The organism is Cupriavidus sp., assembly GCF_057315035.1.
Genome location: NZ_DBHKYV010000045.1, coordinates 1 through 57671, shown reverse-complemented (window position 1 = coordinate 57671; position 57671 = coordinate 1). Strand labels below are relative to the sequence as shown.

Annotated in this window: 52 protein-coding genes and 2 pseudogenes (1 of these 54 running past the window's edge); 28 read left to right on the top strand and 26 right to left on the bottom strand. The window is 63.8% G+C overall.

Translation table 11 applies throughout. From position 1 onward, the window contains the following. From ACO550_RS33895 to ACO550_RS33865, 7 genes are all read right to left on the bottom strand, one after another. Nucleotides 1-1135, bottom strand: partial view of an alpha/beta fold hydrolase gene (locus tag ACO550_RS33895; protein ID WP_315598328.1) — the 5' portion only. The gene continues 215 nt to the left of window position 1, outside the view; only the first 1135 of its 1350 coding nucleotides appear in the window; it begins with the start codon at nt 1133-1135; its stop codon lies off the left edge, out of view. A gap of 173 nt (nt 1136-1308) precedes the next feature. Then, complete coding sequence (locus ACO550_RS33890; protein WP_315598329.1) at nt 1309-2421, bottom strand: porin; 1113 nt, start codon at nt 2419-2421, stop codon at nt 1309-1311. A 45-nt stretch (nt 2422-2466) separates the two neighbouring features. Beyond that, a complete protein-coding gene (mhpT, locus tag ACO550_RS33885) occupies nt 2467-3681 on the bottom strand; it encodes a 3-(3-hydroxy-phenyl)propionate transporter MhpT (protein WP_315598330.1) in 1215 nt (404 codons plus the stop codon). Nucleotides 3682-3707: 26 nt separating this feature from the next. After that, nucleotides 3708-5474: a tannase/feruloyl esterase family alpha/beta hydrolase gene (locus tag ACO550_RS33880; RefSeq protein ID WP_315598331.1), complete on the bottom strand. Its 1767-nt coding sequence runs from the start codon at nt 5472-5474 to the stop codon at nt 3708-3710. 17 nt (nt 5475-5491) lie between these two features. Beyond that, nucleotides 5492-7429 (bottom strand): feruloyl-CoA synthase, encoded by a 1938-nt coding sequence (locus ACO550_RS33875; protein ID WP_485995092.1) that lies wholly within the window; start codon nt 7427-7429, stop codon nt 5492-5494. Nucleotides 7430-7445: 16 nt separating this feature from the next. Continuing rightward, entirely contained in the window at nt 7446-8897 is a 1452-nt protein-coding gene (locus tag ACO550_RS33870) for an aldehyde dehydrogenase (RefSeq protein ID WP_315598333.1), read from the bottom strand. Nucleotides 8898-8964: 67 nt separating this feature from the next. Beyond that, nucleotides 8965-9798 carry a p-hydroxycinnamoyl CoA hydratase/lyase gene (locus ACO550_RS33865; protein ID WP_315598334.1) on the bottom strand — a complete coding sequence of 278 codons (834 nt, stop codon included), beginning with the start codon at nt 9796-9798 and terminating at the stop codon, nt 8965-8967. 140 nt (nt 9799-9938) lie between these two features. On the opposite strand from ACO550_RS33865, the gene ACO550_RS33860 reads away from it, so the two are divergent. From ACO550_RS33860 to nadC, 3 genes are all read left to right on the top strand, one after another. Beyond that, entirely contained in the window at nt 9939-10427 is a 489-nt protein-coding gene (locus ACO550_RS33860) for a MarR family transcriptional regulator (protein WP_315598335.1), read from the top strand. Between the two features lie 55 nt (nt 10428-10482). Further along, nucleotides 10483-10986 carry a MarR family transcriptional regulator gene (locus tag ACO550_RS33855; protein WP_315598336.1) on the top strand — a complete coding sequence of 168 codons (504 nt, stop codon included), beginning with the start codon at nt 10483-10485 and terminating at the stop codon, nt 10984-10986. Nucleotides 10987-11188: 202 nt separating this feature from the next. Further along, the gene (nadC, locus tag ACO550_RS33850; protein WP_315598337.1) at nt 11189-12022 is read left to right on the top strand and encodes a carboxylating nicotinate-nucleotide diphosphorylase; all 834 of its coding nucleotides are present in this window, start codon (nt 11189-11191) and stop codon (nt 12020-12022) included. A gap of 108 nt (nt 12023-12130) precedes the next feature. Here nadC and ACO550_RS33845 read toward each other — a convergent pair whose 3' ends face one another. Continuing rightward, nucleotides 12131-12679 (bottom strand): MarR family transcriptional regulator, encoded by a 549-nt coding sequence (locus ACO550_RS33845; protein WP_315598338.1) that lies wholly within the window; start codon nt 12677-12679, stop codon nt 12131-12133. Between the two features lie 326 nt (nt 12680-13005). On the opposite strand from ACO550_RS33845, the gene phnN reads away from it, so the two are divergent. The 3 genes from phnN to ACO550_RS33830 all read left to right on the top strand — a co-directional run bounded on the left by phnN (nt 13006) and on the right by ACO550_RS33830 (nt 17078). Continuing rightward, complete coding sequence (gene phnN, locus ACO550_RS33840; RefSeq protein ID WP_315598339.1) at nt 13006-14802, top strand: phosphonate metabolism protein/1,5-bisphosphokinase (PRPP-forming) PhnN; 1797 nt, start codon at nt 13006-13008, stop codon at nt 14800-14802. 43 nt (nt 14803-14845) lie between these two features. Further along, entirely contained in the window at nt 14846-15838 is a 993-nt protein-coding gene (locus ACO550_RS33835) for a tripartite tricarboxylate transporter substrate-binding protein (protein WP_315598340.1), read from the top strand. 139 nt (nt 15839-15977) lie between these two features. Beyond that, on the top strand, nt 15978-17078 hold the full coding sequence (locus ACO550_RS33830) for a porin (protein WP_315598341.1): 1101 nt from the start codon (nt 15978-15980) through the stop codon (nt 17076-17078). 139 nt (nt 17079-17217) lie between these two features. Here the strand turns inward: ACO550_RS33830 and ACO550_RS33825 are convergent, their stop codons facing one another. Beyond that, on the bottom strand, nt 17218-19407 hold the full coding sequence (locus tag ACO550_RS33825; protein ID WP_315597622.1) for a xanthine dehydrogenase family protein molybdopterin-binding subunit: 2190 nt from the start codon (nt 19405-19407) through the stop codon (nt 17218-17220). A gap of 107 nt (nt 19408-19514) precedes the next feature. On the opposite strand from ACO550_RS33825, the gene ACO550_RS33820 reads away from it, so the two are divergent. Continuing rightward, a complete protein-coding gene (locus ACO550_RS33820) occupies nt 19515-20243 on the top strand; it encodes a TetR/AcrR family transcriptional regulator (RefSeq protein ID WP_315597623.1) in 729 nt (242 codons plus the stop codon). Here ACO550_RS33820 and ACO550_RS33815 read toward each other — a convergent pair. From ACO550_RS33815 to ACO550_RS33800, 4 genes are read right to left on the bottom strand one after another with little or no spacing between them, the layout of a single operon-like run. Next, on the bottom strand, nt 20240-20878 hold the full coding sequence (locus ACO550_RS33815) for an N-carbamoylsarcosine amidohydrolase (protein WP_315597624.1): 639 nt from the start codon (nt 20876-20878) through the stop codon (nt 20240-20242). The genes ACO550_RS33820 and ACO550_RS33815 overlap by 4 nt on opposite strands. Continuing rightward, nucleotides 20871-21938, bottom strand: coding sequence for a 2,5-dihydroxypyridine 5,6-dioxygenase NicX family protein (locus ACO550_RS33810; protein WP_315597625.1), 1068 nt, complete (start codon nt 21936-21938; stop codon nt 20871-20873). The genes ACO550_RS33815 and ACO550_RS33810 overlap by 8 nt, the downstream gene beginning before the upstream one ends. A 22-nt stretch (nt 21939-21960) precedes the next feature. Next, nucleotides 21961-22788, bottom strand: coding sequence for an alpha/beta fold hydrolase (locus tag ACO550_RS33805; RefSeq protein WP_315597626.1), 828 nt, complete (start codon nt 22786-22788; stop codon nt 21961-21963). Between the two features lie 13 nt (nt 22789-22801). After that, nucleotides 22802-23554 carry a maleate cis-trans isomerase family protein gene (locus tag ACO550_RS33800; RefSeq protein WP_485995091.1) on the bottom strand — a complete coding sequence of 251 codons (753 nt, stop codon included), beginning with the start codon at nt 23552-23554 and terminating at the stop codon, nt 22802-22804. A 331-nt stretch (nt 23555-23885) separates the two neighbouring features. On the opposite strand from ACO550_RS33800, the gene ACO550_RS33795 reads away from it, so the two are divergent. The 5 genes from ACO550_RS33795 (at nt 23886) to ACO550_RS33775 (ending at nt 30259) form a co-directional block, all read left to right on the top strand. Then, nucleotides 23886-25046 (top strand): FAD-dependent monooxygenase, encoded by a 1161-nt coding sequence (locus ACO550_RS33795; protein WP_315597627.1) that lies wholly within the window; start codon nt 23886-23888, stop codon nt 25044-25046. Between the two features lie 30 nt (nt 25047-25076). Continuing rightward, on the top strand, nt 25077-25586 hold the full coding sequence (locus tag ACO550_RS33790; RefSeq protein WP_315597628.1) for a (2Fe-2S)-binding protein: 510 nt from the start codon (nt 25077-25079) through the stop codon (nt 25584-25586). Then, a complete protein-coding gene (locus tag ACO550_RS33785) occupies nt 25583-28462 on the top strand; it encodes a c-type cytochrome (RefSeq protein ID WP_315597629.1) in 2880 nt (959 codons plus the stop codon). Before ACO550_RS33790 ends, ACO550_RS33785 begins: the two co-directional genes overlap by 4 nt. A 216-nt stretch (nt 28463-28678) precedes the next feature. Beyond that, nucleotides 28679-28852, top strand: a complete 174-nt coding sequence (locus ACO550_RS33780; protein ID WP_315597630.1) for a hypothetical protein — start codon at nt 28679-28681, stop codon at nt 28850-28852. Between the two features lie 105 nt (nt 28853-28957). Continuing rightward, on the top strand, nt 28958-30259 hold the full coding sequence (locus ACO550_RS33775; protein ID WP_315597659.1) for an MFS transporter: 1302 nt from the start codon (nt 28958-28960) through the stop codon (nt 30257-30259). A gap of 69 nt (nt 30260-30328) precedes the next feature. Here the strand turns inward: ACO550_RS33775 and ACO550_RS33770 are convergent, their stop codons facing one another. The 9 genes from ACO550_RS33770 to hisD all read right to left on the bottom strand — a co-directional run bounded on the left by ACO550_RS33770 (nt 30329) and on the right by hisD (nt 39554). Then, a complete protein-coding gene (locus ACO550_RS33770) occupies nt 30329-31342 on the bottom strand; it encodes a tripartite tricarboxylate transporter substrate-binding protein (protein WP_315597631.1) in 1014 nt (337 codons plus the stop codon). 44 nt (nt 31343-31386) lie between these two features. After that, entirely contained in the window at nt 31387-32250 is an 864-nt protein-coding gene (locus ACO550_RS33765; RefSeq protein WP_315597632.1) for an isocitrate lyase/phosphoenolpyruvate mutase family protein, read from the bottom strand. A 54-nt stretch (nt 32251-32304) separates the two neighbouring features. Next, nucleotides 32305-32910, bottom strand: a complete 606-nt coding sequence (gene leuD, locus ACO550_RS33760; protein ID WP_315597633.1) for a 3-isopropylmalate dehydratase small subunit — start codon at nt 32908-32910, stop codon at nt 32305-32307. After that, complete coding sequence (gene leuC / locus ACO550_RS33755; RefSeq protein WP_315597634.1) at nt 32907-34310, bottom strand: 3-isopropylmalate dehydratase large subunit; 1404 nt, start codon at nt 34308-34310, stop codon at nt 32907-32909. Before leuC ends, leuD begins: the two co-directional genes overlap by 4 nt. Nucleotides 34311-34314: 4 nt before the next feature. After that, nucleotides 34315-35319 carry a Bug family tripartite tricarboxylate transporter substrate binding protein gene (locus ACO550_RS33750; protein WP_485995095.1) on the bottom strand — a complete coding sequence of 335 codons (1005 nt, stop codon included), beginning with the start codon at nt 35317-35319 and terminating at the stop codon, nt 34315-34317. An 86-nt stretch (nt 35320-35405) separates the two neighbouring features. Then, entirely contained in the window at nt 35406-36380 is a 975-nt protein-coding gene (locus ACO550_RS33745; protein WP_315597636.1) for a 3-hydroxyacyl-CoA dehydrogenase, read from the bottom strand. Then, a complete protein-coding gene (locus tag ACO550_RS33740) occupies nt 36377-37462 on the bottom strand; it encodes a substrate-binding domain-containing protein (RefSeq protein WP_315597637.1) in 1086 nt (361 codons plus the stop codon). The genes ACO550_RS33745 and ACO550_RS33740 overlap by 4 nt, the downstream gene beginning before the upstream one ends. After that, nucleotides 37459-38235: an SDR family NAD(P)-dependent oxidoreductase gene (locus ACO550_RS33735; protein WP_315597638.1), complete on the bottom strand. Its 777-nt coding sequence runs from the start codon at nt 38233-38235 to the stop codon at nt 37459-37461. Before ACO550_RS33735 ends, ACO550_RS33740 begins: the two co-directional genes overlap by 4 nt. Next, the gene (gene hisD / locus ACO550_RS33730; protein ID WP_315597639.1) at nt 38232-39554 is read right to left on the bottom strand and encodes a histidinol dehydrogenase; all 1323 of its coding nucleotides are present in this window, start codon (nt 39552-39554) and stop codon (nt 38232-38234) included. The genes ACO550_RS33735 and hisD overlap by 4 nt, the downstream gene beginning before the upstream one ends. A gap of 270 nt (nt 39555-39824) precedes the next feature. Between hisD and ACO550_RS33725 the strand changes: the two genes are divergently transcribed. The 8 genes from ACO550_RS33725 (at nt 39825) to ACO550_RS33690 (ending at nt 47397) form a co-directional block, all read left to right on the top strand. Continuing rightward, a complete protein-coding gene (locus ACO550_RS33725) occupies nt 39825-40790 on the top strand; it encodes a tripartite tricarboxylate transporter substrate-binding protein (protein WP_315597640.1) in 966 nt (321 codons plus the stop codon). A gap of 20 nt (nt 40791-40810) precedes the next feature. Then, on the top strand, nt 40811-41947 hold the full coding sequence (locus ACO550_RS33720) for a TauD/TfdA family dioxygenase (RefSeq protein ID WP_315597641.1): 1137 nt from the start codon (nt 40811-40813) through the stop codon (nt 41945-41947). Between the two features lie 38 nt (nt 41948-41985). Next, nucleotides 41986-42831: an isocitrate lyase/PEP mutase family protein gene (locus ACO550_RS33715; protein WP_485995094.1), complete on the top strand. Its 846-nt coding sequence runs from the start codon at nt 41986-41988 to the stop codon at nt 42829-42831. After that, nucleotides 42828-44054 (top strand): MFS transporter, encoded by a 1227-nt coding sequence (locus tag ACO550_RS33710; RefSeq protein ID WP_315597643.1) that lies wholly within the window; start codon nt 42828-42830, stop codon nt 44052-44054. The genes ACO550_RS33715 and ACO550_RS33710 overlap by 4 nt, the downstream gene beginning before the upstream one ends. A gap of 96 nt (nt 44055-44150) precedes the next feature. Beyond that, the gene (locus tag ACO550_RS33705; RefSeq protein WP_315597644.1) at nt 44151-44945 is read left to right on the top strand and encodes a GntR family transcriptional regulator; all 795 of its coding nucleotides are present in this window, start codon (nt 44151-44153) and stop codon (nt 44943-44945) included. 92 nt (nt 44946-45037) lie between these two features. Next, nucleotides 45038-45937, top strand: coding sequence for a helix-turn-helix domain-containing protein (locus ACO550_RS33700; protein WP_315597645.1), 900 nt, complete (start codon nt 45038-45040; stop codon nt 45935-45937). Nucleotides 45938-46050: 113 nt separating this feature from the next. After that, complete coding sequence (locus ACO550_RS33695; RefSeq protein ID WP_315597646.1) at nt 46051-47025, top strand: tripartite tricarboxylate transporter substrate-binding protein; 975 nt, start codon at nt 46051-46053, stop codon at nt 47023-47025. 54 nt (nt 47026-47079) lie between these two features. Continuing rightward, the gene (locus ACO550_RS33690; protein WP_315597647.1) at nt 47080-47397 is read left to right on the top strand and encodes an NIPSNAP family protein; all 318 of its coding nucleotides are present in this window, start codon (nt 47080-47082) and stop codon (nt 47395-47397) included. 31 nt (nt 47398-47428) lie between these two features. Here ACO550_RS33690 and ACO550_RS33685 read toward each other — a convergent pair whose 3' ends face one another. After that, nucleotides 47429-48331: a LysR substrate-binding domain-containing protein gene (locus ACO550_RS33685; protein ID WP_315597648.1), complete on the bottom strand. Its 903-nt coding sequence runs from the start codon at nt 48329-48331 to the stop codon at nt 47429-47431. Nucleotides 48332-48450: 119 nt separating this feature from the next. Here ACO550_RS33685 and ACO550_RS33680 point away from each other — a divergent pair, with 119 nt between their 5' ends. From ACO550_RS33680 to ACO550_RS33660, 5 genes are all read left to right on the top strand, one after another. Continuing rightward, nucleotides 48451-49710 carry an alpha-hydroxy-acid oxidizing protein gene (locus tag ACO550_RS33680; RefSeq protein WP_315597649.1) on the top strand — a complete coding sequence of 420 codons (1260 nt, stop codon included), beginning with the start codon at nt 48451-48453 and terminating at the stop codon, nt 49708-49710. A 66-nt stretch (nt 49711-49776) separates the two neighbouring features. Beyond that, entirely contained in the window at nt 49777-50454 is a 678-nt protein-coding gene (locus ACO550_RS33675; RefSeq protein WP_315597650.1) for an RraA family protein, read from the top strand. Then, nucleotides 50451-51518, top strand: a complete 1068-nt coding sequence (locus tag ACO550_RS33670) for an NAD(P)-dependent oxidoreductase (RefSeq protein ID WP_315597651.1) — start codon at nt 50451-50453, stop codon at nt 51516-51518. Before ACO550_RS33675 ends, ACO550_RS33670 begins: the two co-directional genes overlap by 4 nt. Before the next feature lie 58 nt (nt 51519-51576). Further along, on the top strand, nt 51577-52584 hold the full coding sequence (locus ACO550_RS33665; protein ID WP_315597652.1) for a tripartite tricarboxylate transporter substrate binding protein: 1008 nt from the start codon (nt 51577-51579) through the stop codon (nt 52582-52584). After that, entirely contained in the window at nt 52569-53564 is a 996-nt protein-coding gene (locus ACO550_RS33660; protein ID WP_315597653.1) for a tripartite tricarboxylate transporter substrate binding protein, read from the top strand. The genes ACO550_RS33665 and ACO550_RS33660 overlap by 16 nt, the downstream gene beginning before the upstream one ends. Before the next feature lie 123 nt (nt 53565-53687). Here ACO550_RS33660 and ACO550_RS33655 read toward each other — a convergent pair whose 3' ends face one another. Continuing rightward, a complete protein-coding gene (locus ACO550_RS33655) occupies nt 53688-54584 on the bottom strand; it encodes a LysR family transcriptional regulator (RefSeq protein ID WP_315597654.1) in 897 nt (298 codons plus the stop codon). Between the two features lie 86 nt (nt 54585-54670). Between ACO550_RS33655 and ACO550_RS33650 the strand changes: the two genes are divergently transcribed. From ACO550_RS33650 to ACO550_RS33640, 3 genes are read left to right on the top strand one after another with little or no spacing between them, the layout of a single operon-like run. Beyond that, a complete protein-coding gene (locus ACO550_RS33650) occupies nt 54671-55345 on the top strand; it encodes an RraA family protein (RefSeq protein WP_315597655.1) in 675 nt (224 codons plus the stop codon). Between the two features lie 32 nt (nt 55346-55377). Beyond that, entirely contained in the window at nt 55378-56361 is a 984-nt protein-coding gene (locus tag ACO550_RS33645) for a tripartite tricarboxylate transporter substrate-binding protein (protein WP_315597656.1), read from the top strand. A gap of 28 nt (nt 56362-56389) precedes the next feature. Continuing rightward, nucleotides 56390-57037, top strand: coding sequence for a 4-carboxy-4-hydroxy-2-oxoadipate aldolase/oxaloacetate decarboxylase (locus ACO550_RS33640; RefSeq protein ID WP_315597657.1), 648 nt, complete (start codon nt 56390-56392; stop codon nt 57035-57037). 70 nt (nt 57038-57107) lie between these two features. Here ACO550_RS33640 and ACO550_RS33635 read toward each other — a convergent pair. After that, a pseudogene (locus tag ACO550_RS33635) lies at nt 57108-57251 on the bottom strand (tripartite tricarboxylate transporter substrate-binding protein); the annotation flags it as partial. A gap of 88 nt (nt 57252-57339) precedes the next feature. Then, nucleotides 57340-57585: pseudogene (locus ACO550_RS33630) on the bottom strand (VOC family protein); the annotation flags it as partial. Between the last annotated feature and the right edge of the window lie 86 nt (nt 57586-57671).

Sequence of the window (57671 nt, the reverse complement as noted above, 5' to 3'; positions counted from 1 at the left end):
TGAAGTTGTTGTTATTGTTTTCCCAATAGAAACGCGATGACGACGCACCGGTGTTGGTAAGCCAATACAGCGTGATGTCGTTCAGGATCGCATCCCGGGTCAGCACACGCTCGGGCACCCCACCGCTATCGCTCCACTCGGCAATCTTCTCGTAGGTAAAGGAAGCAAGGCCCGCTGGCGAATCTGACAGTGAATAGCCAATGGTCTGCGGACGCGTGACCATCATTGCGCCATAGGCTGCATTACGGCCAAAGAAGCTGCTCAGCGACTGGTAGGCCTTGCGCTCCGGATCAGTCAGTTCCGATGGCACCGGATCGCCGGCAAGGATCGACTTCATCAATGGCCCCGGGACTGTGGCAGGCATGTTCAGGTGGATCGCCTTGAGCCCCGGTGGCGCCTGGCGTGCCAGCGCATCCGAGATGACCGAACCGTGGTCTCCGCCCTGCGATACGTAGCTGGTATAGCCGAGCCGCTTCATCAGCACGTCCCACGCGCGCGCCGTGCGATCCGGGTTCCAACCCAGTTCCTTTGGCCTGCCAGAGAAGCCATATCCGGGAATCGACGGAATGACCACGTCGAATGCATCTTCCGCACGGCCGCCATACGCAGTCGGGTCGGTCAGCGGACCAATGGTCTTGATGAACTCGAAGATCGAACCCGGCCAGCCGTGCGTGAGGATGATTGGCAACGCGTTGGGGTTGCGCGAGCGCACGTGGATAAACTGGATGTCCACGCCATCGATCTTGGTGACGAACTGCGGCAAGGCATTGAGCTGGGCCTCGGCCTTGCGCCAGTCGTATTGCGTGCCCCAATACCGGACGAGCTCCTGCACGCGCGCCAACTGCACGCCTTGCGACTCGTCGCTGACGGTTTCCTTGTCGGGCCAGCGCGTGGCGGCAATACGGCGACGCAGATCGTCAAGCTGCGCCTGTGGCACGTGCACCTTGAATGGGCGAATACTTTCATCGGCGCTGGCGCGCTGCGTGACGGCCGTCTTCGCGGCAGGTTCGGCACCGAAGGCGCGGGCCGGGTGAATGGAGCCGGCCGCTACCAGGCCAGCAAGAACTGCCGTGGCCAGAATGGATCTGCGCGCAGCCGCAATTTGCGGATAAGCCCGGATGACTGCATAAGACATGATGGTTCTCCTGGTTGACTCCGCCTAATCGATCTGGCGATTGGGCGGGGTTCGAACGAACCATCGCAGTCTGGTAACGGCGTGCAAGCTCAGGATGTCGGCCGGGCCCCCTTTTTGAATCATAATGTTGCGGGTCCCGGCCACGGATACAAGGCGATACAAAGCGCGCAGGTTCAGAAGATGTGTTTGACGCCCGCCATCACGCCGAACTGGGAACCGCCCGCCTGCGGGTTGCTACCCGAGGCACCGCTGCTGACCGACAGCGCCAGTTGCCCGTCATTGTTGATGTAGCCTGCAGTCGCATAGACCGACGTCCGTTTGGAGAACGCGTACGTGCCACGCACGGCGTACAGCATTGCCTTGTTGTCGCTGTTGTGGAACTTCAGGTAGTTCACCTGGCCCGCCAACGTGAACGCGGGGGTAATGTCGTAGGCCGCGCCTGCGTAGTAGAGTTCGCTGCGTGGCGTGGCACTGCCCTGGTTGTCGCGGCGAATCACGCCGAGACCAAGCTTGGTCCGGTCGAGCAATACAAAGCCGTTGACGGACAGCCGGTCATCGCGTAACCCACTGCTGGTCAACCCTGCGAATGCCCCGGGTCCGCCGCGCTGGGAATCGTAGGCGGCCGCCACACCCCAGGATTTGGTGGCGTACTGGATCAGCGCGGACCATTCGCGGCAGGCCGACTTGTCAGCCGGATTCTCGCCGGCGCAGTTCGTGCCAACGGGGCTCGGTCCGGCATTGACGGTGTCTCGCCCGAAGCTGTAGGTAGCGCCGACCGTCAAGCCGCCGAACGTGCCCTTGTACGAGATGGCATTGTCGGCGCGCGCGTTCGGAATATAGCTGTCCAACGACCCGGTGCCATACACCTGCGGCCCCAGGATGTCCGGGTCCAGCATGGCCCAGAACAGCATCGTATACTGGCGTCCGAAGGCAATCTGGCCCCAGTTGCCGGAGAGTCCCACCAGCGCCTGGCGGCCAAACAGGCGACCACCCTGCCCTGACGTGCCTGCGTCGGGCGCAAACCCCGATTCGAGCACGAACACACTCTTCAGGCCGCCACCGAGATCCTCGGACCCGCGCAAGCCCCAGCGCGACGGCACGGTGCCGGTAACGTTGGGCATGCGGACCACGCTATTCTTGCTGGCGCCGATGTTGTTCACATACTCGATGCCTGTGTCGACCACGCCGTACAGTGTCACTGACTGCGCGGCGGCGACCGCCGGCAATGCGGTCAGTATTGCGGTGGCCAACGCAGCGCGCAGCCTCCCCGTCGAAAATCGTTTCATCCTCGCTCCTCCGTAGTTGTTGTGATGTTGGTCTGATGTTGTGGGTCATTCCTTCTCGGCCGGTCGCCGCAGCAACAGCAATGCCGCAACTGCCGAGATGACCGTGATGGGAATGCTGGCGCCGATGATGGTGCTGGCGTTCTTGCCCATTGCGAGCAGTTGCCCGGCCAGCACCGGCCCCGCGATCGAGCCCAGGCGACCGATGGCGACAGCGGCGCCAACACCAGTACCGCGCACCACCATCGGGTAGTACGCCGCAGCCAGTGCGTACAGTACCGATTGCGCACCAATCACGAACAGGCCGGCCAGGAAGGCCCCAAATGCCATCCAGCTCATGCCAGATGCGCCTGCCAGCGTGGCCAGTGCCACGATGATGCCGGCGTACATGCCGGTAACAACGGCGCGCGGACGACCACGGTCCATGAGCATGCCGATCCCGAGCGCGCCCGCTCCGCCACCAATGTTGAAGACGATCTGCACCCAGCCCGCCTGGGCACGGCTAAGACCGTTGGACACCATCAGGGACGGCAGCCAGTTCAGCAGGAAATACAGCACGATGAGCGTGAAGAAGTAGCTCACCCAGATGCAGCAGGTAGCCATGCCGCGGCGTTCGCCGAACAATGCCCATGCAATGGCGGGCGGACGCACCGCCTCACCGCCTTTCTTGTCGAAGCGTTGGCTCTCGGGCAGCATCAGCAGCAGCGGCACGACCAGCAGCGGGCCAAAGCCTCCGACATAGAAGATGTGGCGCCAGTCGGCATCGCTGGCAAACACAATGCCCACCACGGCAGCCACTGCACCGCCGAACGGAATGCCGCAGTACATGATGCTGACTGCGGTGTTACGCAATCTGGCCGGCACCGCTTCCGAGCAAATGGCAATCAGGTTCGGCATGGCGCCGCCCAGTCCGATGCCGGTAGCCACGCGGATGGCCAGCAGGCTCCAGAAGTCCCATGCCTGGGCAGTGGCGATCGAGAACACGCCAAACAGTGCGGTTGCCACGATCAACACACGCTTGCGGCCAATGCGGTCGGCCAGCCGGCCGCCCAGCATCGCCCCCGGCAGCAGCCCGAACGTTCCGGCGCTGAACGCCAGCCCCATCTGGCTTACCGACAGGCCGAACTCCTTTGCCATGCGTGGTGCGGCCACACCAATGGACTGGAGGTCGAGTCCCTCCAGCAGCGCGACAACAAAACACAGGGCGAGCGTCAGCGCCGCGCCGGAGGTTGGCTCCGCGCGTACCGCGGTCGAGGTTTGCATATTGGTCTCCTTGCGGGATGCGCGAGTTAGCTGCAGCGGAAGCTGGCGGCGACATTGACATCGCCGGTGCCCGAGTAGCGTGCCGTCTTGGGGTACGGACAGAGCGGACGTGTGCGATCGACGGCGCCAGCAGTCCATGCCGCCGGCACCTCGCTATTGGGCGTGGCATTTCCTGTGCCCCGCGCGGTGGCGATAACGCTGTCGGGCGCGGTACCTTGCTCGACCCAGGCCACCAGCGGCGTCAGGATGTCGAACTGGTCGGCCGTGGGGCCACCGGAGCAATGGTTCATGCCGGGGACCGGGAAGAAGCGCGCAAAGTTCGTGGCGTCGCCGCTGTTGGCTGCCGCAAGCCGCTCGTACCAGTCCGTCGTATCGTTCGACGAGAACACCGGATCGCTGGTGCCGTGGTAGACCATGAGCTTGGCACCGCGGTTCTTCAGCACCGACAGATCCGTTTCATTGGGAGGCGTCATGAACGACCACGCCGATTCCAGATACGTACCATTGGTTGCAAAGATCTTCGGGGCGTCGGTATCCATGCTGAAGTTCAACGCGAATGCCTTCATCGCGCTGAGTGCCGACGCCGGCGAAGGTGGCGTGGTGAAGACGAATGCCAGTGCGCCGGGGTCCAGGGAAACCGACGAGCTCTGCTTCCATTGCGCCCAGTTGGCACCGCTGATGCCGGCGTCGAACGGAAAGCTCGCATAAAGGGCCTGGCCGGCGGTGTTGCGTGCGCCGGCGAACAAGTTGCCCAAGGCCACCTTCTGCGCCGAGGTCAGGCAAGTGCCATCACGTGTGCTGCCCGCACAGGTCGGCACGTCGTTGCCAAGGCTGAACTGCGACTGGCACGCCTTGATGTCCTGCACCATCCCGTCGGTAGCGCCATCGATGGCATCGCACTTGGCCAGGATTCGGCTCGAGATCAATGAGCGCTCTGTGGCGGTGAGCGCGGTGGTGATATCGGCAAGCCCGTCGGTGCCTGTGGTCGACACGGTCGCAAGCTGCTGGGCGCCATAGACCTGGCCGATGGCAGCCTTGGGCAGATGGAATCCGGGGTCACCCGCCACAATACCGTCGTACTCCTTGGCCATGCGTGCGGCGGCGACCATTGCGTGGCGGCCACCGTTCGAGCATCCGCCAAAGTAACTACGGTCGGGCCCCTTTCCATACGCTTGCGAGATCAGCGCCTTGGCCATTGGCGTAAGCGTTGCCACGGCGTTATAGCCATAGTCGAGCCGCGCCTGCGGATCGAGACCGAATAGCGGATTCTGGCTGCTGGCATGCCCGGCATCGGCGCTGATCACCGCAAACCCCATGGTCAGCGCGCCCACTAGCGGCCCGCCACCGAGCGCGCCCTGCGCCGTGCTTACGTTGCCGTCCAGGCCGCCGTTGGCCTGGTAGAAGAACCGTCCGTTCCATGCCTTCGGCAGTCGCATCTCGAAGCCGATGGCATAGGTATTGCCATCCACCGGGCTGGTACGCTGCTTCATCTTGCCGGTGATCAGGCAATGTTCGCCGACACTGGTCGGTCCGGTCTTGACAGTGCCTGCCGCGACGGTGGTCACCGCCGTGATCGATGTGTCCTGAAATGCGAGTTTGGAAACGAGGCTGTCACAGGTAGCCGCCATGGCCATGCCTGTGGCGGGGCCGAGTACCGGTATGGCGGTAGCCGGTGTCGTCGACGATGCCGCGGAACCGCTTGTGCTGCTGTCATCGCTGCCACCGCACCCCGCCAATGAGGCGAGCGCTATCGCGGTGGCCGCCAGGGCGCCACCGGCAAGTTTTTGATGCATGGTTGTCTCCCGTTTTTTTATGTCGTGGCCATCGGCCCGGTACTGGCGATCACGGTGCGGCTAGCGCAGCTGCTATCGCTGTAAAGCGCTTCCACCAGGTTCGCGCGTTGAGTCAGGACGGCGCGCTGGTTCAATGTGCCTTTGTCGGTCACTTCGCCTCGGTCTAGCGACGGAGGGTCTTCCAGCAACAGCAGGCGTGCGACGCGGGTGGCGCTGCCGGTTGCAGCGGCATTCAGCTGTTCCAGTACCCGCGCAAATGCCGCACGTACCGTCGGGGCGGCGAGTACCTCACGGTCGCTGGCATCGGCGGTCAAGCCCGCGATGCGCCTGCATTCGGCGAGGCGCGGAAATACCAGCAAGCCAATGTCGTCACGGTCCATGCCGGCGACCGCGACATCCTGTACCAATGACGCCCCAGCAGCCAGCACGCGCGCACGCAACGGACCAACGCTGACGAACGTTCCCGAACTGAGCTTGAAGTCTTCCGCGATGCGGCCATCGAACATCAGGCCGAGCTCTGGCTTTTCCGGATCCAGGAAGCGCAGTGCATCGCCGCTGCAATAGAACCCTTCCTCATCGAATGCCGCCGCGCTCTCCTGTGCGGGCATGCGCCAGTAGCCAGGCATGACATGCGGGCCACGGAAACGTGCTTCGAGCTTGCCATTGACGGGCACCAGTTTCAGTTCGCAACCGGGGGCTGGCGTGCCCACATAGCCGGATCGCATGATCGGCAGCGTGGTGAACAGGCAGCATGGCGAGGTTTCGGTCATGCCCAGACCCGCCATGATGCGGATTCGTTCGCCGCAATGTGCCTCGGTCACGCGTTCGAGCCGGTCCCAGGCCTGCTGGGACAAGCCTGCCCCGCCGAAGAAATAGATGCGCACGCGCGAGAAGAATTGTTCGCGCAAGCTTGCGTCGGCCTCGAGCGCCAACCCCAGTTCTTCCCAGCCTTTAGGCACATTGAAGTACGCGGTGGGCGCGATCTCACGCAGATTGCGCAGCGTTTCATCGAACTTGCCCGGCACGGGCTTGCCGTCGTCGATATATAGCGTGCCGCCGTTGTACAGCACGATGCCAAAGTTGTGGCTGCTGCCGAACGTGTGGTTCCATGGCAACCAGTCCACCAGGACCGGCGGCTCGCGCGTGAAATCAGGAATGGTCTGGCGCAACATCTGCTGGTTGCTGCACAGCATGCGGTGCGTGGTGGGCACGGCCTTGGGCTGGCGCGTGGAACCCGAGGTGAACAGGAACTTGGCCAACGTATCGGGCGTGACCGCGTCATGTGCGGCGTCGACAGTCGTTGCAGGCGTGTCGAGCAGCGACTGGAAACCGGTCGCGCTCCTGCCCGGCAGGCTGCCATCCCGCGTGACCACTTCGGTGGTCGCCGGCACCGCCGCGTCGATCGCCTTGGAAAACGCCGCACCTTCGGACGCATATACCAGTCCGGGCGTGAGTGTTTCCATCACATGGCGGAGCTTGCCAAAGTCACTCGATACCAGCGAATACGGCGCGGAAACCGAGCAGAACGGAATGCCGGCCCACATCGCCCCAAGCGCCAACTGCAAGTGTTCCAGGTCGTTGCCGGACAGGATCGCCACAGGGCGCTCCCGTGACAGCCCGCGATCGAGCAATGCCTGCCCGATTGCGCGGGCACGCGCGTGCATGCCCGCATAGGTAATTTCGACCCAGTTGCCGTCCGGGCCACGCTGCGCCACCAGGATGCGCTCCGGATGGCGTGCAGCGCCAGCGGCCAGGCAATCGGTCATGCGCTGCGGGTAGTTGCCGAGCGGTTCCGAGCTGCGGATGATCCAGGCATCGCCAACGCGTTGGCAGAGCGCCGTGGCGTCGCTGACGTCTACCGTGCGATAGCGCGGCGCCAGTGCTGGGTGGGTCGGGGCGGGTGCATTCACACCGTGTCTCCTGTGTTGTTGCAACGCGCCTTCGTACGGACGCATTTATTGCGGGTATGACTCAGATCGGATAGTGGCGCGGTCCGTTCTGGACCGTAATCCAGCGCAAGTCGGTGAACTCGGCGATCGATGCCTTGCTGCCAAACCTGCCATAGCCACTCTGCTTGACGCCGCCGAACGGCATCTGTGCTTCATCATGTACGGTGGGTCCGTTGATATGGCAGATGCCCGACTCGATGCGCTGCGCAATTCTCATGGCGCGTGATACATCGCGACTGAATACCGCCGCAGACAAGCCATAGTCGCTGTCGTTAGCCATTGCCACAGCCTGATCTTCCGTGGCGACGCGTGCAATGGTCACCACCGGGCCGAACGACTCATCGGCGTACAGCTTCATGCCGGGCTGGATACCATCCACGATCACCGGCTGCAGGATCGCGCCGTCGGCATGGAAGCCGGTTGGAATGCTGGCGCCGTGGCTGCGTGCATCGTCGACCAGCGTGGCCAGGCGTGCCACGGCATCGGCGCTGACCATCGCGCCAAGTACGCTGGCTGGATCGGCAGGATCGCCGGCACGCAGCGTGCCGGCCTTGGCGACAAGTTTCTCGACAAACGCCTTGGCCACCGGCTCCATCACGATCACACGCTCGGTGGACATGCAGATCTGGCCCTGGTTGAAAAACGCCCCGAAGGCGACCGCGTCCACCGCGGCATCGAGATCTGCGTCGTCGAGCACCAGCACTGGCGCCTTGCCGCCGAGTTCGAGCAGGGCCGGCTTCAGATGTCGGGCGGCATGCTGGGCAATGATGCGCCCGACATGCGTCGACCCGGTGAAGTTCACACGACGCACCGCTGGGTGTGCAATCAGATGCTCGACGATGGCTGCCGCATCTTCTGGCGCATTCGTCACCACATTGACCACGCCATCGCCCAGCCCGGCCTCCTGCAGTACGTCGCCGATCAATGCATGGACACCGGGGCATGCTTCGGACGCTTTCAGCACGACCGTATTGCCACAGGCCAACGGCATGGCCAGCGCGCGGGTTCCGAGGATGACCGGCGCATTCCACGGCGCGATGCCCAGCACTACGCCGCATGGCTGGCGCACCGCCATGGCCAGGTTGCCCGGCACATTGCTGGGAATGATGCTGCCATCGATCTGCGTGGTCATGGCCGCTGCCTCGCGCAGCATGTTGGCGGCGAGCATGACGTTGAAACCATACCAGTTGGCCATGCCGCCGGTTTCCGCCGCGCCGATCCTGATAAACGCTTCGGTCTGCGCATCCATCAGGTCGGCAGCCCGCAGCAGCCGTTTGCGGCGCTCGCCGGGCGAGAGTGCGGCCCATGGCGCAAATGCATCGCTGGCGGCTTGCACCGCGCGCGCCGCATCGGCCAGGCTTGCGGCCGGCGCTCTCGATGCCACCACGCCAGTCACCGGGTTGCGGCGCTCGAACGTGCGCGCTCCTTCTGCCGCACATCGACGCCCGCCAATCAGCATGTTCACGTCATGCATCGTTCTGTCTCCTCGATTGCTCGAATACTCGAATACTCGAATGTCGAATGGTCTGATGCAGCCGCGCTCAGGCGCGCTTGTAGGTCTGCAGGCCGGGCTTGATCGACTTGTCATCGAGGAACTGCTTCAGACCCTGTTCGCGACCATGTTCGGGATCACGCAGTTGCGCCTGGTCGAGCTTGGCATAAAGGTAGTCTTCGTTCTGCTCCCAGGTCAGCTCGCGGCAGCGCTTGAAGCCGTTCTTGGCAGCGCGCAGCACCACCGGATTCTTGTCCAGCAGCTTGCGTGCCAGAGCGGTGGTGCGATCACGCAGCTGTTCCAGCGGCACGCTCTCGTTGACCAGGCCCATTTCGGCGGCTTCCACACCGGTAAAGGTGTCGCCCGTCATGATGTAGTACAGCGACTTGCGATGGCCCACGGTATCCGCCATGGCCTTGCTGACCAGATTGCCGGGAGGAATCCCCCAGTTGATCTCCGACAGGCCAAAGACCGCCTGGTCAGCCGCAATGGCCAGGTCGCATGCCACCAGCGGCGAAAAACCACCACCGAAGCACCAGCCATTGACCATCGCGATGGTCGGCTTGGCGTACATGCGCAGCAGCTTCCATTGCCACTGGCACGCATCGCGTCGAATCTTTTCCTGCAGGATCTCGGGGCCGGCATCGATTTCGCGGAAGTATTCCTTCAGGTCCATGCCTGCCGTCCACGCGTCGCCGGCGCCGGTCAGTACCAGTACCTTGGCATCCGCATCCAGTTCCAGCGTTTCCAGCACCTGCACCATGTCCGAGTTCAGCGTGGGACTCATGGCATTGCGCTTTTCAGGGCGATTGAACGTCACCCACGCAATGCCCTCCTCCACCTTCACGTCGACAGTCTTCCAGCGTCCTTCGTAACTCGTCATCTCAATGTCCTTGTTGATGCTGCGCCAGCCAAGCGCTAACGTGACGTCAATATAGTATCAGGCTGCCTGATACTGCAAGTAGATTATCATCGGCGGGTGTAAACCCCTAAGCGACTCCCCGAACCGAACGGGGCATCACCATGGCACGCCAAAAAGAAGCAGGAAAAATAGAGGTCGCACCGGTCGAAGCGAACGCGTCGGATACGGCGCAGTCCACCCCGGTGCGGCTGCCCTATCTGATTGGGCGCACGGACCGGGTGGTCAAGCGTCGGCTGACCGAAGCGCTTGCGCCGCATGGCATCACGCTGCCGTTGTTCACGGCCATGTCGGTGCTGCATGCACGCGGCAGTCTTTCGAATGCGCAACTGGCCGAGCGGTCGTTCATGTCTCCGCAATCGGCCAATGAAATCGTCAAGACCATGGAAGCGCGTGGCTGGGTTATCAGGGAACCAGACCCCACGCACGGGCGCATCGTCAAGTTGAGCCTGACGGCAAGCGCCCAGACGCTGCTCGCGCTTTGCGACACCACGGTCAAGAAACTGGAAGCGGAGATGCTCGAAGGCATCGACCCTGAGCACGTGGCGCTATTGCAGCGCCTGCTTACCACTTGCGCACGGAATCTTCGCTGAAGCCGCACTCGCCCGAAGATATACTTCGCGGTATTGCAGCTTCAGGTAGCTTTTTGTGAATACACGCCAGAGCCTCGACCCGAGCCGGAACGACGACTACGACTTCACGGAACAGGTCGGGCACCTGCTGCGCCGTGCCTATCAACGGCATGTGGCCATCTTTCAGCAGACCATTCCCGATTCGCAACTGACCGCCGGTCAGTTCGTCGTGCTATGCGCGATCCAGGAACACGAGTCGTGCTCGCTTAGTGAAATCGCCCGCTCCACGGCCATCGACCAGGCCACGGTACGCGGCATCATCGAACGGCTGAAGTCGCGCGACCTGATCGTGGTGTCCCATGACGCGCGCGACCGCCGCAAGGTGGTGGTTCTGCTATCGCCCACGGGGCAGGCCCTGATCGACGAAGTCGTCCCCTTCGCTCAGGACATCAGCGAGCGCACCATGGGCGGCCTCAATCCCGCCGAGCGCGTCGCGCTGGTCTACCTGCTGCGCAAGATGAGCGACCTCGACGACACCTCTCCCGAGTTCGCGACGGGTACCGACAACCCCGCTGCCTGACCCCATCCCCCGGGGCGCTGGCGGCGGCGCCTCTCCCGAAATCTCCTGAACCGTTCCGTAGCTCCAATGGCACAGGTTCGCGCCACGAATCTTAGAGATCGAATAATAGTTGACAAGGCTCGGCGACGCGCTAGTATTACGCCATGTACTTCGATCTCTAAGATTATTGAAGTGCCGCAACCACCGTTCAGGAGCCACACTCATGTATGACATTTTCGCCACCGACAAGCTGATCGACCTCTGGCTGACCGAAGACATCGGCATCTGCGATCTGACCGTCCAGACCATGATCGAGCCCGGAGAGACCGGCACGTTCTGCATGAACGCCCGCGAGCCGATGCTGATTGCCGGTATTGACGTGGCGGCCCGCATCTTTGCGCGCTACGACCCCACGCTCTCCATCGACGTGCGGGTGGCCGATGGCGACAAGGTCGCGAAGGGTGCCATCCTGCTCAATGTCAGCGGCAATGCGCGCAGCGTACTGACGGCGGAACGTACCGCGCTGAACATCATGCAGCGCCTCTGCGGTATCGCCAATCACACGGCAAAGTATGCGGAAGCCATCGCGCACACCAAGGCGCGCCTGATCGACAGCCGCAAGACCACGCCGGGCTTGCGCGCGCTGGAAAAGCATGCGGTTACCTGCGGCGGCGGCCTGAATCACCGCCTGAGCCTCGACAATGGGGTGATGATCAAGGACAACCACATCGCGGTGTGCGGCAGCATCGCCGCCGCAGTGGAGCGGGTGCGCCGCAAACTGCCGGTGCTGACCAAACTCGAAGTGGAATGCGACCGCCTGGAGCAGGTGCACGAGGCGCTGGCCGCTGGCGTCGACGTCATCATGCTCGACAATATGTCGGTGCCTGACATGAAGGAAGCCGTGCAGATCGTCAATGGCCGCACGAAGGTGGAAGCATCGGGCGGCATCAACCTTGAAACGATTCGTGCCGTGGCGGAAACCGGTGTGGACTACATCTCGACCAGCAAGATCACGCAGTCGGCCCCGGCCGTCGACATCGGCCTCGACGACGCCTGATTCCCCCGCGAACCCCGTAATCTCGCGCCTCCTACCCGAGAGCGCTTCCCCCTCGCCGGCCGGCCCGTCGAGGGTCTTTTGCGTTGGCTGGCAGCGCGCCCGCGCAGCTTAGAGGTCGGCCAGCAACCGCCCTACTTCCTGTGTGGACGGCATGCGCCGGCCACGCTCGGCCAGCGCCATCTCGTCCGCTACCAGTCGCTGGGCGATCGAGATCAGTACACGGCGCGTGGTCAGCACATCTTCCTCGCTGACGCCCTCCACGCTGAGTTCGTTGACTTCGGTCGCCAGCGGTTCCAGCTTGCGCCGCAGCGCGCGTCCAGTCTTGCTCAGAAAGACGTGCACCTTCTTCTTGTTGCCAGGCAGGTGCGTGCGCTCGACATAGCCGAGCGCTTCAAGCGCCTTGACGGCTGCGAATGTGGTGGGTTCGGTGACGCCGGCGCGCTCGCTCAGTTCGCGCTGCGACACGCCGTCGTGCCGCCACAGGATGCGCAGGATGGTCCAGTGCCCGTACGACACCGAATGGTCGGCCAGCCGCAACTGCAGCGCGCGGATATAGGCGCGCGCCGCGTCCTTCACCAGGTGGGCAAGACGTTCCTCTTCGATTTCGTCGGAGGGGGTGAGCGTAACAGCAGCGTTATCCGGCTTTTTGGTGGCCATGGTCGTAACAGGAAGGGCGTAGGCAGCGCACATGATAGCGCCTCTTCCACCGCATCGCCGCGATGGCTCGCGCAGCGGCCATGTCATGACCATGTGGCAACCATGCGCCAACCATGTAGTGCTCACTACATCAGTGCGTCGTGCGCGCAGTCGATGCATCAGGCACCGCAGTCGCGCATGCATCAACCGAGCGTTTTCCCTTAGAAAGCCACGAATCCCGCGTACACACTGGATTTGCGGGAGCTGGCCCGCCCCTTGCATTAACTTAGACATCGAACTTATCTTGACACCCCATCGGCCGGTGCTAGCATAATCTTACAACTTCGATGTCTAAGTTAATTATGAACAAGACCGGCACATTCTTCCTTGTAGTAGGGCCCAGCGGTGCGGGCAAGGACTCCCTGATCGACGGTGCACGCGCGATCCTCGGCAATGGCTACACGTTTGCACGACGTGTGATCACACGTCCGAGCGGTTCGCCGGGTGAGGACCACGACGGCGTATCCGATATGGAGTTCACACGACGTCAGCACGCTGGCGAGTTTCTTGTAACCTGGGACGCGCATGAATTGCGCTATGGCCTGCCGTCCGCGCTGACAGACACGCTGGCCACCGGCACGCACGTGATCGCAAATGGCTCACGTGGCGTGGTAGCGGAGCTCGCGGCACGGCTGCCCCGCTTCGCCGTGGTGTTGGTCACGGCACCGCCTGAGGTTCTGGCCCAACGCATTGCATCGCGTGGTCGCGAGTCTGGCGATCAGGTGGCCCGGCGCGTGGGCCGACAGGCTGCACCGATGCCAGACGGCGTGCCGTGCATCACAGTATCGAACGACAGTACGTTGGAAGTCGGCGTCACGCGCTTTGTCGATGCATTGCGGCAAGGCGATCCGGCTGCCAGCCGCATCCATCTGCAGGCGAAGCTTCAAGGGCACGCGCTCGACGAAGCCGCCTATGTCGCGGTGCTGCGCGATGCCATCGCCGGGCGCTACACCGAGGCCGAACTGACCGAATTCCTGATCGCCGCCACGGGCAACCTCGACGATCAGGAAGTGGTTGCATTGGCACGCGCACGCACCGCGTTCACGCCGCGCATCGAGTGGGACGAACCGCTGGTGGTCGACAAGCATTCGATGGGAGGCGTACCCGGCAGCCGCATCACATTGATCGTGGTGCCGATCGTGGCCGCATACGGGCTGGCAATCCCGAAAACCTCGTCGCGCGCCATCACCTCGGCAGCCGGCACTGCCGACGCCATGGAAACTGTGGCGCGTGTCGATCTCACGCAGGACGACTTGCGGCGCTGCATTGCGCAGGCTCGCGGGTGCATCGCGTGGAACGGCCGGCTCAATCACTCCGTCATTGACGACGTGATGAACGCCATCACGCGCCCGCTCAAGCTCGACTCGCGTCGCTGGTCCGTGGCGTCGATCCTGTCGAAGAAGTACACGGCCGGCGCCACGCACGTCATGGTGGACCTGCCCTATGGGCCGCAAACCAAACTGGCCTCGCGCGAAGATGCCGAGGCGCTTGGCGCCCTGTTCGAACACGTGGGCAAGGGCCTGGGCATGCAGGTGCGCGCGTTCGCCACCGACGGTAGCCAACCGATTGGCCGCGGCATCGGCCCCGCACTTGAAGTGCGCGACGTGCTCCAGGTGCTCGACAACGCTCCCGACGCTCCCGCCGATCTGCGGGCCAAGGCCTTGCGCTTCGCCGCGGAGATCATCGCGTTCGATCCACGCGTGGCGTCACGCGAACAAGGCATGCGAATTGCGACTGCAATGCTCGAAGAAGGCAAGGCGAAGGCCGCATTCGAACGCATCGCGACTGCGCAGGGCCGCAGGTCCGCTGCAGTGACGCCTGCGGCGCATACCCATGAGATCACAGCCGCGCGCGCCGGGCGTGTGGCGTCGATCGACGGCCTGCGCATCTCCGGCGTCGCACGCGCGGCGGGCGCACCGCGCAACGCCGGTGCAGGCGTTGACCTGCTCTGCACGATTGGCGCGCATGTGACCCCGGGCCAGGCGCTCTATCGCATTCACGCCGATTCCCCCGCTGAACTGGAGGCCGCCGTGAGGCAGGCCCAGGGGGAATGCGATGGAGCGCTCCGCATCGATCCCGATTGACCAGCTTTCCCCTTTCCTTCACCCTAACCGACGAGGCACATCCATGAGACCCCTATCCGTCGTCAGCAGTCTGGCATCGCTAATGTTTGTGGCTGGCACACTGGGCACCCTGCCCGGGCGCGCCGAGGCCAACATCGCGAGTACCTTTCCGCAGAAGCCCATCCGCATGGTCGTAACGTTCCCGGCAGGAGGCGGGACCGATGCGCTCGCGCGCCTGATAGGTGCGGACATCAGCAAATCGATGGGCCAGACCGTGGTGGTCGACAACCGCCCCGGCGCCAGCGGCAATATCGGCGCCGAGTACGTGGCCAAGAGTCCGGCCGACGGCTACACGCTGCTGATTGTCAACAGCAGCTTTGCAATCAACCCCAGCGTCTTCAAGAAGTTGCAGTTCGACCCGAAGGCCGACTTCAGCGCCGTGATCACGTTTGCGTCGGTGCCGTCGGTAATCGCGGTGCCTTACCAGTCGAAGATCCGTACGTTCAACGACCTGCTGAGCGCCGGCAAGAGCGCGACGCCACCGAGCTATGCATCATGTGGCAACGGCACGCCGCAACATCTGGCCGGCGAACTGCTGAAGATGTCCGCCAAGGTCGAGATGCTGCATGTGCCGTACAAGGGCTGTGCACCGGCCATGGCCGACGTGCTCGGCGGGCAGGCCGACGTCAGCGTCAATACGCTGACCAATACGATCCCATATCTGAAGAGCAACAAGCTGCGCGCGCTGGCGGTCACTTCGAAGACACGCTCGCCGTTCCTGCCCGACGTGCCGACCGTCAATGAGCTTGGTGTGCCTGGCTACGACGTCGACCAATGGTTCGGCATCCTGGCGCCCGCGCATACGCCACCCGAGATCGTCCAGAAGCTCAATACCGAGATCGCGAAGGCAATCGCGAAACCCGAGATCAAGGCATCGCTCGCCCAGCTTGGCTTTGCCACGACCACCAGTACGCCTGCCGAGTTCCAGAAGCTGGTGACGACGGACATCGATCGCTGGCAGAAATTCGCGACGAAGATCAACCTGCTCGTCGACTGACCTTCCGGGGCGCCGCCCAGGTTTCAGCAGGCAGATCCCCCAACTTCAAGTTTTGAATCGTAGCCACGCGGGCGCATGCCAGCCCCCGTGAGAGTGCGTTCGTCCCTACGTTCCGAATGCTGCAAAGAATACAGAAAAAATGAGCCAATATCGCTATTCCTTTCGACATATCGCACTGGCCGGCGCGGCCATGCTCGCCGCCCACGCCGCGCAGGCGCAATCGTCAGTCACGCTCTATGGCGTTGCCGACGTCGGCATCGAGTACCTGACGCATGCCGATGCCAACAACCACAGCCTGACGCGCATGACATCAGGCAACCTCTCCGGATCACGCTGGGGCATTCGCGGAACCGAAGATCTCGGCGGCGGCCTGCAGGCACTGTTTGTGCTGGAAAGCGGCTTCGATATCGATGCCGGCACTTCCGCGCAAGGGGGCCGCCTGTTCGGGCGCCAGGCATTCACTGGGCTGTCGTCGCAGTATGGCCGGGTCACATTGGGTCGGCAGAACAATATCCTGTATGACATCCTGATCAACTACGACGCCATGGCGGTGTCGCCGCGCTACTCGATCTTCACGATGGATACGATGACGGCGGGCCGCTACGACAATACGGCGAAGTATGTCGGCAAGTTTGGCGGTTTCACGGTCACGGGGCTGTATTCGTTCGCGCGCGGCACATCGCTGTCGGGCGGCGCCGTGGCCAGCGAGGTGCCGGGCGACCCGCAAAGCGATCGCGCAATCAGCGGCGGTGTGGAGTACAACGCCGGCAATGTCGGCGTGACCGCCATCTACGACATGCAGCAGGGCACCGCGGGCATTGCGGGACAGAACACATCGCAGAAAGACCAGCGCCTGGCGATTGCCGGCACCTACAAGTTTGCGGATCTGAAGCTGTATGCGGGGTACCGCTGGCTCAACGGCAATATCGGCGCCACTTCCACCGTAGCGGCGCGCCGTGCCGACCTGTTCTGGATCGGGGCAGGCTACCAGCTGACGCCCGCGCTATCGCTGAGCGGCGCAGGTTACCTGCTTAACGACCGGCGCGGCAATGGCGATGCATGGAGCGCATCGCTGCTGCTCGACTATGCGTTCTCGAAGCGCACTGATGTGTACGCGCAGGCCGCATATATCCGCAACGACGATGGCTCACGCATCGGATTGAATGGACCGTCGACGACGATCGGGCTGGCGGGTACCAACCAGTTTGGCGCCGTGGTTGGCGTACGGCACAAGTTCTGATTGGTTTGCTCCCCTCTCCCGCGGCGCGGGAGAGGGGTTGGGGGAGAGGGCCAGCGTATCAAGACGCGAGATCGGCAATTTGAACCTCGATGCCCTCTCCCCCGCCCCTCTCCCGCACGCGGGCGAGGGGAGAAAACAATCAGCGCACGAGCGCCGTGGCACGCTCCGAACAAGCTTGCCTCACCACTTCCGGCGTAAACGGTGCTTGCGTAAAACGCACGCCAGTCGCATCGAACAACGCGTTCGCAATTGCCGGCGCGCCCGGCAACGACGCCGACTCGCCGGCTCCGAGTGGGCTTTCTTCCTGTCTCGGCATCAGCAGCACCTCGATCGCCGGCAGATCCGGAAACGCGATGATCGGGTAGCTGCCCCACTCGCGGCTTGCCACGCCCTGCTGGTCGAACCGCACCTGCTCGCGCAATACGCGGCTCAGGCTTTGCACCACATTGCCGTGGATCTGATGACGGACGCCGTCTGGGTTCACCATCATGCCGGTGTCCTGCCCCACGTGCAGGCGCGTCACGCGCACGTTGCCGGTGGCCGGATCGACCTCCACATCGACGATCCAAGCGGCCCACGCCGCGCCAAAGCCTGGAAACTTGCTGTGGATGTAGCGTGCATAGGCCACGCCGCGGCCGCGCAGTAACCCGTCGGCATCGGGCTCGCCACGCGAACCACACGCGCCGTCTTGCCATTGCGCGGCCTGGGCCAGCGCCTCCAGCAACTCGCGAGCACGCGGGTCGGGCAGATGCCGCAGACGGTATGCCAGCGGATCGGCACCACACAGATGCGCCAGTTCGTCGACAAAGGACTCGTGTGCGAACGTGTTCGGCAGGGCTGACACACCACGCAACCACGATGCCCGTGCAATGGCTGGCGTATCGTCGCAGGCGATATCCAACGATGCGTAGTCATAGGCCGGTACCGCCGTGCGGTCCCCCATCTCCAGCATGCGCGGTGCCGACGAAACACGTCCGGTCAGCAGCAATGCGAGCACAGGCGCATCGTTCGACGGATAGCGCGACACAAAAGAATACCCGGTCAGCTTGCCATCGGCATCAGCGCCGCCGCGCACGTCCATCAGCTGTGCCGCACCCTTGGGTTCCCACAGATGTTCCTGCTCGCGCGTCAACTGCACGCGGACCGGACGCCCCACTGCACGCGACAGCAGCACCGCATCGGCGCAAACGTCATCGGCACAATTGCGGCCATAGCAACCAGCCGCTTCCATGCGCACGATCTCGATCGCACCTTCGTCCAGGCCGCTGAGCCGCGCCATGTCGATGCGCAGCACATGCGGATTCTGCGTGCCCGACCACACGGTCAGCTGCCCGTCGCGCCAGTCGGCCACCGCGCACGATGGCCCGATCGATCCATGCATCTGATAGGGCCAGACATAGGTACGCGCCAGGCGATGTGCGCCTAGGCCCGCCGAGGCATCGCCGGTCTTCAACAATTCGCGCCGTTGCGCCGGTGCCGCCCGCAATGCGGCTTCCGGTTCGTTGAGATCCGGAAGCGGTGGAACCGGCTTCCATTTCACCTTGAGCCTTCGCGCGGCTTCGATCGCCTGCTCCTCGCGCTCAGCCACCACGCCAACGAAATCGCCTTCGACCACCACACCCACTACGCCGTGCACGGAAGCAATCGATGCCTGGTCGACTTCGATCAGGCTCGTGCCGACGAAATCGCCACTGTCGCGGCCCGCATAAGGCGGCCGTACCACGCGGCCATGCAGCATGCCCGCCACCCGTACGTCGTGCACGAACGTCAGCCCGCCGGTCGCCTTGGCCGGAATATCGACGCGCGGCGCGCTACGTCCGACCACGCGATACTGGTCCACGGGCTTGGTCCTGACGTCATCGGCCAGCTTCAATTCGATGTGCTTGCCTCCCAGCAACGCAGCCACGTTCACGGCGCCACCATTGGCCTGCTCCACCAGCCAGGCACGCGCCTGGGCCGCCGCGCGGCGCAGCGGCAACGCTGAAATCTGGATCGAGGCGCTGGCAATGGTCGGACCCTGATTGGGCGTGGCTTCGGTATGGCCGAGCACCATCGTCACGGCATCGGGCTCGACTTCGAGTTCCTCGGCAACGATCTGCGCGAGCGACGTGCGAATGCCCGTACCAAGGTCGACGTGGCCGTTGAAGGCCAGGATCTGGCCCGAGGCGCGGATCGCGATGAATATGTCGGGCAAATCGGAGACAAAATCCGAGGCGGCGCCGGGCTGGCCCGGTGACGGGCGCGGTGCCGCCGCCGCGGGGCGCGTGACCAGCAGCACGCCCGGTTCCTGGAACAACGCTTCGCGCAAGGCGCGCGGGGTCTGTTGCATCGATCGTCCTTCCCTGCCGCGCATCGGAACGCACGGCTATACTGGCAACCGCGCCGACGTGCAGGTCCGCCGGCACATTGTTGGAACTATTCCGGACTACGGCCCGCATGCCAAAAGACACGAACACCGCGCCCGCCCCGTTGGGCACCCGCGCCCGCCAGGCCCAGGACACGCGCGCCAAGATCCTCAAGGCCGCCATCAAGGTCTTCGCCCAGCATGGCTACGACGGCGGACGCATCGAAGCCATCTCGTCGCTGGCCAAGACCTATGACCGGATGATCTATTACTACTTCGGCAGCAAGGAAAAGCTGTTTATCGAAGTGCTGGAGACCATCTACCTGCAACTCAACGAGGCCGAGCAGAAACTTGAACTCGACCCCGACGATCCGGTTCGCGCGCTGACGCAGTTGGTCGACTTCGTCTGGCGATACTACCTTGAGCATCCCGAGTTCGTCGCCATCCTGAACAGCGAAAACCTGAGCCGTGCGCGGCATGCGAAGAAATCGGCGCGTCTCAATGAAATCTCCGGTTACGCACTGTCCGTACTCGACGGCATCCTTGCTCGCGGCATGGCCAGCGGCATCTTCTTGCCGGGGCTCACCGCGCGCGACGTGTACCTGATCATCGCCTCTCTCGGCTACTTCTACAACTCGAACCACCATACGCTCAGCGCGTTTCTTGGCGAGCCCATCATGAGCGCGCCGGCCGTCACGCATTGGCGTGACGTGATCCAGCGCACGGTACTCAACGCCGTGTGCCACGACGCCGAAATCCCGGCCGTCGACACCACGCAGGCACCGCGCAGGCCGCGCGGCCGCCCACGTCGCGTGGCCTAGGCGGCCACGGCCTCTGCCGCGCCGATTGCCGCCAGTGCGGCATCGCGCGGCATTACGGTCGCGTACTTCTGCTCCATGTCGAACAGGTTCGCTTCATGCGGACCAATTGCGCGGTCGCCCACGCAGTCCGACAGCACCAGCGGACGGAAGCCGTACGACATGGCGTCGACCACGCTGGCGCGCACGCAGCCACTGGTCACGCAGCCAGCCACCAGCAGTGTCTGCACACCGCGCTGCGCCAGCCACGCCGCCAGCGACGTGCCGAAGAACGCCGACGGCACCGTCTTGCGCACCACCAGTTCACCTGGCGCCGGCGCCAGTTGCGGCACGATCTGGCTGGTGACGCCATCTTCCTTCAGCGTCAGCATGCCAGGCACCTTGAGCGTGAAGATGTTGTGGTCGGCGTCATCATCGGCAAATACGATGCGGCTGTGCGCCACCGGCCAGCCCATCCGGCGCGCGGTGGCCAGCAACGGCTGCGTGTTGGTGATTGCCTCGGGAATATTGCCACCGCCGAACACAGCCGGATCGGCAAAGCCGTTGACGAAATCGATGATCAGCAGGCCAAACGGCGCCTTCAGTTCCATCGCCGTGCCAAAACCCTGGCGGCGATAGGTTTGCACTTCATCATGCATGAGCAAGCTCCTGACCGGAATGGGTCACGCCGTCGAGCACCTTGCCGGCAGCCACCACGGGCTCGCCATCGAGGCTGACAGTACAGCGGCGCAACGGAATATCGATATGGCACGCCGTGGTGCGGCTGCCGCCTGCTTCGTTGTTGGGGCCGAACGAACACAGGAAATTGCCTTCAAACGCGCGCGCGTCCATGCCAATGGTGGCCTCGCGGTCGTACATCGCCAGCGTGGACCAACGTGCGCGCGGTTGCAGACCCCAGCCGACATGCGACATCGCATACGACTCGGGATCGTTGAACGACGCCATGTAGTCGGCCAGCAGTTCGGCGTCGAGTCCGCCTTCGATGTTCGTCACATAGCCGTTCTTGACGGTGACATGGATCGGCTCCTGCACGTACGACTTCATCGGCAACAGGATATCGCCGCGGTCCAGTACCAGATGGCCGCTCGTACCGCCTTCATTGGGCCATGTCAGCACGAATCCGCTGGGCCAGTGGTCCCACCTGCCAGGCTCGTCGACGAAGCCGTACTCGCTGATGGCCGGAAACTCGCCCAGGTCGCAGCGCAGATCGGTACCCGCTTCCGACGTGATATGCATCATGCGGGCGCGCGACAGCCGTGCGGTTGCCGCTTTCACCCGCGTGCGATCGGCCTCGGTTGGCACCAGGCGAGCCAGTACTTCGGGGGGCTCCACCGCCAGCAGGATCTTGGTACCGGTAGACAGGATGTCGTGCTGCTCGGGCGAGAACAGCAGCGTCATCAGGTCCAGCACCAGGTCGCTGGCCTTGAGCGCCGCGATGGCAGCGGGATTGCCGGTCAACGGCGTGGTGCCGAGATAAGCCAGCGCATCGCGGCTCAACGCCTTCTCGCCATTGACTGGCGGCAGGTCGAGCCGGTTGACGATGGCGCCCATCGACGCCGCCGCCAACAGCGCGGTACGCAGCGTTTGCGGGTGCGTGTCGGCGCCGGTCAGCACGGTCACGGTCTGGCCCGCTTCGAGTTTCGACAGCGTAAGAACCTGCTTCCATGCGCAGGTCAGGTCGTAGTCACTGACAGCCATGCTTGGCTCCTTGCGGTTGTGCTCAGCCTGCGAGCGGGGCGCCGAGAAAATCGCCGAATGCCTGATAGAACCCGGCTTCGTTATCCCAAGGGATCATGTGTCCGGCATCGGGCACACGGGTTTCCAGCAGTCCAGGCCGTAGCGACTTCAATTCCTCGACATCGGCAGGCAATACCACGTCGCCGCGCGCGGCCGTGATCAGCAGCGTGGGTACGTCCACGTGCGGCAGGTCTGCATGGATATCGTCCGTATGGAAGCCATCGAAGCTGGCCAGCATCGCGCGCTCGTCGCAGGTGTGCAGCCATTCGGCGCGCAGGCGCAGTTGCTCGTCGGTCCAGGTCGGGCAGAAGCGGCGCATGCCTTCAGCATCCGTGCCCTGCGTGGCAAGGCGGATCGAATCCACGTACCACGGCAGTTGCGCCGGGTAGGCGCGGCGGCCCGGCCCCGAGACGGGCGGGTCTACCATCACCAGCCGCGTCAGCCCGGCCGGTCTGGAACGTGCGGCGCGAATGCCGATGCGGCCGCCCATCGAATGGCCGACGATCTGGTAACGCGCGAGGCCTAGCGCCCTGGCAAACTCGATGACGTCGGCGGCCTGTGCATCGAGGCTGTAGTCAAGCTCGGCGCCGGCCGACGACAGGCCGCGGCCGCGTACATCGAGCACATAGGTATCGAAGCGGCTACCAAAGCGCTCGCCGACAAAGCCCCAGGTGATGGCCGGGCTCGTGATGCCCGGCACGATGATGACGGCATCGCGTCCGTCACGGCCATCGCCGGTGCCACCATAACGAAGGTAATGCTGGCGAATGCCATTGGCGTGCACATTGCCGCCATAGAGAAACGTGCTCATTGCGCGGCTCCGATCAGTAAGCACCAGACAGCAACGCGCCGCCACCTGGCACCACCGCTTCAAGGTCGAGTTCCTTGAGCAGCGCGTACGTGGTGGCAATCGCGGCCGTGATCACGGGCTTGCCGGTCATAGCCTCGACTTTCTCCACCACCGGTAGCGACGGCATCTGGACACAGGCCGACAGCACCACGGCATCCACGTCCTTGGTGTTCATGGTGGCCACGATGCCGGGCAGGCGCGACGGATCGTGACGGCCCACTTCGAGATTGTCTGGAATCTCCAGCGCGCGCCATTCGACGACCTCGAAGCCTTCATGCTCGATGTAGTCGACCACTAGTTCGGTCAGCGGCTTCATATAGGGCGCCACCAGGGCGATACGCTTGGCGCCGATCACTTTCAGGGCATTTACCAGTGCCCCGGCGCTGGTCACCACCGGCGCCGTGCCGCCGTTCTCTTCCGTGCGTGACTTCAGGCGCGTTTCCGATGTGCGGTGATATCCACGCCCCATCGACATGATGGCCACCAGGCATGCATAGCCAAGCACATCCACGCGTGCATCGCTCAGTTCCAGCGCGCAGCGGTCGGACTCGGCGTCCATGGCTGCCAGCTCTTCCTTCTTCACCGTCTTCATGCGCATGCGGCTCGAATGGAACGTGAACCTTTCAGGACGCACGAGCTGGCGGGCGGCCAGCATTGCCGGGATCTCGGTCTCCATCGTGGTGTTGGAACTGGGGACGATCTGTCCGATCCGGAAAACTTTCTGCACTTGTCACTCCATTCGTCTGTGTCTTTGTCTACTCACCCGCCCTTGCCGCGCGGGACGCATGGCGCACGGATGGCGCCCTTCCGGAAAATTCTAGTGTACACACCTTATTTTTTCAACTGATCGTTGTTCTGGAAAACCCGCACTCATTCAGTGCCTTCTGAATGAATGAATCCCTTAAATAGCGCATTATTTCGCCATTCATGGGCATTGAATTAAAGTTGACGATGCATCATCAGGGTTTTCCATAGGCAACTGCAAAGTCGTCTTTACTTGGAAATTTATGGTGTGTACACTCGATTTCAACGTGACAGACCAACTCAGGAGAGACGTCGTGCAAGGGAATACTCGAATTGCGGTGATTGGTGCGGGCCTGGGTGGGACGGCAGCCGCCGCCCTGCTCCAGCGTGCGGGGTTCAACGTGAAGCTGTACGAGCAGGCGCCGGCCTTCTCGCGCCTTGGCGCCGGCATCCACGTGGGGCCGAACGTAATGAAGATCCTGCGTCGCATCGGCATCGAGGACGCCATGAACACGATGGGCTGTCACCCGGACTACTGGTACAGCCGCGACTGGAAGACCGGTGAAGTGATTGCGCAGATTCCGCTTGGCGACTACGCGCTGTCGCACTACGGCGCCAGCTACCTGACCGTACATCGTGGCGACTTCCACGCGCTGATGACCGATGCCGTGGATCCGAGCCGGCTCGCGTTCAACAAAAAGCTCGAACGCGTCGAGGATCTTGGCGATGTGGTGAAGCTGACGTTCACCGACGGCACCGTGGAAGAGGCCGATATCGTGATTGGCGCGGACGGCGTGAACTCGCGCATCCGCGAACACCTGCTTGGCGCGGAACCGCCCAAGTACACGGGCTACGTTGCGCATCGCGCGGTGTTCCCGATCTCGCGCGTCAAGGGCTTCACGCACGATCGCTGCACCAAGTGGTGGTCCGACGATCGCCACATGATGGTTTACTTCGATACCAGCAAGCTCGACGAGATCTATTACGTGACCGGCGTGCCCGAGCCCGAGTGGGACACGAGCAAGAGCTGGGTACCGAGCAGCGTCGAGGAGATGCGTGCCGCATTCGACGGCTGGCACCAGGGCGTACAGTCGCTGATCGAGGGCACGGTGGAAGTCACCAAGTGGCCGCTGCTGGAACGCGATCCGCTGCCACTATGGAGCCGCGGCCGCCTGGTACTGCTGGGCGATGCCTGCCACCCGATGAAACCGCATATGGCGCAAGGCGCGGCCATGGCCATCGAGGATGCCGCCATGCTGACGCGCTGCTTCACCGAAGCGGGCCTGCAGGACCACGCCTACACGTTTGCGCTGTATGAAGCCAACCGTGCCGAGCGCGCCAGCAAGGTGCAGAAGGTGTCGCACGACAATACCTGGCTGCGCACCAACGAGAATCCCGACTGGTGCTTCGGCTACGACGTGTTCTCGGTTGCACTGCGTGACCCGGCGGCCCGGCCGGTACCGGCGGCAGCCTGATTTCCCACTAAGAACGCCCCCACTAGCCCGATGACCGCGCCCCGCCCCCTGAAATTGCGCGTGAACCGGAACTCGCACGATGTCTGTGTGGATCCGCAAACGCCGTTGTTGTACATCCTGCGCAATGACCTGGCCTGCAACGGCCCGAAGTACGGGTGCGGGCTGGGCCAGTGCGGGGCGTGCACGGTATTGATCGATGGCGTGGCGGCGCGCTCGTGCATCGTGCCGACTGGCGCAGCCGTGGGCCGCGCCGTGACCACGCTGGAAGGGCTGGGCTCGCAAGCCGACCCGGACCCGGTGCAGCAGGCGTTTATCGACGAGCAGGCCGCCCAGTGCGGATACTGCCTCAACGGCATGATCATGAGCACGAAGGCGTTGCTGGCAGTGAATCCGGACCCGAGCGAGGCCGAGATTCGCGAAGCGCTGCGTTTCAACCTGTGCCGCTGCGGCACGCATGTGGAAATCCTGCGCGCCGTGCAACGCGCTGCCATCTTGCAGCGCGAAGCCAGCATGCAGCGCGAGTTCGAGACGATCCGATGAATGCCCACGCGCGTGAAACGGCACCTGTTGCATTGCCAGCCACCACGCTGCATGGATACGCCGTGCGCCCGGCTGGCGGCACGGGACGGTTGTCCAGCTTCGATGCCGACGCCGCGCGCCAGTGCGAAGGCGTCGCCGAGATCGTGGTGCGTGGCGACTTTCTTGCGGTTGTCGCCGCATTGCCGGAGCAGGCCAGAGTGGCAGCGGCGGCATTGCGTGCGGTCTGGGCGCTACCCGAACCGCAAGCGGCACCCGTAACATCCCACATGCAGCGGATTGCGTCGCATGGCGACGCCAGCGGCGCCCTTGCCCAAGGCAAGCCGCACCTCGATGCCACCTATCGCTGGCCGCTGATGAGCCCACGCGCCGATGCGTGCGGCGTGGCTACGGCCGACTGGCGCGATGGCGTGCTGCACGTGTGGCTGGCCTGCGCACAACCGGCCGCGCTGCGACTCGAACTGGCGGCGTTGCTCGGCATTGCCGATGCGCACGTTTCGATCGTCTGCGACCCCGATCCCCTTCCAGGCCATGACGGATTCTGCGCCCGCCAGGCTGCCGCCGATGCGGCGCTGATGAGCCACGCGGTCAGCCGCCCGGTTCGCGTTACGTTCCACGCCACCGATCCGGGCGCTCCCGCGGCAAAACTGGTACTGGACGTCAGCGGCACGATCTCGCCAGCGTCGGCTTACCGGATCGCGGCCTCGGCAACCGCGCTGGCCAGCACTCCCGTGGCACTGGTGCAAACAGGCACCGCGTCACCGCTTGAAGACGCCTCGCACGCCGATCCGGGCCTGATTCCGCCCTACACGTTCGATCATCTCGAAGTATCGGCAACGCTGCCGCTCGATGTGCCCGCCGATATCGCCGCGCGCGGTCAGGTGTTCGCGCACGAATCCCATCTCGATGAGATGGCCACCCGGTCCGAGATCGATCCGGTAGCGTTGCGGCTTCAATGGCTTGACGACCGCACGGGCAGCGCACTGATTGAACGTGTGGCGGCCCAGTCCAGCTGGAATGGGCCGCTGCAAGGCCATGCGCAGGCCGATACCGCCATCCGTCGCGGACGCGGCTTTGCCTATGCCAGCGTGATCGATGTCGAGGATGGCCGTCCAGCGCGCACATGGTCCGCCTGGGTAGCGGACGTGGAAGTCGACAGCCGCACCGGCGATATCAGCGTTACACGCGTTACCGTCGGGCATGAGCGCGAAGAGCGCGTGCCGGCACCGCATGCGCGTGCCACGACGATCGAGGATGACGTTACCACCGCTACCCGCTTGTTGACCGCTGGCGGTAGCAGGCACGACGATTGGGGCGATCTTGGCGAGGCCGAGCAGGCCGGCGATGCATTCCAGGTCGCCACGCAGGAAACCACACAGGAAACCGGGCATGCGATTGCGCCGCGCCCCCGCGTCGATGTAGTTGGCGCCCTGGCCGGCGGCGCGTCGGCCACGCTACCGGCCGCCGCCGCAGTAGCAAACGCGATCCATGACGCCACTGGCATCCGGCTGCGCGAACCGCCGTTCAGCGCCGGCCAGATCCGGCAAGCATTGGAGGATCAATCAACGGCGCGCGACACGCCGCGCAAGCGCCGCTGGCTGCTGGCCGCACTCGCGCCACTGACCGCACTGGCGGGCCTGTGCGCCACGGTCATGCCATGGCGGGCGCCCATCGCACCGGTGGCTCCGGTGGAACCGGGCTTCTATTCGGCGGCCACTATCGAGCGCGGACGCCTGGTGGCGGCCGCCGGCGATTGCGCGGTGTGCCACACGGCGCCCGGCGGCACACGCAATGCCGGTGGCTTCGCGCTTGAAACGCCATTCGGCACGGTGTACAGCACCAATATCACGCCCGATGTCGAGACCGGCATCGGCAACTGGTCGTATGCGGCATTTGACCGCGCAATGCGCGAAGGCATCCACCGCGACGGCCGCCGCCTGTATCCGGCCTTTCCGTACACGGCCTTTGCCAAGGTCAGCGAGGCCGACATGCAGGCGCTTTACGCCTACCTGATGGCGGCCGAGCCCGTGGTATCGCGCCCGCCTGAAACCAGGCTCGCCTTCCCGTTCAATGTCCGTCCGGCACTGGCGGGCTGGAATGCGCTGTTCCATCGCAATGAACCATATCAGCCCGATGCCAGCCGTTCGGCACAGTGGAACCGTGGCGCTTACCTTGCGGAAGGTCTGGGGCACTGCAGCGCCTGCCACTCGCCACGCAACGCGCTCGGTGGAGAAAAAGGCGGCAAGGCCTACCTGACCGGCGGCGAAGCCGAAGGCTGGGAAGCGCCCGCACTGACCGCGTTGTCCAAGTCACCGGTGCCGTGGACCGAGGACGACCTGTTCCAGTACCTGCGCACCGGTTACGCCGCAAGGCACGGTGCGGCGGCGGGCCCCATGGCACCTGTGGTGGAAAGCCTGCGCGAACTGCCGGAGACCGACGTACGCGCGATTGCGCACTATGTAGCTTCCTTCAACACGGCGACGGAACCAACTACAACGACGGTAGCCGCGGTAGAAGCGCGCAGTGACGGGGCGGCGCTGCGCCTGTCAGGCACCACGGATCGGCTGTACCAGAGCGCGTGCGCGGTATGCCATCAGGGCAATGCTGGCGTGCCGCAGTTTGGCGTGAAGCCGTCGCTGGCATTGAACAGCAATCTGCACAGCGCGCGTCCGGACAACGTGATCCAGGCTGTGCTGCATGGCGTGTCTGCGCCGCCCCACGCCGGTATCGGCTATATGCCGGGCTTTGCCGACAGCCTCGACGACGCGCAGGTGACCGCGCTTGTACATTACCTGCGTGAACGCTTTGCACCGGACGAACCGCGCTGGAACGGCGTGGCGGACACCGTTGCAAAGATCCGCCAGCAGTCCGCACATTGATGTAGCAATCGCTACATGAGTGCAGCAGGAACGCACCGCGGCCGCCCGCGCACCATTAGCAGGCGGCGAGGTGCCTGAAGTAGACGAGCAGTACACAGAATCGATGCCAAATCGATCGTAGAACGGCTGGCGCGGACCTTGCAACAAAGCAGAGCCGCCCGGCACGGCCAGATCTCGGGTAGACAAACCACGGCGGACACGCCAAAAGGAGCGACAATGCAATCCCCGTATCAAGACACTGCGGCTGTCCTGCCCCCAGCGGCAGCCGCAACGCCTGACGTGTACCGCAAGGTCGGATGGCGACGGTTTCCCGACTCGAACCTGACGCACGGTTCCATGCGCGAAGCCATCGCGCATGAAGTTGCGTGCGTGCCAGTCCGGATCCTGTAAGGAGAAGCCCCCATGTCCTCCACCCCACCCATTGCTGTCGGTGGTGCCCATCCTGCCATGGGCAACCATTCCGATCGGCCTTCTCATCACACCTCGTCGGCAAAGATGTCGCTGGAAAACGCCATCCAGGCCGCAGGCGTGGGCAAGTTCCAGTATCGGCTTTTCGTCATTTTCGGACTGGTGTGGCTCGCCGACGCCATGCAGGTGCTGTCCATCGGCTTCAGCGCACCGTCGATCGCCAAGACGTTCGGCATCTCGGTACCCCAGGCCCTGCAAACCGGCACGTTCTTCTTCGTGGGCATGCTGATTGGCGCCTTTGTGTTCGGGCGCCTGGCTGACCGCATCGGCCGCCGGCCCGTGCTGATGATGGCCGTGGTCATCGACGCCGCTTGCGGGGTGGCTTCGGCATTCGCGCCAGAACTGACCTGGCTGCTGGTGCTGCGGTTCCTGACCGGGATTGGTGTCGGCGGCACACTGCCGGTCGACTACACGATGATGGCGGAATTCCTGCCCAGCGATCGCCGCGGCCGCTGGCTGGTGCTGCTGGAATCGTTCTGGGCCATCGGCACCATTTGCCTGGCACTGCTGGCGCTTGTGGCACTGTCTTATGGCGACCAGGCCTGGCGCGTGATTTTCCTCGTCACCGGCATTCCGGCGCTGATCGGTGTGGTGCTCCGTTTCTATATTCCGGAATCGCCGATGTTCCTGAACCGCAGCGGCAAGTCGGACGAGGCGCGCAAGGTACTGCAACGCGTGGCAAGGACCAATGGCAAGTCTGTCGACATCCCGGCCCTGCAAGCCGAAGTGGTCGAGCCGAAATCCGTCTTCGCGCTGTTCTCGGGCAGTTTTCGCCGTCGCAGCTTCGCGTTGCTTGCCGCGTGGGCACTGATTTCGATTGCGTACTACGGTGTCTTTGTGTACCTGCCGATCAAGCTCAGCGCCGAAGGCTTCGCCTTTATGCGCGGACAGGTGTTCCTGGTGGTCCTGGCCATCGTCCAGCTTCCCGGCTTCGCACTGTCCGCCTATGGCGTGGAGCGTTGGGGCCGCAAGCCCACGCTGATCGGGTTCCTGTTGCTGAGTGCAGCTGGCTGCATGCTGTATAGCCTTGGCACCGCCCCCGCGCTGGTGGTCGGATCGACGCTGCTCATGAGCTTCTCGCTGCTCGGCACCTGGGGCGCGCTGTACGCATTCACGCCGGAGGTCTATCCCACCGATCTGCGGGCTACGGGCATGGGCATGGCCGGTGCCGTGGCTCGCTTCGGCGGACTCTTTGCCCCTGCCATCATCGCCCCGGTGATGGCCACGCATTTCACGCTGGCCCTCGTGATGATCTCCAGCATGCTGCTGATCGGCGCCTTCGCGATCAGCGCCGTCAACGTGGAATCACGGAATCGCGCGCTGGACTGAAGCGATTGAAACCGGAAAGGCGGCTTTGCCTGCTTATGCAAGCCGCCAGTCCCGCAAGCACGCTACGTATCAATTCAACGGAAAGCGCTTCGCCAATGCGGTGAAGCGCTCGTCTTCCTTACGCACCTGGGCCGCGAACTCGTCTGGCGTATTCACCAGCGGTTCGGCACCCGCCGACGTGATTGCCTTTTGCAGCTCCGCATTGCGCATGGCTTCGCGGACCGCCGCGTAGATGCTTTGCGTCACTGCCGGCGGCGTACCCTTCGGCGCGAACAGGCCAAACCACGTGGTGTACTCGTACTGCGGCATGCCGGTCTCCACCACCGTGCGCACATCCGGCGCGCCGCTGAACCGATGCGTGCCCTGGTTGGCCACGATCTTCAGCGTGCCGGCCTTCTGGTGCGGCAGCGCCGAGGCCACGCCCGTCACCGCGAAGTTCACGTTATTGGCGATCATGTCGGTAATGATGGCCGCGGTTCCCTTGTAGTTCACCACGATCAGGTTGGGCAGCGCTTCGGCCTTCAGTTGCTGCCCGAACAGCTTCGCCACGTTTTCACCCGTGCCCATCGAGCAAGGGGTGGTGGCGGTCTTGCAGTACTTGATCAGTTCGGGCAGGGAGGTGGCGGGGAACTTGCCGTTCGCCACGATCACCCCCGGCGATTGCGCGATGTTGGTCACGGGTACCAGGCTGGCCAGCGGGTCGGTACCAGTGAACGAAGGTGTGTGCTTGGTGAGCACGATGGCCGGTGTCTGCAGCAGCAGCGTATAGCCATCAGGCTTGGCCTCGGTCACCTTGCGCGTGCCGATCAGCCCGTCCGCACCCGGCAAGTTGACCACCAGCACGGGCTGGCCCCACTGTTCCCCGAGCAGCTTGGCCGTTGCGCGCGCCGAAGCGTCGGTGCCGCCACCGGGTACGTACGGTACGACGATGGTCACAGGGCGATCGGGCTTCCATGTTGGCTGCGTCTGCGCGCGTGCAGGTGCGGGCGTGATGGCGCCCAGTGTGACCGCTGCCACCGCTGTGGACAGCAGCAGCGCGCCCATGCGTGGATGGCGGTAGCGAGTGTGGTGGGTGATCGGCATGTAGGTCTCCTCCAATAGATTTTTTATATCTCGGCTGCGCTGGTTCAGCGTGCCCAGCGCTTCTCGAAGTCCCAGACTTCCTCAAAGCCGATCAGCTTGCAGAACTCGTTGAAGTCGGCCATCGGAATCTCGGGCGACAGGCTGGTGCCCGCTTCCTTGAGGTGGCGCAGCGACTTCTCCATTGCCGCCGCGGCAACCAGGCTGGTCATGGCCGGGAAGATGGCGAGCGAGTAACCGATCTCCTTGAGCACGTGCGCGGGCAGGATCGGGGTCTTCCCGCCATCGGCCATGTTCGCCATCATCGGCAGGTCGAAGGCCTCGCAGGCGCGCCGCATTTCTTCCTCGGATTGCGGCGCCTCGAAGAACAGGATGTCGGCACCGGCCTTCGCATAGGCCTCCATGCGGCGCATGGCATCGTCCACGCCAAGACTGGCACGGGCATCGGTGCGGGCAATGATGAGGAAGTTCTCCTTGTCCTGACGGGCTTCCGACGCGACCTTGATCTTCTCGACCATATCCTCGATGGGCACGCAGCGCTTGTAAGGCGTGTGACCACATTTCTTCGGGAATTCCTGGTCCTCGATCTGGATCGCTGTGACACCGGCTTCCTCGTAGCCGCGCACGGTGTGGTGCACATTGAGCAGGCCACCGTAGCCAGTATCCGCATCGGCGATCAGAGCGGCCTTGGAGGTGCGCGTGATGGTGCGCATGCGGTCGACCATCTGCGTATAGGTTGCAATGCCGGCATCGGGCAGCCCCAGGCTGGAGGCAGTGAGCCAGTAGCCCGAACCGTAGATGATGTCGAAACCGACCTTGGTGGTCATGACGGTCGCGATCATGTCCTGCACGCCGGGGATCACGATGAACTCACCCGCGGAAATTTTTTGTCGAAGAATGGGATTGGCCATGACGGCTCCAGTAGTCCAGTAGTCCAGTAGGCAAGAAAGTAGGTTCGCTGTGGCTCAGTCCATCGAGGCCAGCCACGGCTGATTCCGCTGCACGCGTTGCTCGTAGGCACGCAGCGCTGCGTCATGCCGCAAGGTGCGATCCACCTCGTCCTCGGCGGAGAGCAGTTGTTCCGCATGCCCGTCGGCGAGCGTGATGGCGATGACGCTGCCATCGGGAAGGCGCAGGCTACGGTCAGCAATCCCGAGGTGAAGCGGCGCGTCGCCGGTCTGGGCCAGTGCCTGCAACAGGCGCGCATGATCGGCCGGGGTCACGGTGGCCGCCACCACGCCGTTCTTCACGCAGTTATTGCGGAAGATGTCACCGAACGACAGCGCTACCACTGCCTTGATGCCGTAGTCCGACAAGGCCCAGACCGCGTGTTCGCGCGACGAGCCACAACCAAAGTTCTGCAATGCCACCAGCACGCCGGGCGGCGACGGCTCGGCCATAAAGCCCACCTCAGGCCGGCCTTCCGCCAGCCAGTCGGCAAACAGGTGCGCCCCCATGCCCGTGCGTTGCACCAGGCGCAGGAAGCGTCCGGGAAAGATGGCATCGGTGTCGATATCGTCGCGCTGCATGACTGCCGCGCGGCCTTGAACTTCTGCAATGACGGCTTTCATGCGAGGTACTCCCGGGGATCGGTCAAGCGTCCTTGCAGCGCAGACGCCGCGACTGCGGCGGGGCTCATCAGGTGGGTACGGCCGCCCTGCCCCTGCCGGTTCTCGAAATTCCGGTTCGAGGTGGAAGCACAGCGTTCACCTGGCGCGAGGCTGTCGCCGTTCATGCCGATGCACATCGAGCAACCCGATTCGCGCCACTCGAAGCCCGCATCGACAAACACCTGCGCGAGGCCCTCTGCTTCGGCGGCACGCTTGACGCTGCCCGAACCGGGTACCACCAGCGCGCGCACACCCTTGGCCACGCGGCGGCCGCGCACCACCTCGGCGGCTGCGCGCAGGTCTTCCAGCCGGCCGTTGGTGCACGAACCGATAAAGGCCACGTCGATCGGCACCGACGACAGCGCCTGGCCTACCTTGAGTCCCATGTAGGCAAGGTTTTCCTCCAGGCGGTCGCGCTCGGCCTGCTCGCCCAGCATGGCGCCGTCTCCCACGCTGCCCGAGAATGCGGCGCTGTCGGCAGGCGTGGTGCCCCAGGTCACAAGCGGCGCAACGGTGGCGGCATCGAACTCGACGCAACGGTCGTAGTCGGACGCGGCATCGGTGCGCAGTGCACTCCAGACCTGCGTAGCCTGCTCGAAGTGCTCGCGTGCGGCGCCCTGTACGCGTTCGCGCAGATAGGCCAGCGTGGTGGCGTCGGGTGCGATCAAACCGAAGCGAGAGCCTGCCTCGATGGTCATGTTGCAAAGCGTGAGCCGCGCTTCCATCGACAGCGCCTGCAGCGTGGGTCCAAAGTACTCGACGCCATAGCCATTGCCACCGCTGGTGCCGATGTGGTGGATGATGGCCAGCGCCAGGTCCTTGGCGTAGACGCCCCTGGCCAGCGCCCCCGAAATCGCGATGCCCATGGTGCGCGGCTTGCGCATCCACAGGCTTTGCGTGCTCATCACATGCGCGACTTCGCTGGTGCCAATTCCCCAGGCCAATGCGCCCAAGGCGCCGAGCGTGGCACTGTGCGAGTCGCCGCACACCACGGTGCTGCCCGGCAGCACATAGCCAAGTTCCGGCGCAATGACATGGACGATGCCCTGCAACGGATGGTCGAGGTCGAACAGGCGCATGCCGGTGGCCTGCGTATTGCGCCGCAAGGTGGCAATCTGTTCGCGGCTCTCCGCGTTGGGGATATTGGTCAGACGGTCGGCCGTGGTCGGCACATTGTGGTCCTGCACTGCAATGTGGCGTGGCGACGAACGCAGCGTATGGCCGGCCTCGGCCATGCTGGCGAATGCTTGCGGGCTCGATACCTCCTGCACCAGGTGTCGATCAATATAGATCAGGTCTTCGCCGGCATCGTTACGGGCAACCGCGTGGGCCGCCCAGATCTTGTCGAACAGGGTTGTCATGATGTCAGTCCAGCCTGATGTTGGCGGCCTTGACGATGGCCTTGTTCTTGTCGAGGTCACGCACGATCTCGCGGCCGTAGGCGTCGGGCGTGCCCGGCGTGGCGACGATGCCCAGCGATGCCAGGCGCTCACGCATTGCGGGATCACTCAACACTTTCTGCAGCGCGGCGCTCAGCTTGTCGATCACCGGCTTGGGCGTGCGTGCCGGGGCCATCAGGCCAACCCATGAATTGATCTCGAAGTCCTTCAGCCCGGTTTCGATCAGCGTCGGCACGTTGGGCAGCGACGGTGCGCGCTGGCGCGAGGTAACGGCCACTGCATCAACCTGGCCACTCTTGACGAACGGCATGGCACCGGTCACCGCCGCGAACGTGACCGGCAGCGTGCCTCCAACCACGTCCAACAATGCCTGGCCGCCGCCCTTGTAAGGCACGTGCGTCATCGGGATGCCGGTGCGCTGGTGAAACATCTCGCCAGCCAGGTGCGTGGTGCTGCCATTGCCCGCGCTACCGTAGGACATACCGCCCGCCACGGTCTTCGCATAGTTCTGCAAGTCGGCAACGTTCTTGATACCCAGCTTAGGATTGGCCGCGATCAGCAGAATGGCGTCGCCGATCTTGCCGATGGGCGCAAAGTCCTTGACCGTGTCGAACGGCACCTTGGCGTAGACATTGGGGTTGATGACCAGCGTGCCGTCATAGCCGAGCAGCAGCGTGTAGCCGTCCGGTTCGGCCTTCGCCACCATCTGGGTACCGATATTGCCGCCGGCGCCAGGCTTGTTGTCCACCACGATCTGCTGGCCGAGTTGCTGGCCAAGCTTCTCGGCCACGATGCGCGCGCTGGTGTCGGTCACGCCGGCATTGGCAAACGGCACGATCAGCCGGATTGGCTTGTTGGGATAGTCGGTCTGCGCGTGCGCGGCAGGCAGGCCGCACGCGGCCAATGCCAGGGTTGCGCCCAGCAGGCGGCGGCGGGCTTGTGCGGACTTGGTGAGATATGGGTTCACGATGGCTGTCTCCGGTATTGTTGGATAAAGGCATCTGCGTGCCTTTTTGGCGATGGCGATTGAAGCTGGAAGCTGGATTACGGTGCTGGTCAGGTTCGCGGGTCCTGCGCGCGACGGATTGCGGCAAATTCCATCAGGCGTTCATCACGCCATGCGCGGCGCGCTTCGAGGTCGGCCTGTGACAGATGCTCGCGGCGATGCGTCTCCACTTGCCCGATCAGGTCCGCATCCCACGTTGTCTCGTGACTGCGTGAATGGGCAATGCGCTGGTATAGCGGACCCAGCCGCACCGCATAGTCGGCCACGCCCCCCGGCGCATTGAGGTCGATGGTTTCGAATGGCCCCATGAACGACCAGCGCCAGCCCAGGCCGTCGCGGATGGTCTTGTCGACGTCCTCGCAACTGGCCACGCCGTCCTGCACCAGTGCCCATGCTTCGCGCAACAGCACGGCCTGCAGCCGGTTCAGTACAAACCCTTCGACTTCCTTGCGTACATGGACCACGGCCTGGCCTACGGCCCGCATCAGTGCATCGGCAAAGTCGACGGTGCTCGCTGCCGTTTCCGGCGACGGCACCAGTTCGACCACCGGGACCAGGTAGGGCGGATTGACCGGGTGTGCGATCAGCACACGCGGCGAGATCGACAAACCCAGCGCGAACGCCGAGCCGGGAATGCCGGACGTGGAACTGCCCACCACCACATCGGGCGAGGCCAGCACGTCCAGTTCCGCCATCAGTTGCCGCTTCACCTCGACGCGTTCGAGCACTGACTCCTGCACATAGGCAACGCCGTCCACAGCGTCGGCCAGCACGGCCACCGGCGTGATGCGCGCCAGCACTGTGGCGGGGTCCTCGTCGATCAGCCCGTGCCGCCGCAAGCCTTCGAGTTGCACTTCAATCAGCGGCATCGCCTTGCGCGTGATCTCGGGGTTGGCATCGAACATCTTTACGTTCAGGCCTGCGCGGGCAAAGACGATTGCCCAACCGGCGCCTACCAGGCCGGCACCGACAATGGCCACTGGGCGGCCGGCGCAGAGCGCCTGGATTTCATGGTGGTCAATCATGTGGTCTTGGTGATCCAGGTGGTCTTGGGTTTCTTGCTCTCTGGCTTGCGACTCCGGGCACCGACAGCGGTGTCGCGTGCACGCACGGTGCCGCGTTCAACCAGCACGCACGGCACGTCCACGCTGCGGGCCATGACCTGTCCGCCGATCTGGTCGAACAGCAGGGTCCGCGTGGCTTCCACCATCAGTTCCACGTTCTGGTTTACGGTGGTCAGGTCGAATGACGGCCACGCGGCCTGGGGCACGTTGTCGAAGCCCACCACCGACACATCGTGCGGCACCTGCACGCCCAGTTCGGCGCGCAAGGTTTCCAGCGCCGCGATGGCCATATGGTCATTGGCGGCGAACAGCGCATCGGGGCGGTTATCGGGGTCGCGGAACAGGTCGAGCACGGCACGTCGCGCTTCGGCAAAGTCATAGTGGCCAACGCCGCGCGCATACAGTGGCTGGCCCGCGGCATCTAGGGCGTCGCGCAACCCGGCCTCGCGATCGCGGCTGGTCGAGGCGTTCTCCGCGCCGGCCAGCCAGGCGATACGGCGATGCCCGGTGCGCAACAGCAGTTCGCCAACCAGCCGACCGCCGTCCCGGTTCTGCGAAGTGACCGAACTGGTCGAGTAGCCACCCAAGGACCCCACCTGCGCCACCCGGTTGAACAGCAACACGGGAATACCGGCATTGATGCAGTCATTGGCCAGCGCCGACGACAGTGTCGTGGATGCCATGACGATGCCATCGACCTGGTATTGCAGGATGTCGGTCAGCACGTCGTCGGCGTCTTCCGTCTGGCTGATAAACAGCAGCACGTGATAGCCATCCTTCTGCAGCGCCTGGCATAGCCGCTCGATCACTACTGGATAGAACTGGTTCTCCAGATAGCTCATGACCAACCCGATGATCCGGCTGCGACGCGTAATCAGGCTACGCGCAATGGCATTGGGCCGGTAACCGAGCTTGCGCGCCGCGGTTTCGATCCGCTCACGCGTTTCGGGCGCCACGCTGGCGCCCGGTGTGAAGGTGCGGCTGACCGCGGACTGCGACACTTCCGCCAGGCGAGCCACATCGTGGGCGGTAACTTTTTTCATGCTGCAGTCCAGCCGCCGTCGAGCATCAGCGCGCTGCCCGTCATCAGGCTCGAGGCATCGCTGGCCAGGAACACCACCGGACCCATGACTTCCTCGATCTGGCCCAGCCGGCCCAGCGCGATCTTGTCGAGCACAAAGCGGCGGAACGTCTGGTCCTCGAACATCGGCGCGGTCAGCGCCGTTTCGATAAACGTGGGGCACAGCGTATTGACGCGGATGCCCGCTGGGCCAAGCTCCCAGGCCAGCGCCTTGCTCATGCCTTCGACCGCATGCTTGCTGGCGCAATACAGCGTGCGACGCGGGCTACCCACATGCCCCATCTGCGACGAGACATTGATAATGGAACCCGGCAAACCGGCCGCCTGCAGGCCGCGCGCGACCTCACGCGAAACATAGAAGGTGGCCTTTACGTTCAGCGCAAAGACCGCATCGATATCTTCGTCGGGCGTATCGGTCAGCAGACGGGGCCGGTTCATACCGGCGTTGTTGACCAGGATCTGGAAGGGCGCGCGGCTACCGATCTCGCGCTGGACCGCTACCGGATCGGTAACGTCCAGCACCATGAAATCGGCGCTGGCGCCTTGCTCGCGAATCGCGCCGCAAGCGGCCTCCAGCTCGGCGGCGGAACGGGCCGCCAGCGTGACAGCGGCACCGGCTTGCGCCAGCGCCACGCCCGCCGCCAACCCGAGTCCGCGGCCACCACCGGTGACCAGCGCACGCTTGCCGTCGAGGCGAAAGCCGCCGAACGTAGGCAGTGGCGTCGCGGCTGTCACTGCTGCAACTCCGGCACCGGCTCGTACCAGGGCACGTCCGGACGGTTGCCATACCGGCGCACGCGGATATTGGCCTGCTCGCCGTGGCCGGCGAAGTTCTCCATATGGCACAGGCGCGAGCAGTATTCGCCAATCTCGGCGCTGGCGGCGTCCGTCGTCACGCGCTGGAAGGTGCAGGTCTTCAGGAACTTGCCGACCCACAGACCACCGGTGTAGCGCGCGGCCTTGTTGGTGGGCAGCGTGTGATTGGTACCAATGACCTTGTCGCCATAGGCCACGTTGGTGCGCGGGCCCAGGAACAGCGCGCCGTAGTTGGTCATGTTGTTCAGGAACCAGTCGGGTTCGCGCGTCATCACCTGCACGTGCTCCGAGGCGATCTCGTCGGCCTTCTGCAGCATCTCTTCGCGCGAGTCGCAAACGATCACTTCGCCAAAGTCAGCCCAGGACTTGGCGGCGATCTGTGCCGTCGGCAGGATCTTGAGCTGTCGCTCGATTTCCGCCATGGTGGCGTGCGCCAGCGCTTCGCTATCGGTCAGCAGCACCGCCGGCGAGGTCAGTCCGTGCTCGGCCTGGCCCAGCAGGTCGACCGCGCAGAGTTCGCCATCCACCGAGTCGTCGGCAATCACCAGCGTTTCGGTCGGTCCGGCAAACAGATCGATACCAACGCGGCCGAACAGCTGGCGCTTGGCTTCCGCCACGAACATGTTGCCCGGACCGACCAGCATGTCGACCGGCGCGATGCTCGGGGTACCCACCGCCATGGCCACGACCGCCTGCACGCCGCCGAGTACCAGAATCTCGTCCGCGCCAGCCATATGCATGGCGGCGACGATCGCCGGATGCGGCTCGCCATGGAACGGAGGCGCCGTCGCCACCACGCGCTTGACGCCCGCAACCTTGGCGGTCAACACGCTCATGTGCGCGGACGCCAGCAGCGGATACTTGCCGCCCGGGATATAGCAACCGACTGCATTCATGGGAACATGGCGATGCCCCAGGAACACGCCGGGACGCGTCTCGACTTCCACGTCCAGCATGGAGTCGCGCTGGATTTGCGCGAAGTTGCGCACCTGGGCCTGCGCAAAGCGGATGTCTTCCAGCTCACGCGCCGACAGGCTTTTCATCGCCTTCTCGATGCTGGCATCCGACAGGCGGAAATCCTGCGGATCCCAGTTATCGAACTTCTTGCTGTACTCACGCACGGCCGTATCGCCGCGCGCTTCGATATCGCGGATGATGCCTTCGACGGTGTTGCGAACGGCGGTGTCGTCTTCGGCGCGCGCCTGGATATCGCGTCCACGCTTGAGGTAACGAATCATGGGAATTTCCGTGGTTGGTTGTGCACGCAACTGTGCATACGTATGCAGACTAACTTTCTTGCATTCGTATGCAAACTAAGCGTTTTCCCTAGGATTTGCGGATAGCTGTTGCCCTAGGGAAAGCACCAAGACACCCGTCCTTGCAAGCGCCAGACGCTCTTCCTATGCTTGTCTCACAATTTGTCCGGACAAAATAATAAATACGGACACGACGATTTCGATCCGGTCACCCCGGGCCATATCACGTCGCAGGAAAGAGGAGACAAACGCATGTTCGCCCCACAAACATTCACGGCGATCGCCCTGTCGCTGGGCGTTGCCGCACTGGCCTTGCCCGCGCGGGCCGAATTTCCGGACAAACCCGTCAGGATCGTCGTGCCGTATTCGGCCGGTGGCGGCACCGATATCGTGGCCCGCCGACTGGCCGAACGCCTGACGCCGCGGCTCAAGCAACCCGTAGTGGTGGACAACCGTCCCGGTGCCAACGGCATCATCGGCACCGACTTCGTTGCCAAGTCGGCGCCTGACGGGCACACCTATGTGCTGGTGGTAAACACGCACCTGCTGAACCCGATCCTCTACAAGAAGATGCCGTATGACACGTTCAACGACCTGATCGGTGTGACGATGGTGTGCAAGTCGCCGTTGGTGTTTGTCACGCAGACCGCATTCCCCGCTACCAATGCGGTGGAGTTCGCCAAGCATGTCAAGGCGAAACCCGACAAGTACTCGTACGGCAGTTCCGAGAACATGACCCGCCTGGTAGGCGAGATGTTCAACAAGTACCAGCACCTCGACATGGTCAACGTGGCCTACAAGGGCGGCTCACCACTGATGACCGACGTGATCGGCGGCGTCACCACGGTTGGCGTCACCAGCGTGCTGACCGCCAAGCCGTTTATCACGGCCGGCAAGCTGCGCCCGCTGGCCGTGACCGGTGCGCAGCGCACCCCCGCCCTGCCCAATGTGCCGACCATGATCGAGTCCGGCATGAAGGACTTCGAGGTCTACACGTCATATAGCCTCTATGCCCCCGCGAAAACGCCCAAGGCCGCGCTGGAACGCATGCAGAAGGAAGTGCACGACATTGTGATGGCGCCGGACATGAAGGAAATCCTCGCGGAACAGGCCGCCACGCCGGTGGCGCAATCGGTGGATGAATTCAACACCGAGGTGAAGAAGGACTTTGCGTTCTGGCAACGCCTGGCCAAGGAAGTCAACCTGCAAGCGGAGTGAGAACAGTAAGAGGAGCGCATATGAACACGACCACGACCGAAATCCCTACGAGCAATGCCGTCCGCCCGGTGCCGGGCGGCTGGACGCGCGCCGACATGGAACGCGACCAGAGCTGGATCCACGTGCTGAGCGCCGACGAGATCGAAGCGCTCGAACACGCCCTGCGCCACGCGCTGGCCACCGGCAAGGACATGTTCGAGATGTCGATCGAGGACTTCCCGCTCGACGCACGCGTGCGTCGCCGCTTGGTGGCACTGGTAGATGAAATGCAGGGAGGCTTTGGCGTCAAGCTGTTGCGCGGCTTCCCGGTCGAACGCTGGGACGCCGATGCACTGCGTACGCTGTTCTGGGGTATTGGCCTGCTGCTGGGTGTAGCGCGTCCGCAAGGCAAGCTGAGCCAATTCGTCTCGGACGTGCGCGATGCGGGCGGCACCTATCGCTCGAATACGGGACGCGGCTACAACACGCGTTCTGGCCTCGACTTCCATGCCGACGGCAGCGACATGGTGGGGCTGTTCTGCGTGCGCACGGCCAAGCAGGGCGGGTCGAGCCTGATCACAAGCTCGATCGCCGCGCACAACGAAATGGTACGGCTGCGCCCGGACCTGGCCGCCGAACTGTATGCGCCGCTGATCTTCAGCCGGCAAGGCGAACAGGCCGCCGAGGAAGCGCCGTGGTACGCGGCGCCCATCTGCGGCGTGCGCGACGGGCACTTTGCCTGCCGCCATATTCGCAACCATATCAAGGGCGCTCAGGCGAGCTTTCCCGATGTACCCCGCCTCTCGCCGCAGCAGACCGAAGCGCTCGACATGTTCGACGCGCTGCTGGCGCGCGAAGACCTGTGCTATGACATGAACCTGCAACCTGGCGATATCCAGTTGCTGAACAACCATATCGTGCTGCATTCTCGCACCGAGTACGAAGACCATCCCGAGCCCGAGCGCAAGCGCCATCTGTTCCGGCTCTGGCTGTCGCTGCCGCAGGCCCAACCGCTGCCGCTCGGCTGGCTCGATGCCTACAAGGATGTGGACGCCGCGTGCGTGCGCGGCGGATTCCGCGGCACTGGCATCACGCCCGCGATCCGTGCGTTCGAAGCCCGCATGGCCAACGCCCATGGCATGAAACTGCGTATCTACCCCGTCAAGGAAGCTGCCTGATGACCACCACCCCATCCCAGGGCACTGCCCGTCCGTCCATGCGCGAACTGCTCGCACGCAAACGGTTGATTGCCGCGCCCGGCGTGTTCGACATGATCTCGGTGCGCATCGCCACCCGCATGGGATTCGACTGCCTCTACATGACCGGCTACGGCACCGTTGCGTCGTACCTCGGGCTGCCCGATGCGGGGCTGGCCACCTACACCGACATGGTGAACCGCGTTGGCGCGTTCTGCTCGGCGGCCACGGTCCCCATGATCTGCGACGGCGATACCGGCTACGGTGGCTTGCTCAATGTCGCGCACACCGTACGCGGCTACGAGCGCGCTGGTGCCAGCGTGATCCAGTTGGAGGACCAGGAATTCCCGAAAAAATGTGGCCATACGCCCGGCCGGCGCGTGATTCCCGTCGAGGACATGGTCAAGAAGATCCAGGTAGCCGTGGAAGCGCGTGAAAGCCCCGACTTCCTGATCCTGGCCCGTACCGATGCGCGTACAACGCTGGGGCTCGACGAAGCGCTGCGGCGCGCCGAGGCCTATGCACGCGCGGGCGCGGACATCCTGTTCGTGGAATCGCCCGAGTCCGAGAAGGAACTCGAGATCATCGGCCGGACCTTCGACCTGCCGCTGCTGGTCAATGTGGTGGAAACCGGCCGCACCCCGGTGCTGCCCGCCGACACGCTGGAGAAGATGGGATTTTCCATCGCCATCTATCCGGCGGTCGGCTTCCTGGCGATGGGCAAGGCACTCGAGGATGTCTACGGCCACGTCCAGACGCAACGCACATCGCTGGGCATTGGCGAGCGGCTCTATGACTTCCCGCGCTTCAACACGCTGATGGACTTCGAGTCGGTCTGGGCATTCGACAAACGACACGCTTCATGACAACTGCCCTGCCGGCGCCCGCGACCAGGCATGCGGCGCTCACGCTGGCCAGCACACTGGCGATCCAGATGCTGGCCACTGCGGCCACGCTGGCATTTGCGGTGCTGGCGCCCGTGATACCGGGCGTGGCACTGACCAGCGTCGGCGTGTTCCTGTCGCTGGTCTACGTTGGCGGCATGGCAGGCAGCCTCGCCGGGGCGGGGCTGGTCGGGGCGCTGGGGCCGGTGCGGGCCTCGCAACTGGGCCTGTTTATCCAGGCGATCGCACTCGGCATGCTGGCCACCGGCGTGGCGGAACTGCGGCCGGTAGCAGCGCTGGCAAGCGGCATCGGCTATGGCCCGATCACACCGGCCAGTTCGCAGATTCTCGCGCGCACCACTTCGCCCGGCCGCATCGGCTTTGTGTTCTCGCTCAAGCAGACCGGTGTGCCCCTGGGCGGGCTGCTGGCCGGCGCCGTGCTGTCACCGCTGGCGGCCCTGACCTCGTGGCAAGCCGCACTTGGTGCGCTGGCAGTGGCGGGCCTGCTTATCGCGGCGCTGAGCCAGCCGTTACGACGCATGCATGATGATGCCGCGACCGGCCATTTCGTGTTGAGGGCCAACTTGCGCCAGATGTTTGGCGATGTGCTCGGAGATCGCAGCCTGCGGTCGATGGCTGCGGTATCGCTGCTGTTTTCCGCATGCCAGCTATCGGTCAGCGGCTACCTGATGGTGTACCTGACCACCGAGATTGGCATTGGACTGACGCAGGCCGGCCTGATCTACGCCATTACACAGGGCGCGGGCATTGCCGGCCGCATCGCGTGGGGCCATCTTGCCGACGTGGTCGGCACGCCGCGTGGCGTGCTGGTGGTGCTCGCCGCGCTGATGTGCGCGAGCGCCGTGGCCACCGCGATGTTTACATCCCAGTGGACACTCGTGCCGCTGTGCCTGGTTGCCGCACTACTTGGTGCGACCGCGATCGGATGGAATGGCGTCTACCTCGGCGAAGTAGCGCGGCTGGCGCCGCCCGGGCGCGTGGCATCGGTTACCGGCGGCGCGCTGTTCTGCACCTATTTTGGCGTGGTATCGGGACCGCTCGCATTCGGCTACTTCGCGCAACGCATGCAGAGCCTGAGCGCTGCCTACCTGGCGCTGGCCATCGTGCCAGTGCTGGCGGCGGGACTGCTGCTATGGGGCGGCCGGGCCAGACCTACCCCGGCCACCAGTGGCATGGACGGCTGACGCCAGTGGCGTGGACATGCGACAACGCTTGCCCGCCACGACACGTCCCGGCTATGCTCCGTTTCGATATCCCACCTGACGCAAGCATCGCGATCCATGGAACAAGGCGGCACCCTCCCAGATGACTTTGCCGACGCGGACACCAGCGTGCGCGCCGACGCCATTCCTCGCTATCTCGCCCTCGCGCGTAGCCTGCGTGCCGAGATCGAGTCGGGAAAATATCCGGTGGGCAGCAAGCTCCCGACCGAGATGGAACTGTGCAAGCAGTTCGGGGCGAGCCGCCATACGGTGCGCGCCGCGATCGAACGGCTGGTAAGGCTCGAACTGATCAAGCGTACCCCGCGCATCGGAACGGTCGTCACCGCCGCGCGTGCCAAACAGGGCTACGAACTGGCAGTGGGCCAGGTAGGCGACCTGCTCCAGTACGCCGCCACCACGCGCATGCATGTACTGACACGCGAACTGCGTGAAGTCGACGAGCACGCCGACCCTGCGCTGCACCCCTACCAGGGACAGCTCTGGCTCGTGATCCGGGGCGTACGTACCGGCGACGACGCCGATACACCGATCTGCTACAACGAGGTGTGGGTACACCCCGACTATCGCGGTGTCCGCGGCACCGAGCAGGATATCGAAGCCTCGGTGTTTCATCTGATCGAGCAACAGTTCAACGTTGCCGTGTCCCGTATCGAGCAGATCGTCCATGCCGCTGCACTACCCGCCGGCATTGCCGAACTGCTCAAGATGCCGCCCGGCGCCGCGGGCCTGTGGATCAATCGCCAGTACCGCGACACCAGTGGCAACCTGATCGAGATGGCGTGGTCGGTGCACCCGGCCGAGAGCTTCTCATACCGGATGGTGCTCGACCGCACGTGGCGTAGCGGGAAGTAAGTCGGCCATCTGCCGGTTTTGGCCGGTCTTGACCGGTTTTGCGATAGGATGGCGCGGGTCACCAGGACCCCAACCCGCAAGGAAACCCGCGCTTGCCCGAAGCCCTCTCCCCCAGCCTCCCGTCCGAGTTTCCCACCTTCGAGACGTCGGATTTCGCGGGTGAGGGGGCGTTCTACTTCGACCTTGTGCGACTGCAGGACCGCGACGACATCCCGCGCGGCTTCCTGCACCGGCACAACTATTACCATCTGCTGTGGATGACCCGGGCAAGCGGCACGCATATGCTCGACTTCGCGCATTTCGACGTGCGCGACCACGCGGTATTTTTCCTCTCGCCAGGCCAGGTCCATGCCTGGACCTCGTCGGTCAAGCCCTACGGCTACGTGCTGAACTTCAGCACCGATTTCTTCGCGCGCATGTTTCCGCGCGCCGACGATGTCGCCAAGTTTCCGTTCTTCCACCCCACACGCGGCAACAGCGCGCTCTATCTCACGCCGGCCCAGCATGACGGCATGCTGCCGCTGCTCGAAGAGATGGCGCGCGAGGCGCGTGATCGCCAGCCCGGCTTCCGCGACGTGGTGCAGGCCTGCCTGCTGATCCTGCTTACGCGCCTGAGCCGCCTGTGCCCCGACAACGAGCAGCCCGGCGAGGTTGGTCCGCACCAGGCGCTGACGCGCCGCTTCACGATGCTGGTGGAAACGCACTACCTGCGCTTTGGCACGATCGGCCAATACGCCGAGGCACTCTGCGTGAGCGAGCGCCAGCTCAACGACGCGGTCAAGCGAACCTTGGCCCGCACCGCCAGCCAGGTGGTACAGGAACGCGTGGTACTCGAAGCCAAGCGCTGGCTCAGCAATACCGAAACGGGCATCGCCGAGATCGCGTTCCGTCTCAATATCGACGACCCGGCCTACTTCGCGCGCTTCTTCAAGAAGCAGACCGGCCTCACGCCGGGCGACTTCCGCAGGCAGCATTGCCGTCCGCTGGAATAACGCGCAAAAAAGTCCAATACAACGGCTGATCCGTCCTAACGCCGCCACCACGCGGCTGGGTACAGTGCTTCTCATGGTGCAGACATAAGAAACCAGCAGCACAGGAGACAGACATGTACAAAGCAATCGCTTCGTTGCGGCGCCTTGCCGTGGCTACCGCATTGGCAATCACTACTTTCAACGCGATGGCGGACTATCCCGATCGTCCCTTGCGCATCATCGTGCCGTTCGCCGCTGGTGGCGCCACCGATGTGATCGCGCGCACCGTGGCGCAAGCCATGTCGACCCGGCTCGGCCAGTCGGTCGTGGTGGAAAACAAAGCCGGCGCCAATGGCAATATCGGCGCCGTCTCGGCCGCGCGCTCAGACGCAGACGGCTACACGCTGCTGATGGCCACCTCCAGCCATGCGATCAACGCATCGCTGTACCAGAAGCTCAACTACAGCCTCACGCGCGACTTCGTCGGCCTGTCCAACCTGGCCTCGGTGCCGCTGCTGCTGGTAGTGAATCCGACGGTGCCGGTCAATTCGGCGAGCGAACTCGCCGCGTACGCCAAGACCCATGCCGGCCGCGTCAACTACGCATCGGGCGGCACCGGCACCGCGTCGCACCTGGCGGGCGAGCAGTTCAGCACGCTGGCCGGCACGAAAATGACACACGTGGCCTACAAGGGCGGCGCGCAGGCACTCAATGACGTGATGGGCGGCCAGGTGCAGGTCATGTTCGCCAACCTGCCCGAAGTCCTCGCGCAGGTACAGAGTGGCAAGCTCAAGGCGCTGGCGGTCACCGGCAGCAAGCGCCACGCCGCATTGCCAGACGTGCCCGCCTTCTCCGAAACGCCATTCCCGGGCATGACCGCCCGCTCGTGGTTCGGCCTGTTCGCACCGGCTGGCACGCCACCGGCCGCAGTCGCAAAGCTGTCGCAGGCCATCGTCCAGAGCGTGGCCGACCCTGCCGTCAAGGAACGCCTGAAAGGACTCGGCGCGGATCCGGTCGGCGACGACCAGCCTGCCTTCCAGAAATACGTGAACCAGGAAGTGGCGCGCTGGGCCGTGCTGGTCAAGCAGTCCGGCGCCACCGTCGACTGAATCCACCGATCAACGATTCACTATCCACCATCCGCCATCATTCGAGGAAACCCCATGCTGTACGACGTTCGCACCTACATCTGCCGCCCCGGCACGATCAAGAAACATCTGGCGTTGTATGCCGAGCACGGCTTCGCGACCCAGAGCCATCACCTGGGCAAGCCGCTGGCCTATATGCAAACCGAAACTGGCAACGTCAACAGCTACATGCATATCTGGGTCTACGACAGCGCAGCCGACCGCGAGGCAAAGCGCCAGGCGCTGCAGAAAGACCCGGCCTGGGCCAACTACCTGAAGATGAGCGCCGAAGCCGGCTACCTGATCAGCCAGGAAAACCAGCTGATGACGCCGGTATCGTTCTTCCAGCCGTAGGCCAGCATTCACATTCTTGTCGATCGGGGCCCTAGACCATGCATCGCGGGGCCTTGAAATCAATCACGCCGCGCACGATGTCGCGCATCGCCGAAATCAACGGCCGTGTGTCGTCACGGCGCCATTGCACGGCATAGTGCAGCGGCTCCAGCGCGTCGCTATCGGGCAGGATGCGCAGGGCGCCGCGTTCGACCAGTGCGTCGGCCCACTGCCTCGGGACGAAGCCGAAGCCGATCCCTTCCACCAGCATGCCGACGACAGCGCCCCAGCTGTTGCACATCAGGCGCCGGCCAACCATCAGTCCACGGCGGGCCAGCCATTGATCGAGCACGCGTGTTCCCCCTGCGCCAACCGGCAGTGTCAGTAGGGTGTGCTCGCCCATCAAAACGCGCGGATCATCGGTCCCGGCCATGTCAAGGAACGACTGGCTCGCGACCCATGCGAAATCCACCTGGCTAATCCGTTCGGCCGCCAGGCTGCTTCGCGTGGATGGTCCTGCGAGTACCGCGATATCGAGCTCACCATCGTGAAGCCGTTGCTCGAGGATCTGGCCGATATCCACGTAAGGTTCGAGCAGCAAACCCGGATGGCGCGACGAGACTTCGCGCACGAGCTTCGGCAGCCAGGTCAGGCCGCTCAGTTCGCCAAAGCCGATCCGGCATCGTCCAATCAAGCCATGGCGTTGACCCGCCGATTGCTGCAGGTCTGCTGCCGCATGGAGCAAGGCACGGATCTGCGGGAGCATCTGCTCGCCGTGCGCCGTCAGTTCGGCGCTGCGTCCGCTGCGGTCGAACAGCTCCACGCCCAGTGACGCCTCCAGTTCGGCAATCCGCTTCGATAGCGAGGAGACCGACAGGTGCACGCGCTCCGCCGCCACCGTGAAGTTGACGCACGTGGCGGCCCAGTAGAAAGCCTCAAGTTGCTTAAGAGTCATGGTGCGGCCGGCCAAGCGCCGATATTTTCCTAAAAGCGAAATTATATATTCGTTATTTTTCGCTTTTGTCGTTGCATCGGGGTTGCTAGATTTGCCTGCAACGCATAGCCATCGCACTTATGTCAGCCGCTCCCCTCGACGACGCCGCACCCGCTTCAGCACCTCACCCCGGTAGCAACGGGGCGTCGCGCGTCGCCCCAATTGCCCACTATGGGCGGGAAGCCGCCTGGCTCAAGCAGCGAGTACTGGCTCTGCAAGATTTCGAGCCGCTGGCCCGCCAGCGTTTGCCCGGCCCCCTGTACGCCTACGTGAGCGGGGCGGTCGAAGACAACGTTTCCCGGGAACAGAACCGCAGCCAGTTCGAAGAGATCGCGCTACGACCGCGCGTGCTGGTTGGGGTGGCAAGCCGGGACCTGAGCATCAGCCTGTTCGGTCGCCACTACGCCGCGCCGTTCGGTCTGGCACCGATGGGCATCTCGGCGCTGTTCGCCTACCGTGGCGATGTGGTCCTGGCCCAGGCGGCTTCCCAGGCAAGCGTGCCGGCAATCATGAGCGGCTCATCACTGATCCGGCTCGAAGAAGTCATGGAAGCCGCTCCCGGCACCTGGTTCCAGGCCTACCTGCCCGGTGAGATGCGCCATATCGAAGGGCTGCTGGCGCGTGCGGAGGCTGCCCGGGTCGAAACACTGGTCATCACCGTCGACACACCGGTGGCCGGCAACCGCGAGAACAATGTGCGCGCGGGCTTCTCCACACCGTTGCGGCCCAGCGCGGCGCTTGCCTGGCAGGGCATGACCCACCCGCGCTGGTTGCTGGGCACGTTTGCCCGCACGCTGCTGCGCCACGGCGTGCCTCACTTCGAGAATGCCTACGCCCATCGCGGCGCGCCCATCGTCTCGCGTAATGTTGAACGCGATTTCTCTGACCGCGCCCATTTCACATGGGATCACCTGGCTACCATCCGCCGCCGCTGGCGTGGGCCGCTGGTCGTCAAGGGCATCCTGACCGCAGAAGACGCGCGCCTTGCCCATCGACACGGGGTGGACGGCATTATCGTTTCGAACCACGGCGGCAGGCAGCTTGATGGCGCCATTGCGCCCCTGCGTGCCCTGCCGGAAATCGTCGAGGCTGTCCCGCAATTGCCGGTGATGCTCGATAGCGGTGTGCGTCGCGGCACCGATGTGATCAAGGCCATCGCGATGGGGGCCCGCTGCGTGTTTGTCGGACGACCCTTCGCCTATGCGGCGGCCGTGGCATCCGGCCAGGGCGTCGCGCACGGCATCGCGCTTATGCACGCCGAAATCTCACGCGACATGGCCATGCTCGGCACCACCCATGTAAGCGATATCGGCGCGCATTGCATCCAGCGCCCGCGCTAGGCACCGTTCCAACCCCAAACCATTCCAACAGGCCCGGCCCTTGAGGCCGACACAGGAGACAACAAGATGACCTCGCCGCACGGCTTTCGCATTCACCCGCGCCCCGCACACACCGTAAGCACCGCACTGATGGAGCGCTTCCGCAATTTCCCGGTGGCCAATGTCAGTGACGCCATGAGCCGCACCACCGGCACCACGCAACTGCGCGCATTCCACCGTCGCGAGGGCACCCTGGTCGGCCGTGCGCTTACCGTTCGCACGCGCCCCGGCGACAACCTCATGGTGCACAAGGCGATTGATCTCTCGGGCCCGGGTGACGTGATCGTGGTGGACGCCGGCGGTGTGGGACCCAATGCCATCATCGGCGAGATCATGCTGGCCCTGGCCATTGCACGCGGCGCAGCCGGCTTTGTCATCGACGGATTGATCCGCGACAGCGACACGATCGGCAAGGAACCGCTGCCGGTCTATGCGCGCGGCGTGTCGCACCGTGGCCCCTACAAGGACGGCCCCGGCGAACTCCACGTGCCGGTGTGCATCGACGGCATGGTGGTGCGGCCTGGTGACCTGATCATTGGCGATGGTGACGGCTTGCTGGTGGTGCCCGCCGAAGAGGCCGAGGCGATTGCGGTTCGCGTGGAAGAAATCCAGAAAACCGAGGCTGCCGTTCTCGATTCCATTGCACAGGGTCGCGCAGACCGGACCTGGGTGGATCGTTCCCTGGCCGACAAGGGGGTACTGTGAGCCAGTCACGCAACGCGGCGCAGGAACCGCATCAGGTAGTGCGTTTCGACTACTGGCTCGACGCCGCCTTTAACCGCATCGTAGGGGAAGCCCCCGGCATCAGCCTGCACACATGCCAGCGCGATGGCGCCGACGATGAAGCATGGGCGCGCCTGTCGCAGGCGCACGTGTACCAGATCACGGCCGCCAAGGACGAACTGCCGCGCCGCTGGTTCGTGACCGCGGACTTGCTCGCACGCTGTCCGAATCTCATTGCGGTGTCGTCGAGCGGATCCGGGTGCGACACCATTGATATCGATGCCTGCACGGCGGCGGGCGTGGCGGTCATGAACCAGGCCGGTGGCAATGCCGATTCCGTTGCCGAGATGGCGGTTGGCCTGATGCTGTCCGTGATGCGACGCATCCCGGAATCCGACCGCCGCATGAAATCGCACAGTACCGGAAGCCGCGAGGACCTGATGGGCCACGAACTGCGCGGGCGCACGCTTGGCCTGGTCGGCGTGGGACATGCGGGCACCCGTGCGGCGGCACTCGGCCGCGCATTCGGCATGCGCGTGATTGGCTTCGACCCGTTCCTTGGCGACGCGGAGATGGCCAGCCGGGGCGCAGAATCCGTCTCGTTCGACGAGTTGCTGCGCAGCGCCGACATCGTTTCGCTGCACTGCCCGCGAGACGCCAGCACACTGGGGATGTTCAACGCGCAGGCTTTCGCGGCAATGCGCACCGGGAGCATCTTCGTCAGCACGGCACGTGGCGGCATTCACGATGAGAGCGCGCTGTATGCGGCGCTGTCGAGTGGCCATCTTGCCGGCGCCGGCCTCGATGTCTGGGACCAGGAGCCGCCGCCGCCCGGTCATCCGCTTCTGACACTCGATAACGTCGTCGCCACGTTTCACACAGCGGGCGTCACCCATGATGCGCGCCGCCGGAACGCTACGCTGGCCGCCACGCAAATCGTCGATCTACTCAGAACTGGCGCTAAACCAGCGCGCATTGTGAACCCTGAAGTCTGGCCGCTGGTCCGCCAGCGCATCGAGACACTGGAGTTGACCACGGCAGGCTGACGCATCGCGCTTTACAACAATACGCCTGCCTCAAGAGGGCAGGCGAAGGAGACAAAACATGAAACGCACTACCGACTCCCATCGTCGGCGTCTTTCGCTCGGCCTTGCCGCCTGCGCGCTCGGCGCCGTGATTGGCACCATGGCGCCGCTCGCGGCCAGCGCCGAAACCGCTGCGTGGCCGAACCGACCGATTGAAATGATCGTGGCCTACGCCCCGGGTGGCGGCACTGACCTGGTCGCCCGCCTGCTGGCCCGGCATCTGGAAAAAGAGCTTGGCGCAACCATCGTGGTCCAGAACAAGCCCGGCGCGGGTGGCGCCATTGGCTTCGCTGAACTGGCACGCGCCACGCCGGACGGCTACACCATCGGCTTTATCAACACGCCGAACCTGTTGACGATCCCAATCGAACGCAAGACCACGTTCACGTGGAAAAGTTACGACCTGATCGGCAACCTTGTCGATGACCCGGGCGCATTCACCGTCAACCAGTCGAGCAATATCGATTCACTGGCTACGCTCGTGAAGTACGCCAAGGCAAACCCCGGTGCAGTGACCGTGGGCACTACCGGCGTGGGCTCCGACGACCACCTCGCCATGCTGTTGTTCGAAAAGGCCTCGGGCGTGAAGATGACGCACGTCGGCTACAAGGGTGCGGGCGAGGTGCGAGGCGCACTGGCTGGCCAGCAGATCACGATCGGCGCCATCAATGTGGGCGAGGCACTGGCCTACCAGAAAGGCGGCACGCCGCTGAAGTTCCTGGGACAGATGGGACTTTCACGCGCGGTACTGGCGCCCAACGTTGCAACGTTCCGCGAGCAGGGCTTCAACATCGAGCTTGCATCGCTGCGCGGCCTGGCAGCGCCCAAGGGACTGCCGGAGCCAGTCAAGAAGAAGCTAGTCGATGCCATGGCGAAGGTGGCAGCGGACCCGCAGTTCAAACAGCAAGCCGATGCCATGTTTGCGCCGCTGCGCTATCTTGCCCCGGCCGCATATGCCGCAGAACTCGAACGCGGCGAGGCAGGCTTCCGCCAACTGTGGAAGGAGATGCCATGGCAGGAAAAGTAAGCCGGTTTCTGCAACTCGCCGCCGTTCGAGTCGCCACCGGTTGCGCAACGCTGACCTGCTCCACACTGCTGTGGGCACAGCCAGCGTTGCCACCGGGCCCGATCACCATGGTCGTCGGCTGGCCTGCGGGCGGACCCTCGGACGCCGTGGCCCGTCTGGTGTCTGCGCAAATGTCCCGGACGCTGGGTCAGTCCATCGTCATCGACAACCGTGCCGGGGCTGGCGGCAATATTGGCTCGGATATCGCCGCGCGCGCGAAACCCGATGGGAGCACCATCATGCTTGCCACGGCGACCTCGCACGGGCTCAATTCCGCGCTCTATAGCCGGCTCAACTACGACCCGCTCAAGGACTTCGCGCCGATTGGCATGATTACGACCTCGCCAGGCGTGATGCTGGTTCCCAAGGATTCGCCGTATCGTTCAGTAGCAGAGTTGGTGGCAAAGGCACGCATGCAGCCCGGTCAATTGAACTACGGTTCCGGGGGCGTCGGGTCGAGCCAGCATCTTGCCGGCGCGGTCTTCAGGAAGCTGGCCAACGTGGACGTGGCACACATCCCGTTCAAGGGCACCGCCCCGGCGATGACCGACCTGATGGCCGGCCGGGTGGATTTCATCATCACGACGGGAGCGCTACCGTTTATCCGTTCTGGCAAGGTTCGTCCACTTGCCGTGGCCGGGCATCAGCGTCTGCCTGCACTCCCCGACGTGCCGACATTCGACGAAGCCGGGGTGAAGGGCTTCTACACCGATTCCTGGTATGGACTGGTGGCGCCAGCAAACACACCACGACCAGCGCTGGAGAAGTTGAACGCAGCGCTGAATCAGGCCTTGCGGGATCCCGAGCTTCAGAAGCAGTTCTCTGAGCAAGGCTCGCTGCCGGTAAAGCCAATGAACGTGGACGAGTTCTGGGCCTTTGTCAAAAAGCAGATGCCCAGCGCGGCGGAGCAGGTTCGCATCTCCGGGGCCAAGGCGGATTAGAGGAGATGTAAAGTCCCGTAAGAATGCGTCGTTAGTAAACACTCGCTGTGCGTATCCCGCTACGGCGCTTTCCAGAGGCGAGCAGCACCATCCTGCTGCTCGCTTTTTTCTGGCGCGCGAGCATCATGACCGGGGGTGCGTGAGCGCCAAAGCGGCAACAAACGCTCGCACGGCAGGACTTTCATCATCGGCTCTGGTCACCGCCACCAGGGTCGCTTGCGTTTGCATATTTGCGATGCGCACAAAGGCCACGTCACTTCTGTTGGCCGCAGCAACCGAAGCGCCAACCAGCGTGAAGCCCAGTCCTGCAGCCACCAGGCCCAAGGCCGTGTGAATCTCGATGGCTTCGTGTCCCGCCCGTGGATTGCCTCCTGCCTGACGAAGCGCATCCACCATCAGACTGGCGAACCGACTTTGCGGGTCTTTCGGATACCGGATAAGCGCCAATTCATCCAGCTCAGCGGCCCGCACCGCCTTGCGTTTCGCTAACGGTGACCGGATTGGTACTGCTGCGACGAAGGGGTCATCGAACAACTCCGTGTAGACCAGGTCTGTGGCCCGATCGAACTCGCCAATGTAGCGCGAGATACCAACGTCAATCCGGCCACTGCGCAGCAATTCAGGCTGATGCTCGGATAGTTGCTCCAGCAGGTCTAACTGAATGCCCGGTAGCTTTTCCCGAAAGCGCCGTACAGCCTCGGGGACGATCGAGAAGATTGCGGAGCGGGTGAATCCAATGCCTAGCCAGCCGAGATTGCCAGCTGCCACCGCCCTTGCCTCCTCATCGAGTCGACGCATCTGGGACAGCAGTTCCTTCGCCCGCGGGTACAGGAATTTGCCCGTAGCGGTCAGGGTCATCGGCCGGTTGGCGCGGTCGAACACCGGCGCGCCCAGTAGCGACTCCAACTGCGATATCTGCATGCTGATTGCCGTGGGCGCGACGAACAGGCGACCGGCGGCGGCCACGGCGCTCCCGGCATCCACCACTTCACAGAAGTACCGCAGCTGCTTCAAGTTCATTTTTTTTGAATGTAGGTCCAATTTTCGGCGTTTGATTCAGTCCAGACTTTACTCGAAACTCCAGTCAACCCACATGGAGTTATGCAATGGACGGTGCTTCAACCCCTTCGAAAAGCCTGCTGGACGCAGCGCGTGACCTCAGCACAGCCGAAATCTCGGACGCGCTCGACTATTTCAAACTGCCCGGTAGCGCACTCGGCATCGGTCTGCAGGCAGGCGTGCCGCGCATCTTTGGCCAAGCCTTCACGGTTGCATTCGTGCCGGTGGATACCGCCACGCCCGGCACGGTCGGCGACTACCTGGACGACATCCCCCAGGGCGCAGTGGCCGTCCTCGACAATTCCGGACGCGTCGACTGCACCGTATGGGGCGGCATCATGAGCAAGATCGCAAAGCAACGCGGCATCGCCGGCACCGTTATCAACGGCGTCTGTCGTGACACTGCAGAGGCCCAGGAGGTCGACTACCCGCTCTATGCACGTGGACGATTCATGCGCACCGGCAAGGACCGCGTGCAGGTCAGCACCGTGGGCGAAGTCGTCAGCCTGGGCGATGTCCGCGTGAAACCTGGTGACTACATCGTTGCCGACGCCGACGGCGTGGTGGTCATACCGGAAGCGCGTGCCGCGGAAGTGTTCGAGCGCGCCCTTCGCACCTGCGAAGTGGAAGGGAAGATTCTCGAAGCAGCACTGGCCGGCAACTCCCTGCGAGAAGCGCGTCGCCAGTTTGGCTACCACACGCTGCAGCGCACTGGCCACTGACGCCATCCCAACAAAAAAATATCGGAGACAGAATGACCTGGAAGATGCATCCCGTGGCCGCGTTTGCGGCCGCTACCGTAGCGTGCGCACTTACCTCCGTACCCGTTGCGGCTGCTGAAGCGTACCCTTGCCCGACCGTGCGTCTGGTATCGCCTTACCCGCCGGGTGGAACGACGGACATTCTCGCGCGCATCGTGTCGCCCGGATTGTCGAAGCGGCTCGGCGTCACGGTTATCGTCGACAACAAGGGCGGCGCCAGCAGCAACATCGGCACCGATTTTGTCTCGCGCGCCAAGCCGGACGGCTGTACGGCATTGCTCGGAAACAATACCGGGATCGTCATTAACCGGAACCTCTACAAGCTGAAGCTCGACCCGACTCAAGCGCTCGCACCGGTAGGCGAAGTGGCCTCGGTTCCGCTTGTTCTATACGTCAATGCATCGCTTCCCGCGAAAACCGTAGGGCAGTTGACCGACCTGATCAAGACTGCGCCCGGGAAATACAGCTATGCATCGGGAGGCAGCGGCAGCCCGCAGCATCTGGCAGGCGAGATGCTGAAGCTCGAGCGGCAACTGGACATGGTGCACGTTCCCTATCGGGGGCAAGGTCCGGCGCTGAGCGATGTCATCGCAGGCCAGGTACCGATTGCGTTCGAGACGACGACTGCCATCGCACCGCACATCAAAGCGGGAAAGCTGCGACTACTGGCCACCACCGGAGCAAAGCGTTCGAAGACGCTGCCGGACGTGCCAACCATGCAGGAATCCGGGTTCCCTGGCTTCGTCATCGAGAACTGGTACGGCCTGTTCGTGCCCGCCGAAACGCCGGCCCCGCTTATCCAGAGGCTGAACGCAGAACTCAATGCCGTCCTTGCCGAACCAGACGTCGCAGCGAAACTGAACGATATGGGTTCCAGCGACGTTCGCGGCACGCCGGCTCAGTTCCGCACGTTTATCACGAAAGAGATGCCGTACTGGGAATCGCTGGTCAAGCGGTCTGGTGCGAAGGTCGACTGAACATCAACGAATTCGGAATCCATAGAAGATGACAAATCCTGCTACCGCAGAACAGCTCGCGCGCCTCGTGCGGCTTGGCACCGCAACCATTCACGAGGCCCAGGGCCAACGCGGAGCCGTGGATCCGGCCATCGCACCGCTGGACCCTTCGATGCGTGTGGCCGGCCCCGCCCTGACCGTCGACATCCGGCCTGGGGACAATCTGATGATTCACTATGCACTGACAAAAGCGCGGCCAGGCGACGTGCTCGTCGTCGACGCCAAGCAATTCGTCAATGCGGGCCCTTGGGGCGACGTGCTGACGTTTGCCGCACAAAAGATCGGCATCGCAGGCCTGGTGATCGACGGCGCTGTCCGCGATGCAACCAACATTGTCGAGATGGGCTTCCCGGTGTTCTGCCGCGGCCTCAGCATTCGCGGGACCAACAAAGTACAACCGGGCCGATTGAACGTACCGGTCGTGGTTGGCGGCGTCCCAATCAATCCTGGCGACATCGTGGTCGGCGACCGTGACGGTCTCGTTGTCGTAGCAGCAGACGAACTGCAATCGGTCATCGAAGCCAGCGAAGCGCGCGAGGAAAAGGAAGCCGGCATGAGGAAGAAGCTTGAGCAAGGAGCCACCATGGTCGAGCTGCTTGGCCTTCAGGGCACGCTTGATTCGTATGGGCTGAGGTGAATCAACTCCCAGATCGGACTCAGCAGTAATGTTGCCGTCTTGATTACCTTGGCCCACGTTGCAAGTTCCTGGTACCTGCCGGCGCGAAGACGGCAAACCACGATTCGACGTTGTAGCTCGGCAGACCGGCTTCGGCAGTGGTCGGAACATCGGGCATCGACGGATGTCGCTTGGGGCCGGTATAGGCCAGTGCCTTGATCTTTCCTGCCTTGACCTGGCCTATACCAGGTTCAACGCCATCGGCTTGCCCATTTGGCCAAGGCCAACGAAACCGACCATGGTGCGGTTGGAAGATGCAATGGTCATGCGTCGGCCCTCTCGGAGATCTCGATCAGATTCAGGTCGGGGTCACGCAGGTATATCGAACGAAGGCGATAGTTCGCGCCGGTCCGTGCGACCGGTCCTTCGATAATGGTGGCTCCACGAGCATTGAGTTGGGCGATGACCTCATCGAGGGGTATCGAGGCAATGAAGCAGAGTTCGAGAGCACCCGGCACAGGAAGATGGGCCTTGGGTTCGAACTCCCAGCCTTTCACGTGCAGGTTGATCGGAAATGCGCGTCAAACCTCGTCCTTCAGGGTCCTTCAGGGCGAGGAAGGATAGCGCGGACGCCGTAGACGTCCTTTGCGGCGGT

Bases quoted from the DNA above. Each gene is read 5' to 3' on its own strand.
- ACO550_RS33685 (WP_315597648.1), bottom strand. From the start codon at position 48,331: ATGACTCTTAAGCAACTTGAGGCTTTCTACTGGGCCGCCACGTGCGTC.
- ACO550_RS33745 (WP_315597636.1), bottom strand. From the start codon at position 36,380: ATGATTGACCACCATGAAATCCAGGCGCTCTGCGCCGGCCGCCCAGTG.
- ACO550_RS33650 (WP_315597655.1), top strand. From the start codon at position 54,671: ATGGACGGTGCTTCAACCCCTTCGAAAAGCCTGCTGGACGCAGCGCGT.
- mhpT (WP_315598330.1), bottom strand. From the start codon at position 3,681: ATGCAAACCTCGACCGCGGTACGCGCGGAGCCAACCTCCGGCGCGGCG.
- ACO550_RS33640 (WP_315597657.1), top strand. From the start codon at position 56,390: ATGACAAATCCTGCTACCGCAGAACAGCTCGCGCGCCTCGTGCGGCTT.
- ACO550_RS33775 (WP_315597659.1), top strand. From the start codon at position 28,958: ATGTCGCTGGAAAACGCCATCCAGGCCGCAGGCGTGGGCAAGTTCCAG.
- ACO550_RS33660 (WP_315597653.1), top strand. From the start codon at position 52,569: ATGGCAGGAAAAGTAAGCCGGTTTCTGCAACTCGCCGCCGTTCGAGTC.
- hisD (WP_315597639.1), bottom strand. From the start codon at position 39,554: ATGATTCGTTACCTCAAGCGTGGACGCGATATCCAGGCGCGCGCCGAA.
- ACO550_RS33875 (WP_485995092.1), bottom strand. From the start codon at position 7,429: ATGCGTCCGTACGAAGGCGCGTTGCAACAACACAGGAGACACGGTGTG.
- ACO550_RS33845 (WP_315598338.1), bottom strand. From the start codon at position 12,679: ATGGCCACCAAAAAGCCGGATAACGCTGCTGTTACGCTCACCCCCTCC.
- ACO550_RS33870 (WP_315598333.1), bottom strand. From the start codon at position 8,897: ATGCATGACGTGAACATGCTGATTGGCGGGCGTCGATGTGCGGCAGAA.
- ACO550_RS33825 (WP_315597622.1), bottom strand. From the start codon at position 19,407: ATGCAACAGACCCCGCGCGCCTTGCGCGAAGCGTTGTTCCAGGAACCG.
- ACO550_RS33860 (WP_315598335.1), top strand. From the start codon at position 9,939: ATGGCACGCCAAAAAGAAGCAGGAAAAATAGAGGTCGCACCGGTCGAA.
- ACO550_RS33705 (WP_315597644.1), top strand. From the start codon at position 44,151: ATGGAACAAGGCGGCACCCTCCCAGATGACTTTGCCGACGCGGACACC.
- ACO550_RS33880 (WP_315598331.1), bottom strand. From the start codon at position 5,474: ATGCATCAAAAACTTGCCGGTGGCGCCCTGGCGGCCACCGCGATAGCG.
- ACO550_RS33820 (WP_315597623.1), top strand. From the start codon at position 19,515: ATGCCAAAAGACACGAACACCGCGCCCGCCCCGTTGGGCACCCGCGCC.
- ACO550_RS33675 (WP_315597650.1), top strand. From the start codon at position 49,777: ATGACCTCGCCGCACGGCTTTCGCATTCACCCGCGCCCCGCACACACC.
- ACO550_RS33790 (WP_315597628.1), top strand. From the start codon at position 25,077: ATGACCGCGCCCCGCCCCCTGAAATTGCGCGTGAACCGGAACTCGCAC.
- nadC (WP_315598337.1), top strand. From the start codon at position 11,189: ATGTATGACATTTTCGCCACCGACAAGCTGATCGACCTCTGGCTGACC.
- ACO550_RS33770 (WP_315597631.1), bottom strand. From the start codon at position 31,342: ATGCCGATCACCCACCACACTCGCTACCGCCATCCACGCATGGGCGCG.
- ACO550_RS33890 (WP_315598329.1), bottom strand. From the start codon at position 2,421: ATGAAACGATTTTCGACGGGGAGGCTGCGCGCTGCGTTGGCCACCGCA.
- ACO550_RS33780 (WP_315597630.1), top strand. From the start codon at position 28,679: ATGCAATCCCCGTATCAAGACACTGCGGCTGTCCTGCCCCCAGCGGCA.
- ACO550_RS33725 (WP_315597640.1), top strand. From the start codon at position 39,825: ATGTTCGCCCCACAAACATTCACGGCGATCGCCCTGTCGCTGGGCGTT.
- ACO550_RS33645 (WP_315597656.1), top strand. From the start codon at position 55,378: ATGACCTGGAAGATGCATCCCGTGGCCGCGTTTGCGGCCGCTACCGTA.
- ACO550_RS33715 (WP_485995094.1), top strand. From the start codon at position 41,986: ATGCGCGAACTGCTCGCACGCAAACGGTTGATTGCCGCGCCCGGCGTG.
- ACO550_RS33690 (WP_315597647.1), top strand. From the start codon at position 47,080: ATGCTGTACGACGTTCGCACCTACATCTGCCGCCCCGGCACGATCAAG.
- ACO550_RS33830 (WP_315598341.1), top strand. From the start codon at position 15,978: ATGAGCCAATATCGCTATTCCTTTCGACATATCGCACTGGCCGGCGCG.
- ACO550_RS33720 (WP_315597641.1), top strand. From the start codon at position 40,811: ATGAACACGACCACGACCGAAATCCCTACGAGCAATGCCGTCCGCCCG.
- ACO550_RS33710 (WP_315597643.1), top strand. From the start codon at position 42,828: ATGACAACTGCCCTGCCGGCGCCCGCGACCAGGCATGCGGCGCTCACG.
- ACO550_RS33695 (WP_315597646.1), top strand. From the start codon at position 46,051: ATGTACAAAGCAATCGCTTCGTTGCGGCGCCTTGCCGTGGCTACCGCA.
- ACO550_RS33655 (WP_315597654.1), bottom strand. From the start codon at position 54,584: ATGAACTTGAAGCAGCTGCGGTACTTCTGTGAAGTGGTGGATGCCGGG.
- ACO550_RS33680 (WP_315597649.1), top strand. From the start codon at position 48,451: ATGTCAGCCGCTCCCCTCGACGACGCCGCACCCGCTTCAGCACCTCAC.
- ACO550_RS33810 (WP_315597625.1), bottom strand. From the start codon at position 21,938: ATGGCTGTCAGTGACTACGACCTGACCTGCGCATGGAAGCAGGTTCTT.
- ACO550_RS33805 (WP_315597626.1), bottom strand. From the start codon at position 22,788: ATGAGCACGTTTCTCTATGGCGGCAATGTGCACGCCAATGGCATTCGC.
- leuC (WP_315597634.1), bottom strand. From the start codon at position 34,310: ATGACAACCCTGTTCGACAAGATCTGGGCGGCCCACGCGGTTGCCCGT.
- ACO550_RS33815 (WP_315597624.1), bottom strand. From the start codon at position 20,878: ATGCATGATGAAGTGCAAACCTATCGCCGCCAGGGTTTTGGCACGGCG.
- ACO550_RS33740 (WP_315597637.1), bottom strand. From the start codon at position 37,462: ATGAAAAAAGTTACCGCCCACGATGTGGCTCGCCTGGCGGAAGTGTCG.
- ACO550_RS33785 (WP_315597629.1), top strand. From the start codon at position 25,583: ATGAATGCCCACGCGCGTGAAACGGCACCTGTTGCATTGCCAGCCACC.
- ACO550_RS33835 (WP_315598340.1), top strand. From the start codon at position 14,846: ATGAGACCCCTATCCGTCGTCAGCAGTCTGGCATCGCTAATGTTTGTG.
- phnN (WP_315598339.1), top strand. From the start codon at position 13,006: ATGTCTAAGTTAATTATGAACAAGACCGGCACATTCTTCCTTGTAGTA.
- ACO550_RS33665 (WP_315597652.1), top strand. From the start codon at position 51,577: ATGAAACGCACTACCGACTCCCATCGTCGGCGTCTTTCGCTCGGCCTT.
- ACO550_RS33865 (WP_315598334.1), bottom strand. From the start codon at position 9,798: ATGACGAGTTACGAAGGACGCTGGAAGACTGTCGACGTGAAGGTGGAG.
- leuD (WP_315597633.1), bottom strand. From the start codon at position 32,910: ATGAAAGCCGTCATTGCAGAAGTTCAAGGCCGCGCGGCAGTCATGCAG.
- ACO550_RS33765 (WP_315597632.1), bottom strand. From the start codon at position 32,250: ATGGCCAATCCCATTCTTCGACAAAAAATTTCCGCGGGTGAGTTCATC.